The 53,817-nt window shown below is 68.9% G+C and carries 70 protein-coding genes (2 of these 70 running past the window's edge); 58 read left to right on the top strand and 12 right to left on the bottom strand.

Annotated features, from left to right (window positions below):
• From fusA to truA, 36 genes are all read left to right on the top strand, one after another.
• A protein-coding gene (gene fusA / locus ACGFJ2_RS41400) for an elongation factor G (protein ID WP_357948162.1) crosses the window boundary here: on the top strand, positions 1–482 show its 3' end. It extends 1,618 nt beyond the left edge of the window; 482 of the gene's 2,100 nt are visible here — the last part of the coding sequence; the start codon falls outside the window, past its left edge; its stop codon occupies positions 480–482.
• 150 nt (positions 483–632) lie between these two features.
• Positions 633–1,826, top strand: coding sequence for an elongation factor Tu (gene tuf, locus ACGFJ2_RS41395; protein WP_225293953.1), 1,194 nt, complete (start codon positions 633–635; stop codon positions 1,824–1,826).
• Between the two features lie 271 nt (positions 1,827–2,097).
• On the top strand, positions 2,098–2,406 hold the full coding sequence (gene rpsJ, locus ACGFJ2_RS41390) for a 30S ribosomal protein S10 (RefSeq protein ID WP_012887830.1): 309 nt from the start codon (positions 2,098–2,100) through the stop codon (positions 2,404–2,406).
• A 14-nt stretch (positions 2,407–2,420) separates the two neighbouring features.
• Entirely contained in the window at positions 2,421–3,074 is a 654-nt protein-coding gene (rplC, locus tag ACGFJ2_RS41385; protein WP_225293952.1) for a 50S ribosomal protein L3, read from the top strand.
• A complete protein-coding gene (rplD, locus tag ACGFJ2_RS41380; protein WP_357948166.1) occupies positions 3,071–3,733 on the top strand; it encodes a 50S ribosomal protein L4 in 663 nt (220 codons plus the stop codon). The genes rplC and rplD overlap by 4 nt, the downstream gene beginning before the upstream one ends.
• Positions 3,733–4,035, top strand: coding sequence for a 50S ribosomal protein L23 (gene rplW / locus ACGFJ2_RS41375; protein WP_221519391.1), 303 nt, complete (start codon positions 3,733–3,735; stop codon positions 4,033–4,035). The genes rplD and rplW overlap by 1 nt, the downstream gene beginning before the upstream one ends.
• A 104-nt stretch (positions 4,036–4,139) precedes the next feature.
• A complete protein-coding gene (rplB, locus tag ACGFJ2_RS41370) occupies positions 4,140–4,976 on the top strand; it encodes a 50S ribosomal protein L2 (RefSeq protein WP_225293948.1) in 837 nt (278 codons plus the stop codon).
• An 11-nt stretch (positions 4,977–4,987) separates the two neighbouring features.
• On the top strand, positions 4,988–5,266 hold the full coding sequence (rpsS, locus tag ACGFJ2_RS41365; RefSeq protein ID WP_225293946.1) for a 30S ribosomal protein S19: 279 nt from the start codon (positions 4,988–4,990) through the stop codon (positions 5,264–5,266).
• Positions 5,267–5,298: 32 nt separating this feature from the next.
• Positions 5,299–5,652 (top strand): 50S ribosomal protein L22, encoded by a 354-nt coding sequence (rplV, locus tag ACGFJ2_RS41360; protein WP_219539598.1) that lies wholly within the window; start codon positions 5,299–5,301, stop codon positions 5,650–5,652.
• Positions 5,652–6,506, top strand: coding sequence for a 30S ribosomal protein S3 (gene rpsC / locus ACGFJ2_RS41355; RefSeq protein WP_393477843.1), 855 nt, complete (start codon positions 5,652–5,654; stop codon positions 6,504–6,506). Before rplV ends, rpsC begins: the two co-directional genes overlap by 1 nt.
• Positions 6,507–6,508: 2 nt before the next feature.
• Positions 6,509–6,928, top strand: coding sequence for a 50S ribosomal protein L16 (rplP, locus tag ACGFJ2_RS41350; protein WP_219539596.1), 420 nt, complete (start codon positions 6,509–6,511; stop codon positions 6,926–6,928).
• Complete coding sequence (gene rpmC / locus ACGFJ2_RS41345) at positions 6,928–7,164, top strand: 50S ribosomal protein L29 (RefSeq protein ID WP_214633180.1); 237 nt, start codon at positions 6,928–6,930, stop codon at positions 7,162–7,164. The genes rplP and rpmC overlap by 1 nt, the downstream gene beginning before the upstream one ends.
• A complete protein-coding gene (rpsQ, locus tag ACGFJ2_RS41340) occupies positions 7,157–7,453 on the top strand; it encodes a 30S ribosomal protein S17 (protein ID WP_219539595.1) in 297 nt (98 codons plus the stop codon). Before rpmC ends, rpsQ begins: the two co-directional genes overlap by 8 nt.
• Positions 7,454–7,644: 191 nt before the next feature.
• On the top strand, positions 7,645–8,016 hold the full coding sequence (gene rplN, locus ACGFJ2_RS41335; RefSeq protein ID WP_225293942.1) for a 50S ribosomal protein L14: 372 nt from the start codon (positions 7,645–7,647) through the stop codon (positions 8,014–8,016).
• A gap of 8 nt (positions 8,017–8,024) precedes the next feature.
• Positions 8,025–8,327, top strand: coding sequence for a 50S ribosomal protein L24 (gene rplX / locus ACGFJ2_RS41330; RefSeq protein WP_225293984.1), 303 nt, complete (start codon positions 8,025–8,027; stop codon positions 8,325–8,327).
• Positions 8,327–8,902 carry a 50S ribosomal protein L5 gene (gene rplE / locus ACGFJ2_RS41325; RefSeq protein WP_225293940.1) on the top strand — a complete coding sequence of 192 codons (576 nt, stop codon included), beginning with the start codon at positions 8,327–8,329 and terminating at the stop codon, positions 8,900–8,902. The genes rplX and rplE overlap by 1 nt, the downstream gene beginning before the upstream one ends.
• 2 nt (positions 8,903–8,904) lie before the next feature.
• Positions 8,905–9,090 carry a type Z 30S ribosomal protein S14 gene (locus ACGFJ2_RS41320; RefSeq protein ID WP_090769707.1) on the top strand — a complete coding sequence of 62 codons (186 nt, stop codon included), beginning with the start codon at positions 8,905–8,907 and terminating at the stop codon, positions 9,088–9,090.
• 168 nt (positions 9,091–9,258) lie between these two features.
• Positions 9,259–9,657 carry a 30S ribosomal protein S8 gene (gene rpsH, locus ACGFJ2_RS41315; RefSeq protein WP_192789898.1) on the top strand — a complete coding sequence of 133 codons (399 nt, stop codon included), beginning with the start codon at positions 9,259–9,261 and terminating at the stop codon, positions 9,655–9,657.
• 16 nt (positions 9,658–9,673) lie between these two features.
• Positions 9,674–10,216 carry a 50S ribosomal protein L6 gene (gene rplF, locus ACGFJ2_RS41310; RefSeq protein WP_225293938.1) on the top strand — a complete coding sequence of 181 codons (543 nt, stop codon included), beginning with the start codon at positions 9,674–9,676 and terminating at the stop codon, positions 10,214–10,216.
• A 2-nt stretch (positions 10,217–10,218) separates the two neighbouring features.
• Positions 10,219–10,602, top strand: coding sequence for a 50S ribosomal protein L18 (gene rplR / locus ACGFJ2_RS41305; protein ID WP_225293936.1), 384 nt, complete (start codon positions 10,219–10,221; stop codon positions 10,600–10,602).
• 27 nt (positions 10,603–10,629) lie between these two features.
• Positions 10,630–11,259: a 30S ribosomal protein S5 gene (gene rpsE / locus ACGFJ2_RS41300; RefSeq protein WP_049572667.1), complete on the top strand. Its 630-nt coding sequence runs from the start codon at positions 10,630–10,632 to the stop codon at positions 11,257–11,259.
• Between the two features lie 2 nt (positions 11,260–11,261).
• Positions 11,262–11,444 carry a 50S ribosomal protein L30 gene (gene rpmD, locus ACGFJ2_RS41295; protein ID WP_080043226.1) on the top strand — a complete coding sequence of 61 codons (183 nt, stop codon included), beginning with the start codon at positions 11,262–11,264 and terminating at the stop codon, positions 11,442–11,444.
• A 2-nt stretch (positions 11,445–11,446) separates the two neighbouring features.
• On the top strand, positions 11,447–11,902 hold the full coding sequence (gene rplO / locus ACGFJ2_RS41290) for a 50S ribosomal protein L15 (protein ID WP_357948174.1): 456 nt from the start codon (positions 11,447–11,449) through the stop codon (positions 11,900–11,902).
• Positions 11,903–12,071: 169 nt separating this feature from the next.
• The gene (gene secY, locus ACGFJ2_RS41285; protein ID WP_225293931.1) at positions 12,072–13,382 is read left to right on the top strand and encodes a preprotein translocase subunit SecY; all 1,311 of its coding nucleotides are present in this window, start codon (positions 12,072–12,074) and stop codon (positions 13,380–13,382) included.
• Complete coding sequence (locus ACGFJ2_RS41280; RefSeq protein WP_225293929.1) at positions 13,382–14,032, top strand: adenylate kinase; 651 nt, start codon at positions 13,382–13,384, stop codon at positions 14,030–14,032. The genes secY and ACGFJ2_RS41280 overlap by 1 nt, the downstream gene beginning before the upstream one ends.
• Before the next feature lie 109 nt (positions 14,033–14,141).
• Positions 14,142–14,945: a type I methionyl aminopeptidase gene (gene map, locus ACGFJ2_RS41275; protein ID WP_357948177.1), complete on the top strand. Its 804-nt coding sequence runs from the start codon at positions 14,142–14,144 to the stop codon at positions 14,943–14,945.
• Positions 14,946–14,965: 20 nt separating this feature from the next.
• Positions 14,966–15,394 carry a DUF1707 domain-containing protein gene (locus ACGFJ2_RS41270; RefSeq protein ID WP_357948180.1) on the top strand — a complete coding sequence of 143 codons (429 nt, stop codon included), beginning with the start codon at positions 14,966–14,968 and terminating at the stop codon, positions 15,392–15,394.
• 138 nt (positions 15,395–15,532) lie between these two features.
• Complete coding sequence (locus tag ACGFJ2_RS41265; protein WP_357948183.1) at positions 15,533–15,982, top strand: hypothetical protein; 450 nt, start codon at positions 15,533–15,535, stop codon at positions 15,980–15,982.
• 362 nt (positions 15,983–16,344) lie between these two features.
• Entirely contained in the window at positions 16,345–16,566 is a 222-nt protein-coding gene (gene infA / locus ACGFJ2_RS41260) for a translation initiation factor IF-1 (RefSeq protein ID WP_012887858.1), read from the top strand.
• A gap of 24 nt (positions 16,567–16,590) precedes the next feature.
• Positions 16,591–16,704, top strand: coding sequence for a 50S ribosomal protein L36 (gene rpmJ / locus ACGFJ2_RS41255; protein WP_003956441.1), 114 nt, complete (start codon positions 16,591–16,593; stop codon positions 16,702–16,704).
• A 220-nt stretch (positions 16,705–16,924) separates the two neighbouring features.
• The gene (gene rpsM, locus ACGFJ2_RS41250) at positions 16,925–17,305 is read left to right on the top strand and encodes a 30S ribosomal protein S13 (RefSeq protein ID WP_214633192.1); all 381 of its coding nucleotides are present in this window, start codon (positions 16,925–16,927) and stop codon (positions 17,303–17,305) included.
• A gap of 45 nt (positions 17,306–17,350) precedes the next feature.
• Positions 17,351–17,755: a 30S ribosomal protein S11 gene (gene rpsK, locus ACGFJ2_RS41245; RefSeq protein ID WP_020542285.1), complete on the top strand. Its 405-nt coding sequence runs from the start codon at positions 17,351–17,353 to the stop codon at positions 17,753–17,755.
• A gap of 20 nt (positions 17,756–17,775) precedes the next feature.
• The gene (rpsD, locus tag ACGFJ2_RS41240; RefSeq protein WP_357948186.1) at positions 17,776–18,402 is read left to right on the top strand and encodes a 30S ribosomal protein S4; all 627 of its coding nucleotides are present in this window, start codon (positions 17,776–17,778) and stop codon (positions 18,400–18,402) included.
• Positions 18,403–18,495: 93 nt separating this feature from the next.
• Positions 18,496–19,512, top strand: a complete 1,017-nt coding sequence (locus ACGFJ2_RS41235; RefSeq protein WP_214633194.1) for a DNA-directed RNA polymerase subunit alpha — start codon at positions 18,496–18,498, stop codon at positions 19,510–19,512.
• Between the two features lie 157 nt (positions 19,513–19,669).
• On the top strand, positions 19,670–20,224 hold the full coding sequence (rplQ, locus tag ACGFJ2_RS41230; protein WP_393477834.1) for a 50S ribosomal protein L17: 555 nt from the start codon (positions 19,670–19,672) through the stop codon (positions 20,222–20,224).
• A 120-nt stretch (positions 20,225–20,344) separates the two neighbouring features.
• Entirely contained in the window at positions 20,345–21,292 is a 948-nt protein-coding gene (truA, locus tag ACGFJ2_RS41225) for a tRNA pseudouridine(38-40) synthase TruA (RefSeq protein ID WP_358179469.1), read from the top strand.
• 108 nt (positions 21,293–21,400) lie between these two features.
• On the opposite strand, the gene ACGFJ2_RS41220 is transcribed toward truA, so the two are convergent.
• The 3 genes from ACGFJ2_RS41220 to ACGFJ2_RS41210 all read right to left on the bottom strand — a co-directional run bounded on the left by ACGFJ2_RS41220 (position 21,401) and on the right by ACGFJ2_RS41210 (position 25,878).
• Complete coding sequence (locus tag ACGFJ2_RS41220) at positions 21,401–23,782, bottom strand: hypothetical protein (RefSeq protein ID WP_393477832.1); 2,382 nt, start codon at positions 23,780–23,782, stop codon at positions 21,401–21,403.
• Positions 23,783–24,178: 396 nt separating this feature from the next.
• Complete coding sequence (locus ACGFJ2_RS41215; RefSeq protein WP_357948197.1) at positions 24,179–25,099, bottom strand: hypothetical protein; 921 nt, start codon at positions 25,097–25,099, stop codon at positions 24,179–24,181.
• 23 nt (positions 25,100–25,122) lie between these two features.
• Positions 25,123–25,878, bottom strand: coding sequence for a CAP domain-containing protein (locus tag ACGFJ2_RS41210; protein ID WP_357948199.1), 756 nt, complete (start codon positions 25,876–25,878; stop codon positions 25,123–25,125).
• A gap of 322 nt (positions 25,879–26,200) precedes the next feature.
• Here ACGFJ2_RS41210 and rplM point away from each other — a divergent pair, with 322 nt between their 5' ends.
• The 6 genes from rplM to ACGFJ2_RS41180 are packed head-to-tail and all read left to right on the top strand — an operon-like array spanning position 26,201 to position 32,380.
• Positions 26,201–26,644, top strand: coding sequence for a 50S ribosomal protein L13 (gene rplM, locus ACGFJ2_RS41205; RefSeq protein WP_219531477.1), 444 nt, complete (start codon positions 26,201–26,203; stop codon positions 26,642–26,644).
• A 26-nt stretch (positions 26,645–26,670) separates the two neighbouring features.
• The gene (rpsI, locus tag ACGFJ2_RS41200) at positions 26,671–27,192 is read left to right on the top strand and encodes a 30S ribosomal protein S9 (protein ID WP_357948202.1); all 522 of its coding nucleotides are present in this window, start codon (positions 26,671–26,673) and stop codon (positions 27,190–27,192) included.
• Between the two features lies 1 nt (position 27,193).
• Positions 27,194–28,540, top strand: a complete 1,347-nt coding sequence (glmM, locus tag ACGFJ2_RS41195) for a phosphoglucosamine mutase (RefSeq protein WP_357948204.1) — start codon at positions 27,194–27,196, stop codon at positions 28,538–28,540.
• A gap of 57 nt (positions 28,541–28,597) precedes the next feature.
• Positions 28,598–29,707: an ATP-grasp domain-containing protein gene (locus tag ACGFJ2_RS41190; protein WP_393477828.1), complete on the top strand. Its 1,110-nt coding sequence runs from the start codon at positions 28,598–28,600 to the stop codon at positions 29,705–29,707.
• Positions 29,623–30,807 (top strand): GNAT family N-acetyltransferase, encoded by a 1,185-nt coding sequence (locus ACGFJ2_RS41185; protein WP_393477827.1) that lies wholly within the window; start codon positions 29,623–29,625, stop codon positions 30,805–30,807. Before ACGFJ2_RS41190 ends, ACGFJ2_RS41185 begins: the two co-directional genes overlap by 85 nt.
• Before the next feature lie 19 nt (positions 30,808–30,826).
• A complete protein-coding gene (locus tag ACGFJ2_RS41180; protein WP_393477824.1) occupies positions 30,827–32,380 on the top strand; it encodes a class I adenylate-forming enzyme family protein in 1,554 nt (517 codons plus the stop codon).
• A 1-nt stretch (position 32,381) separates the two neighbouring features.
• Here the strand turns inward: ACGFJ2_RS41180 and ACGFJ2_RS41175 are convergent, their stop codons facing one another.
• From ACGFJ2_RS41175 to ACGFJ2_RS41155, 5 genes are read right to left on the bottom strand one after another with little or no spacing between them, the layout of a single operon-like run.
• Positions 32,382–33,098 carry an ABC transporter permease subunit gene (locus ACGFJ2_RS41175; protein WP_393477822.1) on the bottom strand — a complete coding sequence of 239 codons (717 nt, stop codon included), beginning with the start codon at positions 33,096–33,098 and terminating at the stop codon, positions 32,382–32,384.
• Positions 33,099–33,147: 49 nt separating this feature from the next.
• Positions 33,148–34,062, bottom strand: a complete 915-nt coding sequence (locus ACGFJ2_RS41170) for an ABC transporter ATP-binding protein (RefSeq protein WP_357948217.1) — start codon at positions 34,060–34,062, stop codon at positions 33,148–33,150.
• On the bottom strand, positions 34,059–34,916 hold the full coding sequence (locus ACGFJ2_RS41165) for an ABC transporter permease subunit (protein ID WP_357948220.1): 858 nt from the start codon (positions 34,914–34,916) through the stop codon (positions 34,059–34,061). Before ACGFJ2_RS41165 ends, ACGFJ2_RS41170 begins: the two co-directional genes overlap by 4 nt.
• Positions 34,909–35,820: an ABC transporter ATP-binding protein gene (locus tag ACGFJ2_RS41160; protein ID WP_393477818.1), complete on the bottom strand. Its 912-nt coding sequence runs from the start codon at positions 35,818–35,820 to the stop codon at positions 34,909–34,911. The genes ACGFJ2_RS41165 and ACGFJ2_RS41160 overlap by 8 nt, the downstream gene beginning before the upstream one ends.
• A 40-nt stretch (positions 35,821–35,860) precedes the next feature.
• Complete coding sequence (locus tag ACGFJ2_RS41155; protein WP_393477816.1) at positions 35,861–36,787, bottom strand: DUF389 domain-containing protein; 927 nt, start codon at positions 36,785–36,787, stop codon at positions 35,861–35,863.
• A gap of 63 nt (positions 36,788–36,850) precedes the next feature.
• Here ACGFJ2_RS41155 and ACGFJ2_RS41150 point away from each other — a divergent pair, with 63 nt between their 5' ends.
• On the top strand, positions 36,851–36,988 hold the full coding sequence (locus tag ACGFJ2_RS41150) for a hypothetical protein (RefSeq protein WP_357948228.1): 138 nt from the start codon (positions 36,851–36,853) through the stop codon (positions 36,986–36,988).
• On the opposite strand, the gene coaA is transcribed toward ACGFJ2_RS41150, so the two are convergent.
• Entirely contained in the window at positions 36,960–37,877 is a 918-nt protein-coding gene (gene coaA, locus ACGFJ2_RS41145; protein ID WP_357948231.1) for a type I pantothenate kinase, read from the bottom strand. The two genes, ACGFJ2_RS41150 and coaA, sit on opposite strands and share 29 nt — an antisense overlap.
• A 199-nt stretch (positions 37,878–38,076) precedes the next feature.
• Between coaA and ACGFJ2_RS41140 the strand changes: the two genes are divergently transcribed.
• Positions 38,077–39,495 (top strand): alkaline phosphatase PhoX, encoded by a 1,419-nt coding sequence (locus ACGFJ2_RS41140; RefSeq protein ID WP_393477813.1) that lies wholly within the window; start codon positions 38,077–38,079, stop codon positions 39,493–39,495.
• On the opposite strand, the gene ACGFJ2_RS41135 is transcribed toward ACGFJ2_RS41140, so the two are convergent.
• Positions 39,492–40,715: an aminotransferase class V-fold PLP-dependent enzyme gene (locus tag ACGFJ2_RS41135; RefSeq protein ID WP_393477810.1), complete on the bottom strand. Its 1,224-nt coding sequence runs from the start codon at positions 40,713–40,715 to the stop codon at positions 39,492–39,494. The two genes, ACGFJ2_RS41140 and ACGFJ2_RS41135, sit on opposite strands and share 4 nt — an antisense overlap.
• Between ACGFJ2_RS41135 and ACGFJ2_RS41130 the strand changes: the two genes are divergently transcribed.
• The 13 genes from ACGFJ2_RS41130 to tsaD all read left to right on the top strand — a co-directional run bounded on the left by ACGFJ2_RS41130 (position 40,714) and on the right by tsaD (position 51,814).
• Complete coding sequence (locus ACGFJ2_RS41130) at positions 40,714–42,102, top strand: PLP-dependent aminotransferase family protein (protein WP_358179485.1); 1,389 nt, start codon at positions 40,714–40,716, stop codon at positions 42,100–42,102. The genes ACGFJ2_RS41135 and ACGFJ2_RS41130 overlap by 2 nt on opposite strands.
• 108 nt (positions 42,103–42,210) lie before the next feature.
• Positions 42,211–42,750, top strand: coding sequence for a hypothetical protein (locus tag ACGFJ2_RS41125; protein WP_357948240.1), 540 nt, complete (start codon positions 42,211–42,213; stop codon positions 42,748–42,750).
• Between the two features lie 24 nt (positions 42,751–42,774).
• Positions 42,775–43,125, top strand: coding sequence for a holo-ACP synthase (locus ACGFJ2_RS41120; RefSeq protein WP_225293879.1), 351 nt, complete (start codon positions 42,775–42,777; stop codon positions 43,123–43,125).
• A 9-nt stretch (positions 43,126–43,134) separates the two neighbouring features.
• Complete coding sequence (locus ACGFJ2_RS41115; RefSeq protein ID WP_393477806.1) at positions 43,135–44,586, top strand: NAD(P)H-hydrate dehydratase; 1,452 nt, start codon at positions 43,135–43,137, stop codon at positions 44,584–44,586.
• A gap of 87 nt (positions 44,587–44,673) precedes the next feature.
• Positions 44,674–45,804 carry an alanine racemase gene (gene alr, locus ACGFJ2_RS41110; protein WP_357949468.1) on the top strand — a complete coding sequence of 377 codons (1,131 nt, stop codon included), beginning with the start codon at positions 44,674–44,676 and terminating at the stop codon, positions 45,802–45,804.
• Positions 45,801–46,850 carry an alpha/beta hydrolase gene (locus ACGFJ2_RS41105; RefSeq protein ID WP_357948245.1) on the top strand — a complete coding sequence of 350 codons (1,050 nt, stop codon included), beginning with the start codon at positions 45,801–45,803 and terminating at the stop codon, positions 46,848–46,850. Before alr ends, ACGFJ2_RS41105 begins: the two co-directional genes overlap by 4 nt.
• Positions 46,850–47,314, top strand: coding sequence for a tRNA (adenosine(37)-N6)-threonylcarbamoyltransferase complex ATPase subunit type 1 TsaE (gene tsaE / locus ACGFJ2_RS41100; RefSeq protein WP_357948248.1), 465 nt, complete (start codon positions 46,850–46,852; stop codon positions 47,312–47,314). The genes ACGFJ2_RS41105 and tsaE overlap by 1 nt, the downstream gene beginning before the upstream one ends.
• Positions 47,315–47,452: 138 nt before the next feature.
• Positions 47,453–48,148, top strand: coding sequence for a hypothetical protein (locus ACGFJ2_RS41095; RefSeq protein ID WP_357948251.1), 696 nt, complete (start codon positions 47,453–47,455; stop codon positions 48,146–48,148).
• Positions 48,149–48,151: 3 nt separating this feature from the next.
• Positions 48,152–48,688 (top strand): class F sortase, encoded by a 537-nt coding sequence (locus ACGFJ2_RS41090; protein ID WP_225293872.1) that lies wholly within the window; start codon positions 48,152–48,154, stop codon positions 48,686–48,688.
• The gene (locus tag ACGFJ2_RS41085) at positions 48,685–49,614 is read left to right on the top strand and encodes a phosphotransferase (protein WP_393477801.1); all 930 of its coding nucleotides are present in this window, start codon (positions 48,685–48,687) and stop codon (positions 49,612–49,614) included. The genes ACGFJ2_RS41090 and ACGFJ2_RS41085 overlap by 4 nt, the downstream gene beginning before the upstream one ends.
• 67 nt (positions 49,615–49,681) lie before the next feature.
• Complete coding sequence (gene tsaB, locus ACGFJ2_RS41080) at positions 49,682–50,326, top strand: tRNA (adenosine(37)-N6)-threonylcarbamoyltransferase complex dimerization subunit type 1 TsaB (protein ID WP_393477799.1); 645 nt, start codon at positions 49,682–49,684, stop codon at positions 50,324–50,326.
• Entirely contained in the window at positions 50,323–50,790 is a 468-nt protein-coding gene (gene rimI, locus ACGFJ2_RS41075; RefSeq protein ID WP_393477796.1) for a ribosomal protein S18-alanine N-acetyltransferase, read from the top strand. Before tsaB ends, rimI begins: the two co-directional genes overlap by 4 nt.
• Positions 50,783–51,814 (top strand): tRNA (adenosine(37)-N6)-threonylcarbamoyltransferase complex transferase subunit TsaD, encoded by a 1,032-nt coding sequence (gene tsaD / locus ACGFJ2_RS41070; protein WP_393477792.1) that lies wholly within the window; start codon positions 50,783–50,785, stop codon positions 51,812–51,814. Before rimI ends, tsaD begins: the two co-directional genes overlap by 8 nt.
• Here tsaD and ACGFJ2_RS41065 read toward each other — a convergent pair.
• Positions 51,795–52,718 (bottom strand): NAD(P)-dependent oxidoreductase, encoded by a 924-nt coding sequence (locus ACGFJ2_RS41065; protein WP_357948264.1) that lies wholly within the window; start codon positions 52,716–52,718, stop codon positions 51,795–51,797. The two genes, tsaD and ACGFJ2_RS41065, sit on opposite strands and share 20 nt — an antisense overlap.
• 159 nt (positions 52,719–52,877) lie before the next feature.
• On the opposite strand from ACGFJ2_RS41065, the gene sigJ reads away from it, so the two are divergent.
• Positions 52,878–53,765 carry an RNA polymerase sigma factor SigJ gene (gene sigJ, locus ACGFJ2_RS41060; protein ID WP_393477789.1) on the top strand — a complete coding sequence of 296 codons (888 nt, stop codon included), beginning with the start codon at positions 52,878–52,880 and terminating at the stop codon, positions 53,763–53,765.
• Position 53,766: 1 nt separating this feature from the next.
• Here the strand turns inward: sigJ and ACGFJ2_RS41055 are convergent, their stop codons facing one another.
• On the bottom strand, positions 53,767–53,817 hold the end of the coding sequence (locus ACGFJ2_RS41055) for a hypothetical protein (RefSeq protein ID WP_393477787.1). Its footprint extends 1,794 nt past the window's final position; the window shows 51 of its 1,845 coding nt (coding positions 1,795–1,845); the start codon falls outside the window, past its right edge; it ends in the stop codon at positions 53,767–53,769.

The following is a 53,817-nucleotide window of genomic DNA, read 5'->3' as shown; positions in this document are numbered from 1 at the left end:
CGAGGGAGTACATCCCCTCGGTCGACGCGGGTGCTCAGGAGGCCGCCGAGTTCGGCGTGCTGGCCGGCTACCCGATGGTGGGCGTGAAGGTGACGCTGATCGACGGTGCCGCGCACGACGTCGACTCCTCGGAAATGGCCTTCAAGATCGCCGGCTCGATGGCCTTCAAGGAGGCCGCTCGCAAGGCCGATGCTGTACTCCTCGAGCCGATGATGGCCGTCGAGGTCACCACGCCCGAGGACTACATGGGTGACGTCATCGGTGACCTCAACGGTCGCCGCGGACAGATCCAGGCGATGGACGAGCGGGCGGGAGCCCGTGTCGTCTCGGCGCTCGTACCGCTTTCTGAGATGTTCGGCTACGTGGGCGACCTGCGTAGCAAGACGCAGGGGCGCGCGAGCTACAGCATGCAGTTCGACTCCTACTCGGAGGTGCCCCCGGGCATCGCCAAGGAGATCGTCGCGAAGGCCCGGGGCGAATAGTCCCGGGACCCCCGGCTGGGCCTCGCCAAGCCGTAAAGGGGCTTCGGCCTCTGGTGGGGCGGTGCGAGCCGCCCCACCGTCTAGGGGTTCGGGATCACCCGGGCCCGAGTGTGTAGACGAAAGTCAGACAGATTCTCAAGGAGAGAACCAGTGGGCAAGGCCAAGTTCGAGCGGAACAAGCCGCACATGAACATCGGCACCATTGGGCACATCGACCACGGTAAGACCACGCTCACCGCGGCGATCACCAAGGTGCTTCACGACCGTTTCCCCGAGCTGAACAAGGCGACGCCGTTCGACAAGATCGACAAGGCGCCCGAGGAGAAGGCCCGCGGAATTACGATCTCCATCGCGCACGTCGAGTACCAGACCGAGAAGCGCCACTACGCCCACGTGGACTGCCCCGGTCACGCCGACTACGTGAAGAACATGATCACCGGTGCCGCGCAGATGGACGGTGCGATCCTCGTGGTCGCCGCCACTGACGGCCCGATGCCGCAGACGAAGGAGCACGTCCTCCTGGCCCGCCAGGTCGGCGTCCCCTATATCGTCGTGGCCCTCAACAAGGCCGACATGGTCGACGACGAGGAGATCCTGGAGCTCGTCGAGCTCGAGGTTCGTGAGCTCCTGTCCGCTCAGGAGTTCCCCGGCGACGACCTGCCGGTCGTCCGCGTCTCCGCGCTCAAGGCTCTCGAGGGCGACTCGAAGTGGGCCGACAGCATCATCGAGCTGATGAACGCGGTCGACGAGAACGTGCCCGAGCCGCCCCGTGAGACGGACAAGCCGTTCCTCATGCCGGTCGAGGACGTCTTCTCGATCACCGGTCGTGGCACGGTCGTCACCGGCCGTATCGAGCGCGGTGTCGTCAAGATCAACGAGCAGGTCGACATCATCGGCATCAAGCCGGAGAAGACGACCACCACCGTCACCAGCATCGAGATGTTCAACAAGATGCTCGACGAGGGTCACGCGGGCGACAACGCCGCGCTGCTGCTCCGTGGTATCAAGCGCGACGACGTCGAGCGCGGCCAGTGCATCATCAAGCCGGGCACGACCACCCCGCACACCGAGTTCGACGGCCAGGTCTACATCCTGTCGAAGGACGAGGGCGGCCGCCACACGCCGTTCTTCAACAACTACCGCCCGCAGTTCTACTTCCGTACGACTGACGTGACCGGTGTCGTGCACCTCCCCGAGGGCACCGAGATGGTCATGCCGGGCGACAACACCGAAATGCGCGTTGAGCTGATCCAGCCCATCGCCATGGAGGACGGTCTGAAGTTCGCGATCCGTGAGGGTGGCCGCACCGTCGGCGCCGGCCGGGTCGTCAAGATCATCAAGTAGTACGATCGCGGGGCGGCGGTCGGCCCTCGGAAGAAGGCCGACCGCCGCGCCACGAGGGCAGGAGTCCCTACGGCTTCCGCCCTCAGGCTCCACGGGAAAGCCGTGATCTCGCAGTGGCTTCGGAGTGACCGAAGTAACTGCCGGATCACGGAAGAAAACGGCAGATCGACAACGTCTGTCACGTGGGGCCGTGCGGGTTCGTCCTGCACGAACAGCGGCAACAGGCCGCACGATACTTTTTCAGACGACAGCGAAGGACACCGAGGCCACTATGGCGGGACAAAAGATCCGCATCCGGCTTAAGGCCTATGACCACGAGGTCATCGACAGCTCGGCCAAGAAGATCGTCGAGACGGTGACGCGGACTGGCGCGAAGGTCGCGGGCCCGGTGCCGCTGCCGACCGAGAAGAACGTGTACTGCGTCATCCGCTCGCCGCACAAGTACAAGGACAGCCGCGAGCACTTTGAGATGCGCACGCACAAGCGGCTGATTGACATCATCGACCCGACGCCCAAGACCGTCGACTCGCTCATGCGGCTCGACCTCCCCGCGGGCGTCGACATTTCGATCAAGCTCTGAGGGAACGCACTGACATGGCTAAGACGATCAAGGGCGTCCTGGGCAAGAAGCTCGGCATGACCCAGGTCTTCGACGCGGACAACCGGATGGTTCCGGTGACCGTGGTGGAGGCCGGTCCGTGCGTGGTGACCAGGGTCCGCACCGCCGACAAGGATGGCTATTCCGCCGTTCAGCTCGGCTTCGGACAGGTCGACCCGCGGAAGGTCAACAAGCCGCTCGGCGACTACCTGCGTAAGCACGACATCACCCCGCGCCGTTACTTCGCGGAGATCCGCACCGACGACGCGAGCGACTACACCCTGGGCCAGGAGCTGCTGGCCGACACCTTCGAGGCCGGCCAGTTCGTCGATGTGACGGGCAAGAGCAAGGGCAAGGGCTTCGCCGGTGTCATGAAGCGGCACGGCTTCAAGGGTCTGGGCGCGTCGCACGGTACGCAGCGCAAGCACCGCTCGCCGGGTTCCATCGGTGGCTGCGCCACCCCGGGCCGCGTATTCAAGGGTCTGCGCATGGCTGGTCGGATGGGTAACGTCCGCACCACCGTGCAGAGCCTCAAGGTTCACGCCATCGACGTCGAGAACGGTCTCATCCTGATCAAGGGTGCGATCCCCGGCGCCAACGGCAGCCTGGTCCTCGTCCGTACCGCTGCTAAGAAGGGGGCTGCCAAGTGACCAGCATTGACGTCCTCGACGCCAGCGGTAGCAAGGCCGGCACCGTCGACCTGCCCGAAGACATCTTCGGTGCCAAGGTCAACATTCCGCTGATCCACCAGGTGGTCGTGGCCCAGCTCGCCGCTCGCCGGCAGGGCACCCACAAGGCCAAGACCCGTGGCGAGGTCAGGGGCGGCGGCAAGAAGCCGTACCGCCAGAAGGGCACCGGTCGCGCCCGTCAGGGCTCGACCCGCGCGCCGCAGTTCACCGGTGGTGGCGTCGTCCACGGCCCGGTGCCGCGCGACTACTCGCAGCGGACGCCCAAGAAGATGAAGGTCGCCGCCCTGCGTGGCGCCCTGTCGGACCGGGCCGGCGGCGGTCGCGTGCACGTGGTGAGCGGCCTGGTCACCGGCGAGACGCCGAAGACCAAGGCGGCTCTCGAGGCCCTGCGTAAGATCACCCAGTCCAGGACCGTCCTCCTCGTCGTCGACGAGGCCGACGAGCTGACCTGGCTGAGCCTGCGCAACGCTCCCGAGGTCCACCTGCTGGACTCCGGGCAGCTCAACACCTACGACGTGCTCTGCCACGACGACGTGGTCTTCACCCAGGAGGCGTACGACCAGGTCGTGGCGCGGCTGTCGGCAGGGTCGGCCAATTCGAGTGAAGGGGCAGACGCCTGATGGAGAAGATCGCCGACCCGCGCGACGTCATCATCAAGCCGGTCGTCTCTGAGAAGAGCTACGGCCTGATCGATGAGAACAACAAGTACACGTTCCTGGTGAAGAAGACCGCGAACAAGACCCAGGTCAAGATCGCCGTCGAGCAGATCTTCGGGGTCAAGGTCACCAGCGTGAACACGATCAACCGGCAGGGCAAGCGCAAGCGCACCCGCACCGGTTTCGGCAAGCGTCCCGACACCAAGCGCGCGATTGTGAGCCTGGTCGAGGGCGATCGGATCGACATCTTCGGTCAGATCGGCTAGCAGCCATAGAAGTAGGCGGGCCGTACGGCCCGCCAGGGGTCGAGACCGTCGCACGTCCGTGCGGCGGGCTCACCCATGTAACCGACGAAGGATGAACGAAAAAGATGGGCATCCGTAAGTACAAGCCGACGACTCCGGGTCGCCGCGGCTCGAGTGTCTCGGACTTCTCCGAGATCACCCGCAGCACGCCCGAGAAGTCGTTGCTTGCGCCCCTTCATGGCAAGGGCGGCCGCAACGTACACGGCCGGGTCACCGCGCGCCACCAAGGCGGCGGTCACAAGCGCGCCTACCGGATCATTGACTTCCGTAGGCATGACAAGGACGGCATCCCGGCGAAGGTCGCTCACATCGAGTACGACCCCAACCGCACCGCCAACATCGCTCTGCTGCACTACGCCGACGGCGAGAAGCGCTACATCATCGCGCCGACCGGCCTCAAGCAGGGCGACCGCATCGAGAACGGCGCCGGGGCCGACATCAAGCCGGGCAACTGCCTGCCGCTGCGCAACATCCCGACGGGTACCTTCATCCACGCGGTGGAGCTCCGTCCGGGCGGCGGCGCCAAGCTCGGCCGCTCCGCGGGCGCTCAGATCCAGCTGCTCGCCAAGGAAGGCCAGTACGCCACGCTGCGTATGCCGTCCGGCGAAATGCGCATGGTCGACGTGCGCTGCCGGGCGTCGGTGGGTCAGGTCGGTAACGCCGAGCAGGCCAACATCAACTGGGGCAAGGCCGGCCGTATGCGGTGGAAGGGCAAGCGCCCGACCGTCCGTGGTGTCGCCATGAACCCCGTTGACCACCCGCACGGTGGTGGTGAGGGTAAGACCTCCGGTGGTCGCCACCCGGTGAACCCGAAGGGCAAGCCCGAGGGCCGCACCCGCCAGGCCAACAAGTCCAGCGACCGGCTGATCATCCGCCGCCGGAGCAAGAGGAAGAAGCGGTAGGAGCAGCCGATATGCCACGTAGCCTTAAGAAGGGTCCCTTCGTGGACGGCCACCTCGCCAAGAAGGTGGACGCCCAGAACGAGAAGGGCACCAAGACCGTTATCAAGACGTGGTCGCGGCGCTCCATGATCGTGCCTGACATGCTCGGGCACACGATCGCCGTACACGATGGCCGCAAGCACGTCCCGGTGTTCGTCACCGAGTCGATGATCGGCCACAAGCTGGGAGAGTTCGCCCCGACGCGCACCTTCCGCAGCCACGTCAAGGAAGACCGCCGCAGCCGGCGATAAACGCCTTCAGAAGCAGTTAAGAGGAGTAAGCGATGGAAGCCAGGGCTCAGGCGCGGTTCGTCCGCGTCACGCCCCTCAAGGCCCGCCGTGTGGTGGACCTTATTCGCGGGCTGCCCGCTTCGGAGGCGCAGGCCGTGCTGCAGTTCGCTCCCCAGTCGGCGAGCGAGCCGATCTACAAGGTGCTCTCGAGCGCCATGGCAAACGCAGAGCACAACTTCGATCTCGACCCCCAGACGCTCTTCGTGAGCCGGGCGTGGGTCGACGAGGGCCCGACGCTGAAGCGGTTCCGTCCGCGTGCCCAGGGTCGTGCCTATCGGATCAACAAGCGGACGAGCCACATCACCGTGATCGTGGAGTCCCGCGAGCCGAAGGGAAGGACCCGATAGTGGGCCAGAAGGTTAACCCGCACGGGTTCCGCCTCGGCATCACGACCGACTTCAAGAGCCGGTGGTACGCCGACAAGCTGTACAAGTCGTACGTCGCCGAGGACGTGTCGATCCGTCGCATGCTGCAGAAGGGCATGGAGCGGGCCGGTATCTCCAAGGTGGAGATCGAGCGCACGACCGACCGCGTCCAGGTCGACATCCACACCGCCCGGCCGGGCATCGTCATCGGCCGTCGCGGCGCGGAGGCCGACCGGATCCGTGGCGACCTGGAGAAGCTGACCAAGAAGCAGGTTCAGCTCAACATCCTCGAGGTGAAGAACCCCGAGATCGACGCCCAGCTCGTCGCGCAGGGTGTCGCCGAGCAGCTCTCCAGCCGTGTCTCGTTCCGCCGCGCCATGCGCAAGGCGATGCAGTCGGCCATGAAGAGCGGCGCCAAGGGCATCCGGGTGCAGTGCTCCGGTCGTCTTGGCGGCGCCGAGATGTCGAGGTCGGAGTTCTACCGCGAGGGCCGCGTGCCGCTGCACACGCTCCGCGCGGACATCGACTACGGCTTCTACGAGGCCCGCACCACCTTCGGCCGCATCGGCGTGAAGGTGTGGATCTACAAGGGCGAGGCGCCCACGAGCCGCGCCGAGCGCGAGGCGGCGGCTGCCGGCGCACGTGCCGGCCAGCGTCGCGAGCGTGACGACCGTCGCGGTGGCGGCGGTGCCGGTGGCGACCGTCCGCGCCGTGGTGGCGCCGGTGGCGCCCGTCGCGGTGGCGGTCGTGGCGACCGTGCCCCCAGGACTGAGGCGGCCTCACAGGCTGCCCCCGAGACCGGCCCGGCTGCGCAGCCGGGTGCTGAAGGGAGCTGACCATGCTGATCCCGCGCAGGGTCAAGCACCGCAAGCAGCACCGGCCCGACCGCAGTGGCGCCGCCAAGGGTGGCACCAGGGTCGTGTTCGGCGAGTTCGGCATCCAGGCTGTTGAGCACTCCTACGTGACCAACCGCCAGATCGAGTCGGCTCGTATTGCGATGACCCGTCACATCAAGCGTGGTGGAAAGGTGTGGATCAACATCTACCCCGACCGCCCGCTGACCAAGAAGCCGGCTGAGACCCGCATGGGTTCCGGTAAGGGTTCGCCCGAGTGGTGGATCGCCAACGTCAAGCCGGGTCGCGTCATGTTCGAGCTTTCCGGTGTCGCCGAGTCGGTTGCCCGCGAGGCACTCACTCGCGCGATCCACAAGCTGCCCATGAAGTGCAAGATCGTTAAGCGTGAAGTTGGTGAGGCGTGATGGCTAAGGGCCTGACCGCCGGCGAGCTGCGAGTCGAGGACGAGGACACCCTGGTCCAGAAGCTCAAGGAAGCCAAGGAGGAGCTGTTCAACCTCCGCTTCCAGGCAGCGACCGGACAGTTGGAGAGCCACGGGCGGCTGCGCGCCGTCCGCCGCGAGATCGCCCGTATCTACACCGTGATGCGCGAGCGCGAGCTTGGCATCATCACGGTCGAGAAGGAGACGAGCGATGGCTGAGACCGAGACCACAGAGACCACCGAGACGAACGACGACGCGCGGAACTTCCGCAAGGTCCGTGAGGGCCTGGTCGTCAGCGACAAGATGGACAAGACCGTCGTCGTCGCCGTCGAGGACCGGGTCAAGCACCGTCTGTACGGCAAGGTCATCCGCCGTACGACCAAGTACAAGGCGCACGACGAGGCCAACGCCTGTGGCGTCGGCGACCGCGTGCTGCTGATGGAGACCCGCCCCCTCTCCGCCACCAAGCGGTGGAGGGTCGTGGAGATCCTCGAGAAGGCCAAGTAACCTAACGGCTTCTCGGATATACGCGCCTCGTGGGGGCCGCCAAGCCCCCATGACGGTGTCCAAGGACGCGAGGCTCCGGCCTCGCGTCGCCTGCGGTGCGGCTCCAGGGCTGTGGCCGGAGGAAAAAGACCATAGAGGTTCCGCCAGGCTCGGCATCGACGAGAACCGGCGCGACTAATCAGGAGAAAACAGTGATCCAGCAGGAGTCGCGGCTCAAGGTCGCCGACAACACGGGTGCCAAGGAGATTCTTTGCATCCGCGTTCTCGGTGGCTCGGGCCGACGCTACGCCGGTATCGGCGACGTCATCGTCGCCACCGTCAAGGATGCCCTGCCCGGTAGCACCGGCGTCAAGAAGGGCGACGTGGTCAAGGCCGTCATCGTCCGCACGGCCAAGGAGCGCCGCCGGCCGGACGGCTCCTACATCCGCTTCGACGAGAACGCCGCCGTCATCATCAAGGACAGCGGTGACCCTCGTGGCACCCGTATCTTCGGCCCGGTGGGCCGTGAGCTGCGCGACAAGAAGTTCATGCGCATCATCTCGCTCGCGCCGGAGGTGCTGTAATGCCGAAGCTGCATGTGAAGAAGGGTGACCTCGTCCAGGTCATCACCGGCAAGGACAAGGGTGCCAAGGGTCATGTCATCGCCACCCTCCCGCGGGAAGACCGCGTGGTGGTCGAGGGCGTCAACATGATCAAGAAGCACACCAAGGAGACCCACCAGGGCCCGCGTGGCGCCAAGACCGGCGGCGTGCAGACCATGGAGGCTCCCATCCACGTGAGCAACGTGAAGAAGCTCAAGGACGAGAAGCGCGAGGACAAGCCCGCCGACAAGAAGGCCGAGGACAAGGCCGACGAGACGGGTGAGGACAGCTGATGACTGCCACGACCACTGAGACCGAGCGTCCGACGCCGCGCCTCAAGACGAAGTACCGCGAGGAGATCGCGGCCAAGCTTCGCGAGGACTTCGGCATCGAGAACGTCATGCAGATCCCCGGCCTGGTGAAGATCAAGGTCAACATGGGTGTCGGCGAGGCGGCTCGCGACTCGAAGCTCATCGAGGGCGCTGTGCGCGACCTCACCGTGATCACCGGCCAGAAGCCGGCCGTCGTCCGGGCGCGCAAGTCCATCGCCCAGTTCAAGCTGCGCGAGGGCATGCCGATCGGCGCGCACGTCACGCTCCGCGGCGACCGGATGTGGGAGTTCCTCGACAGGCTGCTGTCGCTGGCGCTGCCCCGCATCAGGGACTTCCGTGGCCTGTCGCCCAAGCAGTTCGACGGCAACGGCAACTACACGTTCGGTCTGACCGAGCAGGTCATGTTCCACGAGGTCGACCAGGACAAGGTCGACCGGCCGCGGGGCATGGACATCACGGTCGTGACCACCGCGAAGACCGACGACCAGGGCCGGGCGCTGCTGAAGCTCCTCGGGTTCCCCTTCAAGGAGGCCTGATCATGGCGAAGAAGTCGCTGATCGCCAAGGCAGGGCGTAAGCAGAAGTTCGAAGTCCGGGCGTACACCCGCTGCACGCGTTGTGGCCGGCCCCGCGCCGTCTACCGCAAGTTCGGGCTCTGCCGCGTGTGCTTCCGTGAGATGGCGCACCGGGGCGAGCTGCCCGGCATCACCAAGTCCAGCTGGTAGTTACCCTAGGGGGCGGCCACGTGTCGCCCCCGTGGGGGCTGCTCGCCGTACATATGTAGAACTGTCAAACCGGGTGCTCTCCCAGAGAGCACCCATGACCGCGCCGAAGGTCCACCGGTAGAGCTCCGCTTCACCGACTGGAAACCGCGGCGAGGAAGGCCACTGGCCATGACGATGACCGACCCGATCGCAGACATGCTGACGCGTCTGCGTAATGCGAACTCGGCGTATCACGACAGCGTGACCATGCCGTATTCGAAGATCAAGGCGCACATCGCCGAGATCCTCCAGCAGGAGGGTTACATCCAGGCTTGGACCGTCGAAGACGCCAAGGTTGGCAAGAACCTCGTGGTGGAGCTCAAGTTCGGGCCTACCCGTGAGCGGTCGCTCGCGGGTCTGCGCCGGGTGTCGAAGCCCGGTCTGCGGGTGTATGCGAAGAAGGACAACCTGCCTCGCGTTCTGGGAGGGCTGGGTGTCGCGATCATCTCGACGTCCGCCGGTCTCATGACCGACAAGCAGGCCGGCAAGCGTGGTGTGGGCGGGGAAGTCCTCGCCTACGTCTGGTAGAGGGGAGGAACACAGCATGTCGAGAATCGGACGGCTGCCCATCCCTGTGCCGAGCGGCGTTGACATCGCGATCAGCGGCCAGGATGTCCAGGTCAAGGGCCCGAAGGGCACGCTTTCTCATACAGTCGCGGACCCCATCACGGTGGGTCGCGATGACGACGGCGCCATCGCCGTCACCCGGCCCAACGACGAGAACAAGGTCCGTGCGCTGCACGGCCTGTCGCGGACGCTGATCGCCAACATGGTGCAGGGCGTCACGCAGGGCTACTCCAAGACCTTGGAGATCGTCGGCGTCGGTTACCGCGTTCAGGCCAAGGGCCCGACGCAGCTGGAGTTCGCACTGGGCTTCAGTCACCCGGTCATCGTCGACGCCCCTGAGGGCGTCACCTTCCGCGTCGAGAAGCCGACCCTGTTCCACGTGGACGGCATCGACAAGCAGAAGGTCGGCGAGGTCGCGGCCAACATCCGCAAGTTGCGCAAGCCTGACCCGTACAAGGGCAAGGGCGTGCGTTACCAGGGCGAACAGATCCGCCGCAAGGTCGGAAAGGCTGGTAAGTAGGCATGGCTCCGAAGACTGCGTTCGGCAAGCACACGGCTGCCCGCACCGTCTCGCGGGCCCGCCGTCACCGCCGCGTCCGCAAGAACGTCGTCGGTACGGCCGCGCGTCCGCGCTTGGTCGTCAACCGTTCGACTCGTCACCTGTTCGTGCAGATCGTGGACGACTCCGTCGGCCACACGCTGGTGAGCGCGTCCACCATGGACTCCGCGCTGCGCACGCTCGAGGCTGACAAGACCGAGAAGGCCAAGAAGGTCGGCGAGCTCCTCGCTCAGCGGGCCAAGGAAGCCGGGATCACGGCGGTCGTGTTCGACCGCGGTGGCAACCGCTACGCCGGGCGCATCGCCGCTCTGGCGGACAGCGCCCGCGAAGGTGGGCTCGAGTTCTGATATGGCAACTGAGATGAGGAACCACTGATGGCTGCAGCTCCGCGTCGCGGTGGCGGCACCGGTGGCGAGCGGCGGGACCGTCGTGACGATCGCCGCGGTGGCGCCGCCGACAAGGGCGTCTCGTACATCGAGCGCGTAGTGAAGATCAACCGAGTGGCCAAGGTCGTGAAGGGTGGTCGTCGCTTCAGCTTCACCGCCCTCGTCGTCGTCGGTGACGGCAACGGCCTGGTCGGCGTCGGCTATGGCAAGGCCAAGGAAGTACCCGCGGCCATCGCCAAGGGCGTCGAAGAGGCCAAGAAGCACTTCTTCAAGGTCCCGAGGATCCAGGGCACCATCCCGCACACCGTGCAGGGTGAGGAGGCGGCCGGTGTCGTCTTCCTGCGTCCGGCTTCCGCCGGTACCGGCGTCATTGCCGGTGGCCCGGTGCGCGCCGTTCTGGAGTGCGCCGGCATCCACGACGTCCTGTCCAAGTCGCTCGGCTCGGACAACCCCATCAACATCGTGCACGCCACGGTGGCGGCTCTGAAGGGTCTTTCCCGGCCCGAGGAGATCGCCGCCCGCCGTGGTCTGCCGATCGAGGACGTCGCTCCGGCCCGGATGCTGAAGGCTCAGCGCGAAGGTATCGCCGAAGCGGCGGCCGCCAAGGCGGTGAGCTAGTCATGGCACGCCTGAAGATCACTCAGGTTCGCTCGAAGATCGGTGGCAAGCAGAACCAGCGTGACTCGCTGCGTTCGCTTGGCCTGAAGCGAATCGGCGATGTCGTCGTCAAGGAGGACCGGCCCGAGATTCGCGGCATGGTCTCCGTGGTGACGCACCTCGTCGAGGTGGAAGAGGTCGACTAGTCATGACTGACAAGGCTCCGCTCAAGATTCACGACCTGCGTCCGGCCCCCGGCGCCAACAAGGCCAAGATCCGCAAGGGTCGCGGCGAGGCGTCCAAGGGTAAGACGGCCGGTCGCGGTACCAAGGGCAGCCACGCCCGTACGACGGTCCCCCTCGGTTTCGAGGGTGGCCAGGTGCCGCTGCAGAGGCGTCTGCCGAAGCTCAAGGGCTTCTCCAACGCGCTGTTCAAGACGACCTACCAGGTCGTCAACCTGGACAAGCTCGGCGAGCTGTTCCCCGAGGGTGGCGAGGTCACCGTCGAGACGCTGGTCGCCAAGGGCGCTGTCCGCAAGAACCAGCTGGTGAAGGTGCTCGGCACCGGCGAGATCTCGGTCGCGGTGAACGTGCGGGCGCATGCCTTCTCGTCCTCCGCGAAGGAGAAAATCGCCGCTGCTGGGGGTTCCGTTACCGAGCTGTAAGAGCTATTACGAGGCGTGGGGGCTCTGACCATGGGCCCCCACGCCCGTAGTGCGTTAGAGTTCGCGAGACGGCAGGATTCTGTCCGGCTCGTTTTGACATGAGACTTCTGATGGCAGATCCCCGCACCATCGCATACTCACACCGCCTTATAGGCGCGCAGGAGGGACCGTGCTGACCGCGTTTACCCGGGCGTTCCGGACGCCGGACCTGCGCAAGAAGTTGCTCTTTACCCTGGGCATCATCGCGCTGTTCCGACTCGGCTCGGTTCTTCCGACTCCGGGAGTTCACGTCCAGAACCTTGCGTCCTGCTTTGATCAGGTCCGCAACGGTGAAAACGGCAATATCTACGGGATGGTGCAGCTGTTCAGCGGCGGCGCGCTCCTGAAGCTGTCGGTGTTCGCTCTGGGCATCATGCCGTACATCACCGCCAGCATCATTCTCCAACTTCTCGTCGTCGTGATCCCACGCCTTGAAGCCCTCAAGAAGGAGGGGCAGGCCGGTCAGACGAAGATCACACAATATACGCGTTATCTGACGATCGGTCTGGGCATCCTGCAGTCGACGGCGTTCATCGCGCTGGCGCGCTCCGGGCAGCTCTTCCAGGGCTGTGACAAGGACGTCCTGCTCGACCCCGACAACATCTTCATGATCGTCACGATGGTCGTCATCATGACGGCCGGCACCTCGGTCATCATGTGGCTGGGCGAGCTCATCACCGACCGTGGTGTGGGCAACGGCATGTCGATCCTCATCTTCACGCAGGTCGTCGCGGTCTTCCCGTCCGAGCTGGCCAGCATCTTCCAGGCCAACAAGTTCACCTTCGCCGTCGTCATGGTGGTAGGCGTCTTCATGATCGCCGCCGTGGTCTTCGTCGAGCAGGCGCAGCGCCGCATTCCGGTGCAGTACGCCAAGCGGATGGTCGGACGCCGGATGTACGGCGGCACGTCCACCTACATCCCGCTGAAGGTCAACCAGGCCGGCATCATCCCGGTCATCTTCGCGTCCTCGCTGCTCTATCTGCCGCAGCTGCTGACCTCGCTGTTCGCCAACGCGGAGAACCCCAACGCCGTCGTGCAGTGGATTTCGGCGAACCTCACCAAGGGCGACACGCCCATCTACATGATCACGTTCTTCGTCCTGATCGTGTTCTTCACCTACTTCTACGTGTCCATCACCTTCAACCCCACTGAAGTGGCTGACAACATGAAGAAGTACGGTGGGTTCATTCCGGGCATCCGCCCGGGACGGCCGACGGCTGGTTACCTGAGTTTTGTGCTCACCCGTCTGACCGCCCCCGGCGCGCTCTATCTGGGTCTGATCGCCATGATCCCGATCGTCGCGCTCGCGGTGGCCGGAGCGAGCCAGAACTTCCCGTTCGGAGGGACGAGCATTCTGATCATGGTTGGCGTCGGCCTGGACACGGTCAAGCAGATCGAGAGCCAGTTGCAGCAGCGTAATTACGAAGGCTTCCTGCGGTAGTGCGTCTCGTTCTGGTCGGGCCCCCCGGAGCGGGTAAGGGGACACAGGCCCAGTACATCGCGTCGAACCTGTCCATCCCGAAGATCTCGACAGGTGACATCTTCCGTGCCAACGTCTCCGGGGGCACGGAGCTCGGCAAGCTCGCCAAGACGTTCATGGACCGCGGCGACCTGGTGCCCGACAAGGTCACCATCGCCATGGTCCGAGACCGTCTCGCCGAGGACGACGCGCAGGACGGCTTCCTGCTCGACGGCTTCCCCAGGAACGTGGCTCAGGCCGAGATCCTGCGCGACATGCTGAAGGAGTGGGGCCAGGCGCTCGACCTGGTCCTGGAGCTGGTAGTTGACGACGACGAGGTGGTCAGGCGGCTGGCCGGTCGCCGCACCTGCAGCCAGTGCGGTCGCATCTGGCACGTCGAGTTCGATGACAAGAAGGACGACCGGTGCGACGCCTGCGGCGGCACGCTGTTCCAGCGTGACGACGACAAAGAGGAGACGGTCAGGCATCGCCTGGAGGTCTACCAGGAGCAGACGGCGCCGCTGGTGTCCTACTACGCGGACGAGGGCATCCTCGTGGGTGTCGACGCGACCGGTCCGGTCGAGGAGGTCACCCAGCGGGCCATGGAGGCCATCCGCCCTTTCATGGGGTAAGCCCGATGGCCGACTGCGGAGGTGGCACGGATTTCCGTGCCACCTCGCGGCTATTGTGAGGGAATTGGGCTCCCACATCTGCCCGTTGAGACCCCGGGGGGTGCCACACGTGTTCAAGAAGAACCGGCATGGAATCCAGATCAAGACGCCCGAGCAGCTCGACAAGATGCGGGCGGCCGGTCTGGTGGTCGGGCGAACGCTCGATCTGTTGAAGCGCTCCGTCGAGCCGGGGATGACACCCCTGGACCTCGACGCCATCGCCGAGAAGGCGATCAGGGATGAGGGCGCCATCCCGTCGTTCAAGGGCTATCAGGGGTTTCCCGCCACGATCTGCGCCTCGGTCAACGAGGAAGTCGTCCACGGCATCCCGACGAGCGCCCGCGCGCTGCGCGAAGGCGACGTCATCTCCATCGACTGCGGCGCCATCCTCGACGGCTGGCACGGCGACTCGGCGGTCACGGTGCCGGTGGGGGAGGTGGACCCGAAGCTCACCGAGCTCATGCGGATCACCGAGGAGTCGATGTGGCGGGGCATCGCCGCGCTGACCGTCGGCCGCCACCTGTCGGACATCGGGTACGAGGTGGAGCGCTACATCAAGTCGCAGGGCCGCTTCGGCATCCCGCCCGAGTACGGCGGCCACGGCATCGGCACCGAGATGCACATGGACCCGTGGATCGCCAACCACGGCCGCCCCGGCAGGGGACCCGTGCTGGAGGCCGGGATGTGCCTGGCGATCGAGCCCATGGTCAACCTGGGCACGGAGCGCACGCGCGTACTGGCCGACGATTGGACCGTCGTGACGATCGACGGGAAGCAGTCCGCACACTTCGAACACAGCGTCGCGGTGACACATAATGGTCCTTGGGTGCTAACCGCCCTCGATGGGGGCGAAGAGCGCTTGGCGCAGCCGTAGACGAGCCGGGAGTGGTGGGTATGGCGCAGAGCCCCGAGATGCGTGCCTCGGACGTCGACAGAGATCGGGTGGCCGGCGTGCTCCGGGAGCACACCGCGCAGGGCCGCATCACGATGGACGAGTTCAACGAGCGGCTCGAACAGCTCTACCAGAGCAAGACCTACGGCGAGCTGGCCCGGCTGACCGCGGACCTGCCGGACGTGGACCTGCGCAACCCGCCCGCCAAGCTGACCGAACCCACCCCGGCGCCCAAGAGCGGCATGCACTCGGGGATGCGCGCGGCCTGGAGCGCGTGGGCCGCGGCCAGCTCGATCAACTGGGTGATCTGGCTGATCGTGAGCGTCACCTCCGGGCACATGATCTACCCCTGGCCGCTGTGGGTGATGGGTCCCTGGGGTGCGATTCTGCTGATCAGCACCATCTTCGGGGGCGGTCAGAAGCGTCAGTGAGTGTGTAGTACTGCACTGTGTGTATTCGTCCGCAGAAGGCGGCGAATGTCCTCCCTAACGTAAGCGGTGCCGGACAACAGAGGGGCTCACCCGAGCAGTCCCGGTCCGGTACGGGGAACCGTCTTACAGGAGGACACAGTGGGTATTCGTCACCTTCTCGCGGGCACCGCTCTCGCCGGCTCGATGGTCGCCGGGGCGCTGGCCATCGCTCCCACGGCCCAGGCCGACGCCGCGACCGCCACCCAGGCGCAGAGCGCCCAGGCCGGCCCGAGGCACTTCTTCGGCCCGTACTTCTCCAACGGCTCCGAGAACGGCGGCCACGAGTCGTACTTCAAGGGCTACTGGCAGCAGCGCGGGGGCAGCTACTACTTCTACGGCGACCTGTACGACCGTCACCACAACGACGGCGACTACAGCTACGTGTGGTTCAAGTACTACGACCGCCACGGCGACTTCCACCGCAACTGGTACCGGTCCGACGACCGCCGTCACTTCGACAGCATCCGCTTCAAGAGGGACTTCAAGATCCAGGTGTGCGAGGGCGGCTCGCGCAACAGCGGCTGCGGCGGCTGGCACGACGTCTTCTAAGCACATCAGCGTCTTCAAGGCACATTAGGGGGAGTCATCCCAGGGGGTGTGCTGACTCGAGAGGGCCCGCCGGTTCGCCGGTGGGCCTTTTGCTGTGCCGCCCGAATCGCTGTGCCGCCCGAATCGGTGTGCCGCTCGGCCCATACGGGTTCGCGGGTGCGGTAAGCTGACTCGTGGTTGTGTCAGGACACCTGACACGCGTTTCGCGTTTTTGTCTCAGGTGTCGTACACTCCTTACTCGGCTCACTATGACTATCACGCGTCGGTGCCCGTTGCCGGACGCCGCTCTCTTCGAAGCGTGAGGTCGCGGCTGCTTAGTGAACCGGAGCCTCAGACGATCGATCAGTGAAACGCGAGGAATTTTGGCCAAAAAAGACGGCGCCATCGAGATCGAGGGCACTGTGGTCGAGTCGCTCCCGAACGCTATGTTCCGGGTGCAGCTTGACAACGGCCATAAGGTCCTGGCCCACATCAGCGGACGGATGCGGATGCACTACATCCGGATCCTGCCCGACGACCGGGTAGTCGTGGAACTGAGCCCCTACGACCTGAGTCGTGGGCGGATCGTCTACCGATACAAGTAAGACGTCTGAGGAACACGAAGGACAATGAAGGTAAAGCCGAGCGTCAAGAAGATCTGCGACAAGTGCAAGGTGATCCGCCGGCACGGTCGCGTCATGGTGATCTGCGACAACCTGCGCCACAAGCAGCGTCAGGGTTAGTCGCCGTAAGGCTTCTCCGAGTCCGCCCCGGTTTCAGGGAGCGGGCTCGACGCATGAGAAGCCTGAGACAGTAATCGCGCGTCACACCTGAGCAGGCGGCCTGATTTCCGGGTCGTACCACCCAGGAGACCCCCGGTCGGAGGCCGGGGCCCTCACCCCGGGCATGGGGAGGGGTCGTGAGGCGCAAGACCTCCGCCACAACGAAGGAGAATGCCCGACCATGGCTCGCCTGGTTGGCGTCGACCTCCCCCGCGAAAAGCGGCTGGAGATCGCTCTCACCTACATTTACGGAATCGGCCGCACCCGTGCGCTGGAGGTCCTCGAGGCCACCGGTGTCAGCGGCGACACCCGCGTGCACCAGCTCACCGACGCTGAGCTCGTCCCGATGCGTGACTACATCGAGGCGAACTTCAAGATCGAGGGTGACCTGCGCCGTGAGGTTCAGGCCGACATTCGCCGCAAGATCGAGATTGGGTGCTACCAGGGCATCCGGCACCGCAAGGGCCTGCCTGTCCACGGTCAGCGCACGCAGACCAATGCGCGCACCCGCAAGGGCAAGAAGAAGACCGTGGCCGGCAAGAAGAAGCCCGGTAAGAAGTAGTCCACGCAGCCGCGGGACCGAACACCTCAGGAGTGAAGGCAAAGGATGCCTCCTAAGAGCCGTCAGGGTGCGCCCAAGAAGGTGCGCCGCAAGGAAAAGAAGAACGTCGCTCATGGGCACGCCCACATCAAGAGCACGTTCAACAACACGATCGTTTCGATCACCGACCCCAACGGGAACGTGATCTCCTGGGCCAGCGCCGGCCACGTGGGTTTCAAGGGCTCCCGTAAGTCCACCCCGTTCGCCGCTCAGATGGCCGCCGAGAACGCCGCCCGCCGCGCCATGGAGCACGGCATGCGCAAGGTTGACGTCTTCGTCAAGGGTCCCGGCTCCGGCCGTGAGACCGCGATCCGTTCCCTTCAGGCCACCGGCCTCGAAGTGGGTTCGATCCAGGACGTCACCCCGGTTCCGCACAACGGCTGCCGTCCGCCGAAGCGCCGCCGCGTCTGACACCCAGGAGAATCTGAGAAATGGCTCGTTACACGGGTGCGGACTGCAAGCTCTGCCGCCGCGAGAAGACCAAGCTCTTCCTCAAGGGCAGCAAGTGCGAGTCCGCGAAGTGCCCCATCGAGATCCGTCCTTACCCGCCGGGTGAGCACGGCCGCGGACGTCCCAAGGAGTCCGAGTACCAGCTTCAGCTTCGTGAGAAGCAGAAGACCCGCCGCATTTACGGCGTCCTCGAGAAGCAGTTCCACAACTACTACGAGGAAGCCACCCGCAAGAGCGGCAAGACCGGTGAGGCGCTGCTCCAGATCCTGGAGAGCCGTCTCGACAACGTGGTCTACCGCGCCGGGTTCGCCCAGTCGCGCGACGCCGCTCGCCAGCAGGTCCGTCACGGACACTTCCTGGTCAACGGCAAGAAGGTCGACATCCCCTCGTACCGCGTGCGTGAGCACGACATCATCGAGGTCCGTGAGACCAAGCGCAACCTGCTCCCGTACGAGGTGGCTCGCGCCACCGCCGGTGACCGCTCGGTCCCGGCGTGGCTCGGCGTCGTGCCGGACAAGGTCCGCGTCCTGATCCACCAGCTGCCGGTCCGTCAGCAGATCGACACCCAGGTTCAGGAACAGCTGATCGTCGAGTACTACTCGAAGTAAGTAGTGGTTGAGGTGCGGTTCGCCGCACCTCAACTAGGCTTGTATCGGAGTGGCGTCATATAGCGGGCGCCACACGAAAAGGGGAGACCCCACATGCTGATCGCTCAGCGCCCGACTCTTCTCGAAGAGTCGATCGACGACACCCGATCCCGATTCGTCATCGAGCCGCTGGAGCCGGGTTTCGGCTACACCATCGGCAACTCGGTCCGCCGCACGCTGCTGTCGTCCATTCCGGGCGCGGCCGTGACGAGCATCCGGATCGAGGGCGTGCTGCACGAGTTCTCGACCGTTCCCGGGGTCAAGGAAGATGTCACCGACATCATCCTCAACCTCAAGGAGCTCGTCGTCTCCTCCGAGCACGACGAGCCGGTCGTGATGTACCTGCGCAAGCAGGGCCCGGGTGAGGTAACCGCCGCCGACATCGCGCCGCCGGCCGGTGTCGAGGTGCACAACCCCGAGCTGCGCATCGCCACGCTCAACGGCAAGGCGAAGCTGGAGATGGAGCTGACCGTCGAGCGCGGTCGCGGCTACGTCTCCGCCGCGCAGAACAAGCAGCCGGGTCAGGAGATCGGCCGTATTCCGATCGACTCGATCTACTCCCCGGTGCTCAAGGTCACCTACAAGGTCGAGGCGACCCGAGTCGAGCAGCGTACCGACTTCGACCGCCTGATCCTCGACGTCGAGACCAAGCCGGCCATGAAGCCCCGCGACGCGGTGGCCTCCGCCGGTAAGACCCTCGTCGAGCTCTTCGGCCTGGCCCGTGAGCTCAACGTCGAGGCCGAGGGCATCGACATCGGCCCGTCGCCGACCGACGCCGCCCTGGCCGCCGACCTGGCGCTGCCGATCGAGGAGCTGAACCTCACCGTTCGCTCCTACAACTGCCTCAAGCGCGAGGGCATCCACACCGTGGGTGAGCTCGTCGCCCGCAGCGAGCAGGACCTGCTCGACATAAGGAATTTCGGCGCCAAGTCGATCGAAGAGGTCAAGCAGAAGCTGCACGAGATGACGCTGGCGCTCAAGGACTCCCCGCCCGGGTTCGACCCGAGCGCGGTGGCCGGCGCCGGTTACGACGACGACGACAGCGCGTACGTCGAGACCGAGCAGTACTAAGCCATCGCGAGGGCTCTGCCTCGCGACTCCCCGCGCCGAGCGGTTCCCGCTCGGCGCGGGCGACGGTAACGGCTCGCATCGCCCCTAGAGCGACTGCGACCGGCCCGACTCCGGTACCTGGTACGGCCGGGGCGGGTTAACTCACAAGGAGAACGCAATGCCCAAGCCCACCAAGGGTGCACGTCTTGGCGGCAGCCCGGCGCACGAGCGGCTGATCCTGGCGAACCTCGCCACGGACCTGTTCCGCCACGGCAAGATCCGCACCACGGTTGCCAAGGCCAAGCGCGTCCGTCCGCTGGCGGAGCGCCTGATCACCAAGGCGAAGAAGGGCGACATCCACAACCGTCGCCAGGTGCTCACGGTCGTCAAGGACAAGGGCGTCGTCCACCACCTGTTCACGGACATCGCGGTGACGTTCGCCGAGCGTCCCGGCGGTTACACCCGCATCACCAAGGTGGGCGCCCGTAAGGGTGACAACGCCCCCATGGCGGTGATCGAGCTGGTGACCGAGCCGCTGAACCCGGTTCGCGTGTCGCGCACGGAGGCTCCGGCCGCCGCTGCCGCTGCCGCTCCCGCTCCCGCCGCTGAGGCCGAGACTGAGGCGCCGGCTGCCGCGGAGACCGCCGCGTCGGACGAGGCCGCCACGGCTGAGGCCGCTGACTCGGGTTCGGCCGAGGCTGAGGCCGGCGAGGCGAAGAAGGACGAGGCCTGATCCGTCAGGTCGGCTGAAGTCGGGCCCAGATCCCCTCTACGCGGGGATTCCGGGCCCAGTTGAATCGGGCTCGGGCCCCTCTTGCGGGGGTTCGGGCCTGTTCGCGTTTTGGGGAGGGCGATGGTGGTACGGCTCCGGCTTGATCTCGGCTATGACGGGACCGACTTCTCCGGGTGGGCCAGGCAGCCGGGGCTGCGTACGGTCCAGGGGGAGATCGAGCAGGCGCTCGGCAGGATCCTGCGGCTGGCCGAGCCACCGGCGCTGACCGTCGCCGGGCGTACGGATGCCGGGGTGCACGCGCGTGGGCAGGTGGCGCACGTGGATCTGCCCGTGGAGGCGTTCTCCGCTCTCGACCGCAACCACCGGAGATCCGCCGGGTCCGAGCCTGTGGCGGGTTTTCCGGCTGTCGGCTCCATGGGAGTCGGCGCGGTGTTGCCGCTGGACGTGGATGAGCGGCTCGCTACACTCCTGCGGCGGCTGGCCGGGGTGCTGGAGCCAGATGTACGCGTTCATCGGGTCTCCGTGGCTTCTGAGGGCTTTGACGCACGGTTCTCCGCCCTGTCACGGCGGTACGCGTACCGGGTCAGTGACGCGGCCGGTGGGGTGGATCCGTTGCGGCGCCGGGAGGTGGTCTGGCACAACCGGCCGCTGGACCTGGACGCGCTGAACGCGGCGGCCACGCATCTGCTCGGCGAGCACGACTTCGCCGCCTTCTGCAAGAAGCGCGAGGGGGCCACCACGATCCGGCGGCTGCAACGGCTCGACTGGGTGCGGGAGGGCGACGGGGTGCTGGTCGCCACCGTGGTCGCCGACGCGTTCTGCCACTCGATGGTGCGGTCGCTGGTCGGCTCTCTCCTGTCGGCCGCCGATGGGCGCCGGCCTGTCGAGTGGCCCGGGCAGGTGCTGGGGCGGGCCGTACGGGACTCCGGGGTGCATGTGGCGCCCGCGCACGGCCTGTGCCTGGAAGAGGTGACCTACCCGCCGGACGCGGAACTCGCCGCGCGCGCCCTCGCGACCCGGCGCGTCCGCACGCTGGGCGATGATCCGCCCGCGATCGACGAGCCGTAACCCGGCGGGTCCGTACGTGGGCGGTGACTCGCCCGCGATCGACGAGCCGTATCCCGGCGCGTCGATCCGCCCCCTGTCGACGAGCCTTGCCCCGCGCCGAGCGGGTTGTCAGTCGTTGGTGAGGCGGCGTTCCAGGGCCTGGGAGGTCTGGTCGCGGAAGGCGCCGCTGACCTTGCCGAGTGTCTTCTCCTTGGTGCCGGGTGTGTGGCCGTCGGCGTACGTGGCGTAGCTGAAGACGATGTAGCGGCCCCAGACCAGCCCCGCGGCGTAGCCGCCCGCGATCTCCACGCGTTCGCCGCCCGTGCCCGCCGCCGCGGGCAGGCCGCGGAACCAGACGTTGCGGCCGAGGTTCTTGGCCTTGTCGGCGCTCATGGCGGCCTCTTTGGTCGGCAGTACGGCGATGCCGGTCGTCACGGCGTAGCGGCGCTTGGTGTCCACGTACGTCGCTCGTACGATCCGGCTGCACTTCTGCTCGCGCAGCGCGTCAGCGAAGGGACCGGAGGCGGCCTTCTCGCAGCTCCCCGTCATGTCGGTCTTGACCTTGGAGAAGACGGCTCCCTCCGCCTCGATCTTCTTCTTCGGGAACGCCTCGGAGAGCGACATCTTGCGCGGGTCGGTCTGCTCGGAGTTGAGGATCGAGGTGGCGGGGACGACCGGAGTCGTGGAGGCATCGGGGCTGACGATGGCCGGGGGTGCCGTCGTCGGCGGTTCCTTGGCGGCCGTCGTGGCGGCGGGCGGCGGGGCGCTCACCGACTTGTAGGCGAAGAAGCCGCCCGTGGCGACGCCTGCCAGTGCGAGCACGCCCAGGGTGATGAAGAGGGTTTTCCGGCCCGCCGGCTTGCCGGGCTGGCCGGTGGCGGGCGGTGTCGCCTGGAACGGCGACTGCTTGAACGGTCCCTGCCCGTAGGCGGCGGGCGGTGTGGAGCGGTCCTGCGCGGCCGGGACGGGCAGGGCGGGGGTGGGTTTCTGGCCCCATACCTCGAACGGGAGGTCGGGGACGTTGCCCTTCTGTTCGGTGCCCTTCTGTTCGGTCCCGCCAGGGGGGATCGGCGGCCAGACCGGGACGTCGCTCGGCTCGGCCGGGTGTCCGGCGGCGTGCGGGTCGAAGGCGGGTGGTGGGGTGCCGGCGTCGAAGGCGTGCGGGCGAGCGTTGGGGCCGAAGGCGTGGGGGGCCGTCGCGTCGAACCCCGGCGCGGTCGCATTCGGGTCGAAGGCGGGCCCGGTGGTGTTCGGGTTGAAGGTGCTGGGGGCGCCGGTGTCGGGGTTGAAGGCGTGGGGGGCTGTCGCGCCGGACGCGGGCGTAGTGGGGTTCGCGCCGGACGCGGGCGTAGTGGGGTTCGCGTCGAAGGTGGGATCGGTGGCGTTCGGGTCGAAGGCCGGTGGGGCCGCCTCATTGACGGCGAAGGGGCGGGCGGACGCGCCCCTCGCGTCGTAGGGGGCGGTCAGGTTCGGGTCGGTCTGGTAGTCCTCGGCGTCCTCCGAGGGGTCGGCCTCTTCGTAGTCGGCCGCGGGCTGTCCGAACGTGGGGCCCTTGGTCGTCGGCCCGCCGTACACCGAGCTCTTGGGCGCGGGGTCGCTGTCGCCGGACGTGGGGGCTCCGGGCGGGATGATGCCCCCCGGGCGGGTGGGGGAGTCGTCCGGGGGCGAGCTGTCCGATGGGACGTTCCAGGGCGATGTCGGGGCGGACACGTCGTCGGAATCCGGTTCCACGGCGAGTTCGCCCGTGGCGGCGGGCCAGGGCGGCATGGCGGGCGGGTCCGAGACGGGGGCGGGCCATACCTGCATGCCCGCGGCCGCCGCGGTGAAGGCCGGTGGCGGCTCCCACGACGGCGCACCGGGCACCACAGGGTCGACCGCCCAGGTGGCGGGCTCCTCGGGGGCCCAGGTCGCGGGCTCCTCGGGGATGGGTGCGGGCCAGGCGCCGGACGCCGGAGACCATCCGGCGCCGGGCCGGCCGGGAGCCGGGGCGTCCTGTCCCGGTTCGGCGCTCGGCCACGAGGGCTGGGGACCGGAGGGCGGACTGCCCGATTCGGACTCGGCGGACTGCCATGGAGGCTGAGCACCCGGCCCGCCGGTGTGTGACGGAGGCTGGGCGCCTGGCCCGGCGGGGTGTGACGGAGGCTGAGCGCCTGGCGCCGGGCTGTGCGACGGAGGCTGGGCGCCCGGTCCCGGAGCGGTGGGTGGCCGCGTGGGTGCGGAGCCGGCGGGCGGAGGGCCCGCGGCCGGAGGTCGCGGAGACGGGGACGGGGTGCCGGGCTGGGCGCCGAGATTGCGGGGCAGGCGGCCGCGCATGGGGCGCGGCGGGCCCTGAGGGTCGGCGAACCAGTCGTACGGCGCGGCGTCGTCGCCCGCCACCTCCCACGGCTGCGCGCCGGGGAAGGCCGGCAGGCCGGGAAGGTCGGACTGGTCCTCGGCCGAGGCCGGGTCCGACGGCTGCGGTTCGAACGGCTGCCACTCGGACGGCGAGTCGAAGGCCGATGCCCCGGTCACCGTCTGCTCAGCATCCGATGGCGTACCCGGGAAAGCGGGCAGCATGTCATGACCGGCATCGTCATAAGCGGCACTCCCGTAAGCGGCACTCCCGTAACCGGCGCTGTCAGAGCCGGAGTCAGCGCCCGCGCCGGGCTCCGGTGGCGATGCTGGAGTAGCTCCGGGCGCCTCGTGAGACGCCCGTGACTCGGGATATTGAAGGGGCTGGCCGAAGCTCGGCGGTGGCGTCGCCGGTGCGGCCGAGCCGTCAGATTCCCTACGATCGTTGTCAGACCCAGGTTCCTGGCCACGCATAAGGGGGAGCCTAGCGAGAGTCGCGAGATCGTTATGCCGGTATGGGCGTTCCCGACTGGATCATCGATGCCGTTTGGGTACGTATCAAAAGGTTTGAGGCTTTCAGCTGCCCGGGTGGCCGGTCAGCGTGCGGGAGTCAAGGGCCTTGAAGACGGTGGCCTTGGTGATGTCGTCGACCGCCTGGAAGAGCTTCTTCTGCCCCTTCTTGTCGGGCTTGCTGCCGTCCTTGTTCTGGAACCAGATCATGACGGCGTAGTGGCCGTGCATCCACATCTGGGTGCCGCCGCTCCCGGTGCCGAGGCTCTTGGTGAGCGAGTCCTTGCCGGCCAGCGGCTTGACGTAGTCGGTCTTGCTGCCGACCGACTGCACCTTGGTCGCGGTCTTGCTGGACTTGAGGTTGGCCACGCCGACCGTGCCCATCAGCTTGCCGGCCTTGTCGCGGAAGCTCGCGCGGATGATCTGCGTACACTTGCCGGCCTTGAGGGCCTTCTGCAGCTTGTCGCCGACGGCTCCGTCGGAGCACTTCTTGACCTTGCTGGTGACGGTCATCGTGTACGAGCGGCCGCCGACGGCGATCTTCTTGGTCGCGAACAGCTCCTTGACCGTGAGCGGCTCGGGGTCGGTCTTGCGATCGGCCGCGTAGCTGTACTTGCCGGGAGGGGACGACGGCAGCGGCGCGGAGGTGCGGCGGGCCGCCTGGGTCTCGGCCTGGTCGGCGCCGCCTGACTTGAACATCACCACGAGGCCCGCGACGAACAGGCCGAGCACCGCGACGCCGCCGAGCGTGAACCAGAGCGGCCCACGCGAGCGTTTGCCCTCGTCGTAGGGGCTCCACGTGGTGCTGCGGCGCGCCGGTTCGGCGACCGGCTCGGCCGCGGCCGGTTCCTTGGCCCTGCGACCGGTGGCAGCCCCGATCGGTTCGAAGGGGTTGCGGGAGCCGCCGGGTTCGGCCGTGTCACGGGCCCTGCGAGAACGGCGGGGGGTGCTCTCCGTGCTGGTGTCACGTTCGTCGGGAAAACCCATGCGGCGACATTACCGTGAAGTGGTCATGAGTAGCCGAAGTCCTGCGTCCACCACGGACCGCCGGCCCCGGCCACCACGCCGACGCCGATGGACTCGATGCGGCAGTTGAGGATGTTCTGGCGGTGGTCCTTGCTGTCGAGCCAGCCGCGGACCGCTTCTTCGGGGGAGGTGTAGCCGCGGCCGATGTTCTCGGCGGCGCCCGCCCGGTATCCGGCGCGCTCCATCCGGTCCCACGGCGAGGAGCCGTCGGGGGAGTCGTGGGTGAAGCGGCCGCTGCTCGCCATCTCAAGGGAGTGCGCGCGGGCGGAGCGGGTCAGCCTCGCGTCCGTCCGGAGGCGGCCGCAGCCGCGCTTGAGCCTGGCGGCGTTGGTGAGGCTGACGACCTTGGCCGCCATCGCCGGCGACATCTCGGCGGTCTGCTCGCCGAGCACCCGCGTGGGATCTTCGGCGGTGTAGCCGGGCACCATGTTGCCGTCCGGGCTCTTCGTGGGCTTGGCCCTGACGCTGCCGCGCGGGACCCCGGCGGTGCTCTCTCTGGGGATGCGGCCCGCGTACGGCAGCGCCTTCTTGGCCGTGGGCGTGACCGTGGGCTTGGCCTTGGCCGCGGCGGGCGGGGCCGTCTCGTTGAGGTAGATGTGGCCGGTTTCTTCGACGTTGTCCGTCAACCGCCCGATCAGCACACCCGTGAACAGAACCGCCATAAGACAGGCGAGCACCCCCAGATGGTTCCGGCGCCGTGCGCTCCGCTGGGTGTGCCGGGTGAGAGAGGTGTGCCACATGCCACACCCAACGATAGAGATGTCTGGTCCTGGGAAAGAAGGGATCCCAGGGAACCGAAATCGAACCGTTCTGTGTCAGGTAGACTGATCGCAGGTTACCGGTCTTTTGACCAGCACCCTTAAATGCGGGTAGCCTAATCAATCGTTGTGTGCATAGGTCCAGCGCGACCGATGCGCGGCGCGTCCGGCGTCATCTCCCATCATCGAGCCCATCGGGCCGGGGAGACGGAAGGTCCGGGCTGCCGTGTGCCCGCACCGACCGACCCTAGAGCTGTCGCTTCCCGACAGCGCCGAAGACGCGAGCATAAAGAAGGCTACGACCGTGCGCACGTACTCACCGAAGCCCGCCGACGTTCAGCGTCAGTGGTACGTCATCGACGCGACCGATGTCGTGCTGGGCCGGCTGGCCAGCCACGTCGCGATCCTGCTCCGCGGCAAGCACAAGCCGATCTTCGCCAACCACGTCGACACCGGCGACTTCGTCGTCGTCATCAACGCGGACAAGATCGCGCTCACCGGCAACAAGCGTGAGCAGAAGAAGGCCTACCGCCACTCGGGTTACCCGGGCGGTCTGCGTTCCGTCAGTTATGGCGAGCTCATGGACAAGCGGCCGGACAAGGCCGTCGAAAAGGCCGTCAAGGGCATGCTGCCGAAGAACTCCCTCGGCCGGAAGATGGCCAAGAAGCTCAAGGTCTACGCGGGGTCCGAGCACCCGCACCAGGCCCAGCAGCCGGTGCCGTTCGAGATCACCCAGATCGCCCAGTAGTAGTCCGAAAGATTTAGAGGAGAACCGTGGCTGAGCCCACCGGTGTCGAGACGGCCGTCGAGGCCGAGGTGGAAGAATTCTCCGGCGAGGAGTTCCCTTCCGAGTACACCACCGAGTCCACCGCCAGCGCTGACGCTCCCGTGCGCAAGCCCGTCACCACGGGCAACTCGTACGGCACCGGTCGCCGTAAGGAGGCGATCGCCCGCGTGCGCATCGTCCCCGGCACCGGCAAGTGGACGATCAACGGTCGTTCGCTGGACGTCTACTTCCCCAACAAGGTCCACCAGCAGATCGTCAACGAGCCCTTCGTGGTGCTCGGCGCCGAGGAGGCGTTCGACGTCATCGCGCGCATCGACGGTGGCGGCGTGACCGGCCAGGCCGGCGCGCTGCGCATGGGCCTGTCCCGTGCGCTGGCGATCCTTGATGTCGAGACCAACCGAGCGCCTCTGAAGAAGGCCGGCTTCCTCACCCGTGACGCCCGCGCCACGGAGCGGAAGAAGTACGGCCTCAAGAAGGCCCGTAAGGCTCCGCAGTACAGCAAGCGCTAAATTGGCGCGTCTTTTCGGCACCGACGGGGTTCGTGGGGTCGCTGGTCGCGACCTCACGGCGGAGCTCGCCATGGACCTCTCGGTCGCGGCGGCTCACGTCCTCGGCGATGCGGGCGCGTTCACGGCCACAGGACGTCGTCCTGTGGCCGTCGTAGGCCGGGACCCGCGTGCCTCGGGGGAGTTCCTCGAGGCCGCAGTGGTCGCCGGCCTTGCGTCGTCCGGAGTGGATGTGCTGCGCCTCGGCGTGCTGCCCACCCCGGCCGTCGCCTACCTCACCGCCGCGCTCGGCGCCGACATCGGCGTCATGCTGTCGGCGTCGCACAACGCGGCACCGGACAACGGCATCAAGTTCCTGGCCCGGGGCGGTTTCAAGCTGTCCGACGCGGTCGAGGACGAGATCGAGCGGCGGCTCGGCGAGGACTGGACCTTTCCCGTCGGCTCCGCCGTGGGCCGGGTGCGTGATGCCTACGGTGAGGCCGACCGCTACATCTCCCATGTGCTGACCACGGTCAGTGGCCGGCTCGACGGTCTCGACATCGTCGTCGACTGCGCACATGGCGCCGCTCACATGGTCGCCCCCGAGGCGCTGGTGCGATCCGGAGCCAGGGTGGAGGCCATCGGCGCGCGGCCCGACGGCCTCAACATCAACGCCGGCTACGGCTCCACCCACCTGCCCAAGCTGCAGCAGGTCGTCGTCTCGCGCGGCGCCGACCTCGGCATCGCGTATGACGGCGACGCCGACCGCTGCCTGGCGGTCGACCACACCGGCGCGATCATCGACGGCGACCAGATCATGGCGATCCTCGCGGCCGACATGCACGCCGAGGGCACGCTGGCCAAGGACACCGTGGTCGCGACCGTGATGTCCAACCTGGGCTTCAAGCTGGCCATGCGCGAGGCGGGCATCCACGTCGTGGAGACCGCGGTGGGCGACCGCTACGTGCTGGAGCGCATGAAGTCCGACGGCTACAACCTGGGTGGTGAGCAGTCGGGGCACGTCATCATGCTCGACCACGCGACCACCGGCGACGGCCTGCTCACCTCGCTGCACCTGCTCTCGGTCGTGGCCAGGTCGGGCAAGTCGCTGCGCGAGCTGGCCGCGGTGATGACGCCGCTGCCGCAGATCCTGATCAACGTCAAGGACGTGGACCGGGGCAAGGCGTCGGTGCCCGAGCTCACCGAGGCCGTGGCGCTGGCGGAGAAGGAGCTGGGTGAGACGGGCCGGGTGCTGATCAGGCCCAGCGGCACCGAGCCGATGATCCGCGTGATGGTCGAGGCCTCGTCCGAGGAGCACGCCTCCGAGGTCGCCGGTCGGCTGGCCGACGTGGTCCGGGTCGCCTGCGTCTGAGGCTTTTCCGGTGAGGGGCACGGCGGCGCCGTGCCCCTCACGCGTATCCTGCGGCTGGTGAGCGTGACTGTGCTGATCACCGGTGGGCGGGCGCCCGTGGCGCTGGACCTGGCCAGGAAGTTCGCCAGGTCGGGTGCGCGGGTCGTGGTGGCCGAGAGCTCGCGGGCGCAGCTCTGCGCGCGGTCCTCGGCCGTGGCGGTGAGCCATCGGGTGCCGCCGCCCAACCGGGCTCCCGAGGCGTTCGCCGACGCGCTGGCCGACATCGTCAAGCTGGAGGGCGTGCGGCTGGTCGTACCCACCTGCGAGGAGATCTTCTGGGTGGCCCGAGGGCGGAAGCGGCTGCACTGCGAGGTGCTGGCCGAGCCGCTCGGGACCCTGCGGGCGTTGCACAGCAAGTGGGAGTTCGTCCAGCTGGCGAAGGGTTTCGGGCTGCCGGTGCCCGAGACGGCGCTGGTGACGTCGCAGGCCGACCTGGCCGGGATCCGGCGCCCGTTCATCCTGAAGCCTGTTTTTTCGCGCTTTGGTACGAAAGTGCAGGTTGTACGGGGAAATATCGCGTTAAGGGCGGGCGAGGGGCCCTGGGTGGCTCAGGAACTGCTCGACGGGACGCAGATCTGCACCTACTCCGTGGCGGTGAAGGGGCGATTGGTGGCTCATGCCGCCTACGCGGTGGAGTTTACGGCTTCTGGGGCTTGTGTGAGTTTCGAGCCGGTGGAGCACGCCGAGGTGGACGCCTGGGTGACGGAGTTCGTCGCGCGGGTCGGATTCAGCGGGCAGATCGCCTTCGACTTCATGGTCGGCGACCGGGTGCTGCCGATGGAGTGCAATCCACGGGCCACCAGCGGGGTCCATCTGCTGGGCGACGAGCTGGCCGGGGTGCTGCTCGGTGACGTACCCGACCGGCCGCTGCGGCCCGCGCCGGGCACGCGGGCGATGATCGGGCTGGCGATGCTGGGCTTCGGCCTGGCGGGAGTACGCTCCTGGCCGGAATTGCGCCGGTGGGCGAGCGTGGTGTCGGCCGCTGACGACGTGATCGCGGTGGAAGGGGACCGGGGGCCGTTCCTGGCGCAGTTCGGGGTGCTGTGGGAGAACTGGATCCGCTCGTTGTGGACGCGGCGGTCACTGATCGAGTGCTCGACGTACGACATCGAGTGGGACGGCCGGTGAAGGCCGAGCTGTTCACGAAGGACACCCTCGGCGAGCTGCCCTGGCCCGACACCGAGGACGGCGCCTACGCGCGTGACTACCTGGTGCCGCTGGTCGAGCACGGGACCGAGGCGTTCGTCACCAATGTGGCCACGACCTACGGGGTGCTGCTCGTGGACGGGCGCATTGTCCTGCCGGTGTCGGTCAATGATGGTGAGCAGGGGAACGCGTGGGTGTGCTCGCCGTACACGCACTATGTGACCTATGCCGGTGAGGAGCTGCGTGTGCTCGGCAGCGGGGTGCTGCGCGCGGTGCTGGCGGCGGCGCTGGCCGCGCTGGGCGCACTGTGCCGGTGGGCGGAGCTGGACCGGGTGGTGCTGGTCAACAACTGGCTGCTGTCCACGAACCTCTATCCGGCCATCGAGCCCGCCCATGAGCGGGCCGCCATCCGCTTCCTGCGGGAGCGGTTCCCCGGGCACGCCGTCGGGTTCTGCTCGGTGAACCGGCGGATCGACGGCTGTGTGATGGTGCCGGGGCGGCGGATCTACCTGGTGCGGCCGGGGGAGCAGGAGGCCCGGCATCGCAAGCGGTGGCGGCGCGATCTGCGGCTGGTCGGGCGCAGAGGGTATGAGGTGGTGCGGCCGGGAGAGGGTGATGCGGCTCGGGTGGTCGAGCTCTATGACCTGCTTTATCTGGATAAGTACTCGCGGAACAATCCGCAGTTCACCGAGCGGTTCGTCCGCGAGACCATGCGGGCGGGCACGATCACCTACTGGGCGCTGGCCAGGGACGGGCGGATCGACGGGGTGCTCGGCTACTTCCACCGCGACGGGACGCTGACCACGCCGATCTTCGGCTACGACACCGCGCTGCCGCAGGGGATCGGGCTGTACCGGATGCTGAGCGCGCTGGTCTACCAGATCGCTGTAGACGAGGGGCTGTCGGTCAACGACAGTGCGGGTGCGGGGGAGTTCAAGCGGCTGCGTGGGGCGGTGCCGGAGATCGAGTATCGGGCCGTGTACGTCGGGCATCTGCCGTGGCGGCGGCGTACGGGGTGGGTGGTGCTGGCCTGGCTGCTCGACCGGGTCGCGGTGCCGGTCATGCGGCGTTACGAGCTTTGAGGGCTTTTGAGGGAGTGGGATGCGGAGTGATCTGCTGGCTCAGGTGTTCGCCGCCTGTGAGCGTACGCCCCGGGCGACGGCGATCGTGGGGGCGCGGGGGCGAGAGCTGACGTTCGGCGGGCTGCGCGATCGGGCGCTGCGCATCCGCGACCGGCTGGTGGCGGAGGGGCTCGGGCGCGGCGACGGCGTGCTGTACGCCGTCGAGCCCTCGCCGGACGCGATCGCCGTGGCGCTGGGCGTGGTCGCCGCGGGCGGGGTGCTGGTGCTGGCCGATCCCGGCCTCGCGCCGGAGATCCTGCGGGCCCGGCTCCGGCTGGCCCGGCCGCGCTGGGTGGTGGCGGGGTCGCTGCTGTACGCGGTCACGTCGTTCGCGCCGCTGCGCGCGCTGGCCAGGCGCCGGGGCGTGCTCCTGCCCGGCCTTCGCGATCCGCTGCCGGAGCTGGAACTGCGCCACGCCTACACCGGCCGGTGGCTGCCCGGCGTGCCGAGAGCGGCGGTACGGTTACGCGGCCTGGACGGCCCGCCGCTCCACGCCGGCCCTGGTCCCGGCATCGACCCCGGCGCGGGCGCCGGTCTGGGTGCGGATGCGGCCGACGCGACCGGGGCGGGTCGGGGTGAAGTGGATGATCCGGCGGCGGTGATCTTCACTTCCGGCACCACCGCGCATCCCAGGGCCGTCGTCCACACCCGCGCGTCCCTCGCCGCCGGGCTGGAGATCTTCAGGGACCGCTTCCCCGTCGAGCCCGGCGACGTCGTCCACACCGACGGCCTCATGCTCGGCCTGCCCGCGCTCATCGGCGGCGCCACCTGGTCGATGCCCGGCCCGGCCAAGCTGATCTTCGAGCGCCGGGTGACCCACTTGTACTGCGTGCCCGTCGAGCTGGCCGGGCTCGTCGCCCGGGTGGAACGGCTGCCGGAGAGCCTGCGCCACCTGCTGCTCGGGTCGGCTCCCGCGCCCCCGGCCGTACTGCGGAAGGCGATCGCCGCCGCACCCGGCGCGGAGGTGCTGAGCGTGTACGCGATGACGGAGGCGCTGCCGATCGCGCTGGCGAGCGCGGCCGAGAAGCTGGCCTGCGCCGAGGGAGACCTGCTCGGTGCGCCGCTGCCGGGAGTCGGCGTGCGGTTCACCGAGGACCAGGAGCTGGTCGTCAGCGGCCCGCATGTGGCGCGCGGCTACCTGGGCGAACCGCCGCACGACGAGGTGGCCACCGGCGACCTGGTCCGCCTGGACGGACAGGGCCGCCTCGTCCTGCTCGGCCGGAAGAAGGACATGATCCTTCGCGACGGCTTCAATATCTACCCGAGCCTGTACGAACCGGCCATCGCCGCGCTGCCCGGCGTGGCCGACGCGGCCATCGTCGGCCTGGCCGATCCGGTCACCGGGGACGAGGAGGTCGTACTGGCGCTGGTGCCCGGCGACGGCTTCCAGGAGGCGGCGGTACGCGCCCGGCTGCCCGCGCTGGTCGACGCGGGCGCGCTGCCCGACCGGATCGCGGTGCTCCCGGACTTCCCGCGATCCAGCAGGCGCAAGCTCGACCGGGCGGCCCTGCGCGCGGCCATCGGCCGCCCGTGAGCTATTCGTCGCCCGTCAGTGTGAAGACGCGCAGCCGCTGTCCCGCCCAGAGGACCGCGCCCAGCGTCACGATGATCAGCGCCGGTACGGCGAAGCCGAGCGTCACGTTGGCCTCCAGGAACGGGTTGCCGGAGAGCTGGTCGGCGATCGTCAGAGCCCACTGCTGGATGGAGAACTTCTGCGCCCCCGGTACGAACGTGCCGACCAGCGTCTCCCACAGCAGCGCGTAGATGATCCCGATCGTGACCGCGTGCCGGGTCAGGATGCCGAGCAGCAGGAACACCGCCGCGTAGGCGATGCCTGCGCACAGCGCGCCGACCGCGAAGCCCACCGCGAGACCGTCCTCGTTGCCCACCAGCAGCCAGGCCGCGAAGTACGTCGGGACCGCCGAGAACACCGCCAGCAGCGATGCGGCCACCAGGAACTTCGTCTGCGCGATGACCGGCCGGGAGATCGGCTTGGACATCAGGTGGATGATCGTGCCGTCGTCGATCTCCGGGGCGATCACCCCGGTGCCCGCGATGAGGCCGAGCAGCGGAAGCATCGTGCCGATGGCGAACTTGTCCATCAGCAGTTCGGCCGAGCGCGGGTCGTCGCCGCCGAACACCCGCAGCATGACGGCCAACCCGATCAACGCGAGCGGTAGCAGAAGCAGAAGGAAGATCCTCCGCCTGCCCAGCAACGCCCGGTAAGTGATACCAGCAACGACCGGATTCATTGCTCCACCCCATCGGTCGCTGGGATCCGGTGTCTTCCTCGCGGGTTCATCACGTGCTCCGGTTGATCAGGTAGGCGAAGACGCTCTCCAGGTCCTCGTCGGCGGGGGAGACCTCGTGCAGGCGGATCCCTTCGGTGCGGGCGACGCGCGGGAGCAGCCACGCGAAGCGCCGGAACTCGACCGCCTGGACCTCCAGCCCGCCCGCGCCGAGCGAGACGCCGCCCGCCGAGCTGTCGAGCATCAGGGCGGCGGCGAGCTTTCTGTCGTCGCTCGACCGGATCCTGAACAGGTGCGGCCGGTCGGTCATCAGCCGGCGGATCTCGCGGAAGTTACCCGAGGCGGCGTGCCGGCCCGCGACCAGTACCTCGATCTGCTGGGCGACCCGCTCGACCTCCTCCAGGATGTGCGAGCTGAACAGGATCGTCTTCCCCGCCGTGCCCATGGAGCGGATCAGGTCCATCAGGTGCAGCCGCTGGCGCGGGTCCATGCCGTTGAACGGCTCGTCGAGCAGCAGCACCGGCGGGTCGTGGACGAGCGCGGCGGCGACCTTCACCCGCTGGCGCATGCCCTTGGAGTAGGTCTCGACGCGGCGGTCCTTGGGCTCCTCCATCTCGACCGTGGCCAGCGCCTTGCGGGCGGCCTCGATCGGATCGGGCAGACCGTGGAGCCGGGCGGCGGACAGGACGAACTGCCAGCCGGTGAGGAACCCGTAGACACCCTCCCGTTCAGGAACCAGGCCGATGTTCTTATAGATGTGGTGGTTTTTCCAGATCTGGGTGCCGTCCATCGTCACCGTGCCGCCTGAGGGGGCCAGGAACCCGGCCATCAGGTGCAGCAGTGTCGACTTGCCCGCGCCGTTGGGGCCGAGCAGGCCGGTGACGCCGGGACCGATCGTCATCGTGACGTCGTTGACCGCCACCACGTTGCCGTACCAGCGAGAGACCTGTGCGAGCTCGATCTTCATCGGGCGGCCGCCTTCCGATAGCGAGCCGCGAGTGCCGCCAAGCCGATCCCGATGAGCACGACCACGAGGATCGCCGGGACGGGCCCCGGCGGGTAGCCGCCGTCCGGAACGTTGGCCGTGGTGCTGAACAGCCACACCTGTACGGCGTCGACCAGCCAGAACGGGTTGAGCAGCCAGGCCCACGCGGCTCCCGACTCGTTGCCCGTCGAGGACAGCGTGCCGTAGATGACCGGGACGGAGGCCGAGGTGAGCAGGTAGAGGGCGATGACGGAGGCGACGCCGAGCCCGCGCCTGGGCGTCAGCGAGGCGATGGCCAGGCCGAACGACGACAGCAGGAGCGCGAGCACCAGCGCCATGGCCAGGGCCCCGAAGTACTCCTTGGTCTGCGGCGGCCCGTCCATGTCGATGAGCAGTTCGCCCACGTAGATCAGCGTGAGCGGCACGGCGAGCAGCAGGAACAGCGCCGCGGTCATGGCGATGACCTTGGCGGCCACGTACTCGGCGATCGTGACCGGACGTGACAGGTACAGCGGCAGCACCCGGAAGCGCAGGTCGGGCGCGACGACCGTCGGCGCCTGTGCGGCCAGGAAGATGGCCACGACCGGCTGCATGTAGGTCGCGAAGCCGCTGTAGGCCATGCCGCGCTGCTTCAACAGGGCCATCATCGCGATCGACACGACCGCGGGCAGCAGCATGATGACGCCCAGGGCGAACGGAATGATCTTGCTGCGTGCCGTACGCCCGAGGCCGAAGACGCCGCGCAGGCTGTGGACGGTGAGCGCGCGCGTCGAGTAGCCGCGGCCGAGTCGCGGACCGTCGTAATGGCGGTAACCGATGTCATAGATCTCAGACACCCGCGTCGACCTCCTCCCTGAAGACGTCCTCGATGCGGTGGCGGCCCTGTTCCAGGCGAATCAGGCAGAGGTCGAGATCGACGGTCGCGTCGCGGATCGCGTCGAACGTCTCCGGGCCCGCCACCTTGACCAGCAGCAGGCGGCCGTGCTGGACGGCGCTGTGGCCGAGCTCGGACAGCCGCTCGGCGAGCGGCTGCGTGCCCTCCTCGACCTCGACCGTGACGGTCTGCGTGGCCTGGGTGAACTCGGCGATCGCGGAGGAGCGCAGCAGCCGGCCCCCGTCGATGACGATCACGTGGTCGCAGATCCGCTCCAGCTCGCCGAGCAGGTGCGAGGTGACGAGCACGCTGATGCCGAAGTCGGTGCCGATGCGCCTGATCAGCGCCAGCATCTCGTCCCGGCCGCGCGGGTCGAGCCCGTTGGTCGGCTCGTCGAGGAACACCAGCTTGGGGTCGTGCACGAGCGCCTGGGCCAGCTTGACCCGTTGCTTCATGCCGGTGGAGTAGCCGCCGATGGCGCGGTAGCGCTCCTCGGCCAGGCCGACGTGGCGCAGCACGTCGGCGGCGCGCTCGCGGGCCGCCGTACGCGGCAACCCGGACATCTGGGCGAGGTGGACGACCAGCTCGGTGGCGGACACGTCAGGGGGAAGACAGTCGTGCTCGGGCATGTAGCCCACGAACCTGCGGATCTCGGCGCCCTGCGTGGTCACGTCGAGATCGAGCACCCGCGCGCCGCCCCCGGTCGGGGGCAGCAGGCCCAGCAGGATCTTGATCAGCGTCGACTTGCCCGCGCCGTTGGCCCCGACCAGGCCGGTGACACCGGGTCCGACGGTGACCGTCAGCTGGTCGAGCGCCGTGACGGTCGGGAAGCGTTTGGTCAGCCCCTCGGTAGCGAGGATGTGCATGGTCCGGACCCTACCGGCCGGGTATGGGGTGTGGCCTCGTTCACACGGATGAACGATGTCCTACTTGAGGCCAGAATTTCCGCTGGATGGCCAAGGTGACGGTGCCCGAGATGATCATGCCGGCGATGTTCAGCGCGAGTTGCGCGACCGATCCGCCGACCTCGCCCCAATCGCTGAGCGCCAGCGCCACGGCCACGTAACCGGCGGCGGGGACCGTGGTGACCGAGATGAAGACGCCGATCAGGGCCGACGACTTGCCCGCCGTGATCGACAGCACCCCGGCGGCGCCCGCCAGCAGCGCCACGATGAACGACCAGCGGTCGGGCTTGACGATGAACTGGACCTCCTGGTTCACGCGCAGGTTGCTCAGGTCGATCCAGCCCATCCAGCGCGAGACCAGCGCGCAGGCGAACGTGATCGCGATCGCCACCGCGAACCCGACGACCAGGGTCTTGAGCGAGGTGATGATCAGTCGGCTCCGGCCGCGGAGCAGGCCGAAGCAGATGGCCGCGATGGCGCCGAACTCGGGTCCGAGCACCATCGCGCCGACGATCAGGATGGGCGAGTTCTGCAGGACGCCGATGCCCGCGAGCTGCGTGGCGATCGCGAGGAACGCCAGGTACGCCCACGTGATGCGCGACTCGGCCTGCACCCTCTGGGCGAGCTCCGCCCAGATGACCGCGTCGTCGGGGTCGCCGGGAGCCTCCTCGACGGCGTCCGCGGCGACCTTGGACAGGGCCAGATGCACCTGCTCGACGGCGATCGACCCCTCGTCCTGCACCCACTTGAGCCGGTCGATCACCTCGTTGGCCGCTTCGCGCGCGACGTCGCAGAGGATCAGATCGCCCTTCGGCTCGCGGGCCGCGCCGGGCAGCACGGCGACGTTGGTGACGCCCGTGCACTCGTCGAGCACGGCCGTCACCTCCTCCGTACGGGTGGACGGGGTGATCAATCGCAGATGTAGCACTGGGTCATTCTTGTCCATTGGATGTTGATGGGCCGTTGACTACCGTACGCGAGGGTCTCTCACATGAGGCAGACGTTCAGGTGTCACGAGGACGGCGAGGACTGCTGGTTCGCCGACATAGACGATCAGGGGTGCGCGGGCAGGTTCGCGACCTACCTGTTCGAGGAGGCGTTCAGGTACGGCGAAGCCGTACCCGCCTGACGGAGTGGTCGGCGCCCTTCTGCATGACCAGGCCGGCGCGGCCACGGGTGGGGGCGATGTTCTCGATCAGGTTGCGCTCGTTGATGTCGCGCCAGACGTTGACCGCGAACTCCGTCGCCTCCTCGTAGGAGAGGTCGGCGATGTACTTGAAGTAGGACTTGGGGTCCTCGAAGGCGGTGCGGCGGAGCTTGTGGAAGCGGTCGACGTACCAGGCCCGGATGTCTTCCACCTTGGCGTCGACGTAGATCGAGAAGTCGAAGTAGTCGTTGACCGCCAGGGATGTGGGTGGAGCGGGCTGCAGCACGTTCAACCCCTCAATGATCAAGATATCCGGATTTTTCACTATTTGTTTGGCGCCGGGGATGATGTCGTATTCGAGGTGGCTGTAGACCGGGGCCTGCACCTCGGGCAGCCCGGCCTTGACCTCGGCGACGAACCTGACCAGCGCCCTGCGGTCGTAGCTCTCGGGGAAGCCCTTGCGATGCATGATCCCCTTGGACTCCAGCACCGCGTTGGGATAGAGGAAGCTGTCGGTGGTGAGCAGCTCCACGTGCGGATGCTCGGGCCAGCGGGCCAGCAGTGTGTGCAGCAGCCGCGCCGTCGTCGATTTCCCGACCGCGACACTGCCCGCGATGCCCAGGATGTACGGCACGTGCTGCCCGGGATGCCCGAGAAAAGCGCTCAGCACGCTACTGCGTTGTTTGGACCCGGTGAAGTGGAGGTTCAGCAGCCGGGTCAGGGGGAGGTAGATGTCGGTGACCTCGGTGAGGTCGATGGGGTCGTCGACGCCACGCAGCTCTTCCAGCTCTTCCTCGGTGAGAGTCAAGGGCGTGTTCTTGCGGAGTTCGCTCCACTGCTCCCTGCTCAGTTCAACGTAGCCGTTGTTCACCTTGGCAGCGTATCGACGGCCGACAAACGCGCTCTCGACCGGGTGGCACTCTCTATCCACAGCCTGTGGATAAATACATGGGATTACTTAGGACCAGTTTGGGGTAAGGCGGTGGACCGCGCCTGGGGATCTCACCAAACCGGGCATGCGGCGATTTGTCAGCGGCTACTGTTCGGAGACCTGAGCTTCGGGAGGGCTTGTGGACCGTCGTCGCTTTCTGACCAGAGCAGGGCTGGCCGCCGCGGCCGGCATCACCGGGCCGTTCGCCGGAGTGGCCTGCGCGGGCGCCAGGGGCGGGGTCACACGGGCGACCGGCTACGGGCCGCTGAAGGCGGTGCGCGACGCGCGTGACGGCAAGGTCAGGCTGCACCTGCCCGACGGGTTCAAATACCGCTCCTTCAGTCCGGCGGGCAGCAAATACTCCGACGGCTCCATCGTGCCGGGCAGGCACGACGGGATGGGCGCGTTCCGGGGGCCGCGCGACACCGCGATCCTGGTGCGCAACCACGAGGTCAGCGGAGCGGTCGGCGCCTTCGGCGACAAGGACAAGGCCTACGACCCCGCGGCCGGCGGCGGCACCTCGACCCTCCACGTCACCCGCTACGGCGAGGTGCTCAAGAGCGCCCCGTCGCTCAACGGCACCATGATGAACTGCTCCGGCGGCCCGATGCCCTGGAACGCCTGGGTGAGCTGCGAGGAGACCGTCAACGGCCCCGACGTGGCCAACGACTTCTCCGGCGGCGACAACGGCAAGCTGACCCGCAAGCACGGCTACATCTTCGAGGTGCCGGTGTCGGGCACCTCCAACGCCAAGCCGATCAAGGCCGCCGGGCGGTTCGCGCACGAGTCGGCCGCGTTCGACCCGCAGGCGGGGACGCTCTACCTGACCGAGGACTGCTTCTCCTTCGCCTCCGGCTTCTACCGCTACACGCCGCCGAAGCATCCGCTCAAGGCCGGGCGGCTGCTCGACGGCGGCCGGCTGCAGATGCTCGCGATCAAGGGCTCGCCGCGCAAGGACCTGTCCAAGGGGCAGCGGCCCGGCGCGACGTACAACACGGTATGGGTGACCATCGACGACCCCGACCCCACCTTCACCGGCAAGCCGTCGAACGACGAGGCCGTCCAGGCCGTCGGCAAGCAGGGGCGGGCCGAGGGCGCGGCGATCTTCTCCCGGCTCGAAGGGGCCATCTACCACCAGGGCACCGTGTACTTCTGCTCCACCCAGGGCGGCGCCACCGCCGAGGGTGACACGCCGCCGTCCGGGTTCGGCAAGGGGCGCGGGCAGGTGTGGGCGTACGAGACGTGGACCGGGCGGCTCCGGCTGGTGTACGAGTCGCCGCGCTCGTCGGTGCTGGACCTGCCCGACAACGTGACGGCCAGCACCCGCGGCACGCTGGTGCTCTGCGAGGACGGCGACGGCGACAACTTCCTGCGCGGCCTCACCAAGCAGGGCCAGATCTTCGACTTCTGCCGCCTGGAGCCGGTGGCAGGCGACCCTGGCGCGGAGTTCGCGGGCTCCACCTTCGGCCCCGGCGGTCACACCTTGTACGTCAACGTCCAGTCCAAAGAGGGCACCTCGTTCGCCATCTGGGGACCCTGGCAGCGGGGCTCGTTCTAGCCCGCCAGCTCCGCGACCGCCTCGGCCACCTGGTCCACCTCCGCGTCGGTGTTGTAGTAGTGCGGTGACAGGCGCAGGCACCAGTCGACGTCCTTGTCGCCGAAGTCGAACTGGGCGAACTCCCGGAAGCTGAGCGCCGAGTTGATCCCCTTGGCGTCCATGGCCGCCTTGAACGGCTCCGGCCGCCACCCCTCGATGGTGAAGGTGGCGATGGCGCCCAGCTCGGGGCCCTTTTCGAGGACGCGTACCCCTGGAACGGCCGCTAGCAGGACGCGCAGCCGGGCGGCCAGCGCGGGCGAGCGGCGCGCGATGGCCTCGACGCCGACCTCGCGGGCGTAGCGGGCGGCGGCCGCGCAGCCCAGCACGGTCGCGTACGGGAACTCCCACTCCTCGAACCGCGCGGCGGACTCGGCGGGCTGGTAGCGGTCCGGCCCGGTCCAGCGGGCGCCGCGCATGTCGATGAACAGCGGCTCGTACCCCGCCTTCAGCACCCGGTCCGACACGTAGAGGAAGCCGGAGCCACGCGGGCCGCGCAGGAACTTCCGGCAGGTGGCGGTGAGCAGGTCGCAGCCGATCGCGGCCACGTCGATGGGGTACTGGCCGACCGACTGGCACGCGTCGACCATGTACAGCAGGTCCAGCTCGCGGCAGTGGCGGCCGATCTCGGCGACCGGCTGGACCAGCCCGGAGTTGGTGGGGATGTGGGTGGCGCTCACCAGCCGGGGCCGGTGCTCCCGCATGAGCGCGGCCATCGCCGCCACGTCCACGCCGCCCTCCGGCGCGTCCGGCGCGTGCACGACGCGCACACCGAAGCGCTTGCGCAGGGACAGGAACGCGATCTGGTTGGAGATGAAGTCGTTGCGCGTGGTCAGGATGACGTCGCCGGCCTCGAACGGGATCGAGGACAGAGCGGTGGCGAAGGCATGGGTGGCGCTACCGGCGAACGCGATGTTTCGAGGAGCACAGTTGATCAGGGCGGCGAGCTCTGAGTAGAACTCGCGGACCTGGACGGCACGGGCCGCCGACGCCTCATAGCCGCCGATCTGGGCTTCCAGTCGCAGGTGGTCGAGCATCGTGGCCAGCACCGGAGCGGCCAGCAGCCCGCATCCGGCGTTGTTGAAGTGCACGACCCGCTCGCACCCGGGGGTGTCGGCCCGCAGGCTCTCGACGTCGAGTAGCGATCCCGAGTCGGGGGCGAAAGCGCTATTATCAAGTCTCATGTCGGATAGTAGCAGTTCGGCGGAACTGGCAGCGCGGCTGCGTGCCCTGCTGTCCGGCATGGCGCCGGGCGACCGCCTGCCCAGCAGCCGCGACCTGGTCCAGCGCTACCGGGTGGGCCCCGTCACCGTGTCGCAGGCCATCGCCGCCCTGGCCGCCGAGGGCGCGGTGATCACCCGTCCGGGCAGCGGCACGTTCGTGGCGCCGCGTGCCAGGGCGGGCACCGAGGTCGCCGACACCGCCTGGCAGACGGTCGCGCTCACCGACCGGGCCGTGGACACCCGCTCGCTGACCGACGCGCTCGGCCCGCCGCCCGCCGGGACGATCACCCTGGATGGCGGCTACCTGCATCGGTCGCTGCAGCCGACGCGGGCCATGGCCGCGGCGCTGGGCCGCGCGGCCCGTCGGCCCGATGCCTGGGACCGGGCGCCCGCGATCGGCCTGTCACCGCTGCGCGCCGTGTTCGCCACCATGGCCGGCGGCGGTGTCACACCGGAGGACGTACTGATCACCGCGGGCGGGCAGAGCTCGCTGTCGATGGCGTTCCGGGCCATCGCGGGACCCGGCAACCCGGTCCTGGTGGAGTCGCCCACCTATCCCGGCGCCATGGCCGCCGCCCGCGCGGCCGGGCTCAGCCCGGTGCCGGTGCCCATGGACGCCGACGGGCTGCGGCCGGACCTGCTGGCCGAGGCGTTCGAGCTGACCCGCGCGCGGGTGCTGTACTGCCAGCCGGTCCACCACAATCCGACCGGCGCGGTGCTGACGCCCGAGCGCCGCCGCCAGGTCGTCGAGGTGGCCAGGGCGGCGGGGGCGTTCGTGATCGAGGACGACTTCGCCCGGTACCTGGGCCACGGCGGGCCCGTGCCGCCGCCGCTGGTGGCCGACGACCGTGACGGCACCGTCGTGTACCTGACCTCGCTCACCAAACCGGCCGCGCCGAGCCTGCGCATCGGGGCGCTGGTGGCGCGCGGTCCGGTGATGGCGCGGCTGCGGGCCGTCCGCCTGGTCGACGACCTCTTCATCTCCCGCCCGCTTCAGGAGGCCGCGCTGGAGCTGGTCAGCTCGCCGTCCTGGGAACGGCACCTCCGTACGCTGGCCACGGCCCTGCGCGAGCGGCGCGCGGAACTGGCCGCCGCCCTCGCGCGCGAGCTGCCCGGCTGGAGCGTAGCGCGGCAGCCGGCCGGCGGGCTGCACCTGTGGGCGCGGCTGCCCGACGGGCTGAGCGACACGGCGGTGGCCGGCGCCGCCCGGCAGCTCGGGGTCGCGGTCAGCGCGGGCAGCCGCTACTTCGCCACCGAGGTGCCCGCCGCGTGGCTGCGCCTCGGGTTCGCCGAGACGGCGGACGCCGCCGAGCTGGTCGAGGGCGTACGGCGGCTGGCCCGCGTCTGAGACCGACCCCGCGTACGGCGGCCGGCGCGCATCGGAGACCCCGCTGATTGAAGGCGGACAGGAGGTTATTCATACTCCGAAAGGACACTCGCGACAGGAGGGCTCCTCGTGCTCTACATCTTCGGCTTCGAGCGGATCGGCGTAGCCGTGAGCGATCTCTACTTCGTCGACCCCAATCCGATGAAGGGCCAGGAGGGCGCCGAGCACGGCGTCCGCCTCGAAGTGCGGATGCTCGAACCAGGGCAGCTGAAGGGCTCCATCTATTCGGCGCGGCCCATCAACCTCGACCGGCCCATCTGGCGCGTCGACCTGCTGGAATCGGTCGACGGCAGCCCCGGCAGCTTCGACCGCACCCACCACCATCCGGCCTTCACCGGATGGGACCCGGGCCCGCGCGTCTTTGACAGGGAGCTGTCGAGCGATCCCCTTCAATGGCTGGCGGGCAAGCTGGCGGACCTGGACGCCGTGCTGGAAAGGGCGGGGGTGGAACGCGACGAGTCGATCGCCGCGGACGTGGCCGAACTGCGCCTGTGCGTCCCCGAGATCGTCGAGAGCGTCAGCCGCCTGCTCACCAGGGTGGCGAAGGGTGAGCTCGGCAGGGCGCCCGGTGAGGGGCCGACCGACAGCGTGCGGGCCAGCTGGCTGTAGGCACGCGCCGGTTAACCTGAGGGGATGATCCTGGGCATCGGCGTGGACGTGGTCGACATCGCGCGGTTCGAGTCGGCGCTGGAACGCACGCCGGGGCTGCGCGAGCGGCTGTTCACCGAGGTCGAACGGCCGCTCGCCGTACACTCGCTGGCGGCCAGGTTCGCCGCCAAGGAGGCCGTCGCCAAGGCGCTCGGCGCGCCGAAGGGGCTCGGGCACCTGGAGGCCGAGGTGCGCTGCGACGAGAGCGGCAAGCCCGAGCTGCGCGTCACCGGCAAGGCCGCCGAGGTCGCCTACGGCCTGGGCGTCAAGCGCTGGCACATCTCGCTCAGCCATGACGCCGGTGTGGCGATGGCCTACGTGATCGCGGAGGGATAGCTTCAGATCATGCGTACCGCCTACACCGCCGACCAGATCAGGACCGCCGAGCGCGCGCTGATGGCGCGGCTGCCCGACGGCACGCTCATGGACCGCGCCGCCACCGGGCTCGCCGCCGTCTGCGCCGGCCTCCTCGGCAAGGTGTACGGCACGCGCGTGCTGCTGCTCATCGGCAGCGGCGACAACGGCGGCGACGCCCTGTACGCCGGGGCCCGCCTGGCCGGGCGTGGCGCCCGGGTCGAGGCCGTCCTGGCGGGCTCCAAGACCCATGAGGCGGGACTGGAGGCGTTCCGCCGGGCGGGTGGCACGATCGCCGGGCCCGACGCCGTCGACCGGGCCGAGCTGATCGTCGACGGGCTGGTGGGGATCGGGGCGACCGGGGCGTTGCGGGAGCCGTACGCGGGGCTGGCCGAGGCGGCCAACGCCGCGCCCGGCCTGGTCGTCGCGGTGGACGTGCCCAGCGGCGTCGACGCGAGCACGGGTCAGGTGGACGGGGCGGCCATCGCGGCGCAGGTGACCGTGACCATGGGCGCGCCCAAGACCGGGCTGCTCATCGATCCGGGCGCGGGCAACGTGGGCGAGATCGAGCTGATCGACATCGGGCTCGGCCCCTACCTGCCCGACCCCGACGTCGTGGCGTTCACCCACCGCGACGTCGACGGCCGGTTGAAGCAGCCGATGGGCGAGTCCGACAAATACCGCAGGGGCGTTCTGGGCGTCGCGGCGGGCAGCGACCGCTACACGGGCGCCGCCGTGCTCGCCGTGGGCGGCGCGCTGCGCGCGGGCGCGGGGATGGTGCGTTACGTGGGGCCGAGCGAGCCGGTGGCCCAGGTACGCACCCACTGGCCCGAAGCGGTCATCACCGAGCTGAGCGAGCCGTCGATCGACGAGGTCGGCCGGGTGCAGGCATGGGTGCTGGGGCCCGGTCTCGGCACCGGCGACTGGGCGCACGAACTGGCCGCCAGGGTGCTGGCCAGTGACGTGCCCGTCCTGATCGACGCCGACGCCCTGACGCTGGTCGCCCGTGACCGGGCGCTGCTCCGGCGTACCGCCCCGGTGCTGATCACGCCGCACGCGGGCGAGCTGTCGCGGCTGCTGGAGGTGGACCGCGAGGCGATCGAGGCGGGCCGGCTCCGGTACGCCCGCCAGGCGGCGGCGGAGCTGGGCGTGACCGTCCTGCTCAAGGGCTCGACCACGGTCGTGGCCGAGCAGGGCCGGCCGGTACGGGTCAACCCGACCGGCACGGCCTGGCTGGCCACCGGCGGCACGGGGGATGTGCTGTCCGGGGTGGCCGGCGCGCTGCTCGCCCAGGGGCTCGACTGCTTCGACGCGGGCTCGTGCGGGGCCTACTTGCACGGGCTGGCCGGCCGGATCGCGGCCGAGGACGCACCCCTGACGGCCGCGGACGTGGCCTCGGCGGTTCCGGTGGCGATCCGTGCGTTGCGCGACTCTTCCAAGTGAGCCGGAGTCCGCCCGGCCGACCTCAGCAGGGGCGATTCGCGCTCGACCACGTGAGCGAGCTGCCAGACTGGAGGGATGACATCCCCGATGGCGACGCCCGCGGAGGCGCGGGTCGATCTGGCCGCGATCAGGCACAACGTGGCGCTGCTCAAGGAGCGCGCGGGCGGCGCCGAAGTGCTGGGAGCCGTCAAGGCCGACGCCTACGGGCACGGGCTCGTACCGACCTCCGAGGCCGTGCTGGAGGGTGGCGCGAGCAGGCTCGGCACCGCCTTCATCCGTGAGGCGCTCGCGCTGCGCGCCGGTGGCATCACCGCGCCACTGCTGGCGTGGATCATCACCCCCGGAGAGCCGCTGGACGAGGCGCTCGAAGCCGAGATCGAGCTGTCGGCGGCCGACGCGCCGGTGCTCGACGAGATCGCCGCCGCGGCGCGGCGCACCGGGCGTACCGCCAAGACGCACCTGGAGGCCGACACCGGCATGAGCAGGGGCGGCGCCCCGCTCGCCGCCTGGCCGGAACTGCTGGCCAGGGCGCTCGCCCTCCAGGCCGAGGGCGCGATCGAGATCGTCGGCCTGTGGTCCCACTTCGCCTGCGCGGACGTGCCGGGGCATGGCTCGATCGACCGGCAGATCGAGGCGTACGAGGCGGCGCTCAAGCAGGCGGAGCAGGCCGGCGCCGCCGGGTCTCACGTCATCAGGCACCTGGCCAACTCCGCCGCGATCCTGACGCTGCCGCGCACCCACTACGACATGGTCCGGCCCGGCATCGCCATGTACGGGCTCAGCCCGGTTCCCGAGCTGGGCGACTTCGGGCTGCGACCGGCGATGACGCTCGTGGCGCGGATCGCTCTGGCCAAGCGGGTGCCGGAGGGCTCGGGAGTGTCCTATGGGCACCTTTATGTCACGAGTTCCGAGACGACGCTTGGGCTGGTGCCGCTCGGGTACGCCGACGGGATCCTCCGGCACGCGACGGGGCGGGCAGAGGTTCTGGCGGGAGGTCGCCGAAGGGCGATAGCCGGCCGGGTGTGCATGGACCAGTTCATGATCGACATGGGTGACGAGCCGCTCGCCGCGGGGGACGAGGTCGTCCTGTTCGGGCCTGGTGGGAGGGGTGAGCCGACCGCTCAGGAGTGGGCGGATAACCTCGGCACGATAACGCATGAGATCGTGACCAGGATCGGTTCGCGGGTGCCGCGGGTGTATAGGGGATCAGGGACATGACGACGACAACACGGCGGAAGGTCGGGATCGCCGGCGCCATCGTCGGTGCCGCTTCGGCCGGTGTGGCGGCGGCGGCGCTGGCCAAGCGCTACGCGGTGGGCCGTATGAGGCTGCGCCCCGACGCCGAGGCGAGCGAGCCGTTCGGCGAGCTGCGCGGCAGGGACCTCACGCTGGTCACCTCCGACAACACGGCGCTGCACGTCGAGATCGACGGGCCCGAGGACGCGCCGCTGACCATCGTGTTCTGCCACGGCTACTGCCTCAGCCTGGAGTCGTGGCACTACCAGCGCCGCGACCTGCGCGACAACCACCGCATGGTGCTGTGGGACCAGCGCTCACACGGCCGCTCGCAGCGCGCCACCGCCGAGGACTGCACGATCGACCGGCTGGGCGACGACCTGGCCGAGGTGATCGAACGCTTCGTGCCCGGCCCGTGCGTGCTGGTCGGCCACTCCATGGGCGGCATGACGATCATGGCGCTGGCCGACCGCCATCCTGAGCTGTTCGGTGACAAGATCCGCGCGGTGTCCCTCATCGCCACCTCGGCGGGCAAGCTGGCCGAGCTCACGCTGGGCCTGCCGGCGCTGCTGTCCAAGGCCGTGCACAAGGTCGCCCCGTCGACGATCTCGCTGCTGGGCCGGCGGGGCTCGTTCGTCGACAAGACCCGCAGCGCGGGCAGCGACATCGCGTTCCTGATGACCCGCTACATGGGCTTCGGCGACTCCAAGAACGTCAGCCCCACCCTGGTCGACTTCGCCGAGACGATGATCAGGGCGACGCCGACCGAGGTGTTCGCCAACTTCTACCCCGCGCTGATGAACCACGACAAACTGGCCGCCCTCGACGTGCTCGACCCGGTCCCGACCGCGATCCTGGTCGGCGACAAGGACTGGCTCACCCCGCCCGAGCACAGCAAGGCGATCGCCGCCGCGCTGCCCAACGCCCAGCTCACCGAGGTGCCCGACACCTCGCACCTGATCCAGCTGGAGCGCCCGGGCGTGGTCAACGACGCGCTGCGCGACCTGATCAAGCGAGTGGAGTTGTAGTGGCCGAACGGCTTCCGACCGCCGAGGACATGCGCGCCTACGGCGCCCGGCTGGCCGCCGGCCTCCGGGCGGGCGACCTGCTGATCCTGTCCGGCCCGCTCGGCGCGGGCAAGACCACGCTCGTGCAGGGCATCGCCGAAGGGCTCAAGGTACGCGGCCCGATCACCTCGCCCACGTTCGTGATCGCCAGAGTGCACCCGTCGCTGCGCCAGGGGCCGCCGCTCGTCCACGCCGACGCCTACCGGCTGGGCGGTGACCTGGAGGTCGACGACCTCGACCTCGACGCCTCGCTGGAGGAGTCGGTGACGGTCGTGGAGTGGGGCGAGGGACTGGTCGAGGGGCTGTCCGACGACCGCCTGGAGATCCACATCGACCGCGAGAGCGGGGACGACGCCCGCCTGGTGACGCTGCGCGGCGTCGGGGCGCGATGGGCCGACACGCCGTCCGAACCTGCGGAAAAGTAAAATCCGCCCTGTCTTCCGGCAAAGCTGCCACCCTTGACGTACCTCACCATCGATAGAAAACATGATCATTGGTAAGGGATTCGCCCAGAAATTCTGGGTATCAGGAGGGGCGGCGTCCACTTTTTTGGTGGATGCTTGGTGCAGGACGGCGCGGAGTGGGGTGCGGCGGTGCTCAGGGTCAGGCGAGTCGCGTACGCGGGAGCCATCGTCATGATCGGTGCGGTCGGCTGCTCGGCCTCCGCGCAGACCTCAGCGACTCCCACACCCTCGGCCTCGGCCACCGGCTCGGTCAGCGCCACGCCGACCGCCACCGTGAGCAGGAAGCCCATCCTGGTCGAGCTCAGCCCCGCCAAGGTCACCGCGGGTGAGACCTCGAAGGTGTGGATCTTAGCCAATTGCCCCGTCCCCAGCGGCGGCCCCGCGCACACCGGCACCGCCACGTCCAAGGCGTTCATCAACGGCGTGTCGCTGACCACCGCGCCGACGTCCTCGACGGCCACGCCCGCCCCGACCGGCACCGCGGCCGGCAACCCGTGGGTACGCGGCGAGGCGCAGGTGTCGGGCACGGTCAAGCGCGGCACCTACCCGGTCGAGGTCAAGTGCGACGGCACCAACGACACCGGCAAGGCCACCCTGCGCGTCGTCAGCGCGACCGCTGACACCTCCGACGACAGCTCCACCAAGGCGCCCACGAAGGCGCCCAGAGCGGGCGGCGGCGGCACCTTCGGCAAGGACGTGGACGAGGGTTCGGGGATGCCGGTCGGCGGCGTACTGGTCGGTGCGGCCGTGCTGGCGGCGGCCGGGCTGCTGATCAAGCGCCGCGTCCGGGGCTAGCCGATGGCCCGCCCTGGACGGGTGGTCATCGCGGGCGCCGTCACCGGCCTGGTGCTGGTCGCGTTCGGCAGGTCCTATCAGGCCACCACCAAGTCGGCCGGCTCCGTCGTGCCCGAGAGCATCGACATTCCGTCGATCGAGGTCGAGGCGCCGCTGATGAAGCTCGGCCTGAGCAAGGACGGCGAGGTCGAGCTGCCGCCGTACGAGAAGCCCAAGATGGCCGGCTGGTACACCGGCAGCGCGGTGCCCGGCGACAAAGGCGCCTCGGTCATCATCGGCCACGTCGACACCAAGACGGCCCCGGCGGTGTTCTTCAAGCTCAGGCAGGTACGCAAGGGCGAGATCGTCAAGGTCGAGCGGAGTGACGGCAAGGTCGTCAAGTACAAGGTCGACTCGGTCGAGCAGGTGTCGAAGGACCACTTCCCGGCCAAGCGGGTGTACATCGAGGACGGCCTGAAGCTGGTGACTTGCGGCGGCAAGTTCGACTATGCCAAGGGCGAATACGTCGACAACATCATCGTCTACGCTTCCAGAGCGTGAGCGAGGAGACCGATCCGCCCGCGTCGGGCACGCGCGTTCCCTGGCCGGAGGTGCATCCGGCGGCCCGCGCCGCCGTCGAGGAGTTCCTCGGCGCCCCTGTGACCGAGGCCGTGACGCAGACGGGCGGGTTCTCGCCCGCGGCGGCCGTACGGCTGCGCGCCGCGAACGGCCGGCGCGTCTTCGTCAAGGCCGTCGGCCCGGAGCCGAACCCCGACAGCGTCCGCCTCTACCAGGCCGAACGCAGAATCGCCGCCGCACTTCCCGAGTCCGTGCCCGCGCCGCGGCTGCTGACCTCTTTCGAGATCGAGGGCTGGGTGGTGCTCGTCTTCGAGGACGTCGAGGGCCGCCACCCCGAGCTGCCCTGGCGCCGCGCCGAGCTCGACCGGGTGATGGGGGCCGTGCGGCGCATGTCGGCCGCGCTCACACCCGCGCCGATCGAGGCGCCGCCGGTCGCGGAGGTGTTCGACAAGGCGTTCCGGGGCTGGCGCAGGCTGCTCGGGGAGGACACCACCGGTCTCGATCCGTGGGCGCTGCGCCACCTCGGCGCGCTGGCCGAGCTGGAGTCCGGCTGGGCCGCGGCCGCCGCCGGCGACACGCTGCTCCACGCCGACCTCCGGGCCGACAACCTGCTGCTCACCGAGGAACGCGTCTACGTGGTCGACTGGCCGTGGGCCTGCGTCGGCGCTGCCTGGTTCGATTCCCTGGCCATGCTGCCCTCGGTCGCCATGCAGGGCGGCCCCGCGCCGGAGGAGCTCTTCCCCGACCCCGATCCCGCCGCCACGGCGGTGATCGCCGCGTTCACCGGCTACCTGGTACGGCAGGGCCGGCAGCCGCCGCCACCCGGCCTGCCCACGCTCAGGGCGTTCCAGCGGGCGCAGGGCGTCGTGTCGCTCGACTGGCTGAAACAGCGCACCGGCTGGGAGTGACTCTCTTGACCGGCTGAAACTGTGCACCGGCCGGGCGTGACCCGGCGGGCGGGTAGGCTAAACAGTCGTGCTGGTCCTGGCCTTTGATACCGCGACGCCCGCCGTCACGGCCGCGCTCCACGACGGGCGGCGTGTCCTCGCCGAGTCGACGACGATCGACGCCCGGCGACACGGTGAGCTGCTCATCCCCACCATCGAGACCGTGCTGCGGGAGGCGGGTGCCGCCCTGTCCGAGGTCACCGCCGTCGTGGCGGGCAGCGGACCGGGCCCCTACACCGGGCTGCGTGTCGGGCTGATGACCGCGCAGGGGCTCGCCACCACGCTGGCCGTCCCCGCGTACGGCATCTGCACCCTCGACGCCGTCGCCTACGGCAGCGGGCTCGCCGAGCCGTTCCTGGTCGCCACCGACGCGCGGCGCAAGGAGGTGTTCTGGGCCCGCTACTCCGACGCGCGCACCCGGCTCGACGGGCCGTTCGTCGACCGGCCCGCCGAGGTGCCGGTGGAGGGCCTGCCCGTGGTGGGTGCCGGTGCCGGGCTCTACCCCGACATCCTGGGGCAATCCGACGCTCCGCCGTACCCCTATGCCGGTTTCCTGGCCGCCCTGGCGGCCGAGCGCATCGCGGCCGGGGAGCAGCTCGGCCCGCCGCGCCCGATCTACCTGCGGCGGCCCGACGCGGTGGTGCCCGGCGCCCCCAAGAGGGTGACGGCGTGAAACCCCGGCAGGTGGACGTGCGGCTCCGGCAGATGACCGAGGCCGATCTGCCGGCGGTCATGGCGATCGAGCGCGACACCTTCCCGCTCGACGCGTGGAGCGAGGCCATGCTCCGCGGCGAGCTGGCCGACCAGCCGCGGACCAGGCACTACGTGGTGGCCCTCGTCGACCGGGAGATCGTCGGCTACGCGGGCCTGGCCGCCGCGGCCGACCAGGCCGACGTCCAGACCATCGCGGTCGTCCAACCGCACCAGGGCACCGGCATCGGCGGCGCCATGCTGGCGGAGCTGCTGGCCGAGGCCGGTCGGCGCGCGGTGCGGGAGATCTTCCTGGAAGTACGGGCCGACAACCCGCAGGCGCGGGGGGTCTACGAGCACTTCGAGTTCGAGGTGATCGGCCGGCGCCGCCGCTACTACGACGACGGCACCGACGCGATCATGATGAGAAGGAAGCTGGATGGCTGACGCACCCCTGGTTCTCGGCATCGAGACGTCCTGCGACGAGACCGGCATCGGCATCGTCAGGGGCCACACGCTGCTGGCCAACACGATCGCCTCCAGCATGGAGGAGCACGCCAGGTTCGGCGGCGTCGTGCCGGAGGTCGCCTCGCGGGCCCACCTGGAGGCGATGACGCCGACGGTGGAGGCCGCGCTGGCGCAGGCCGGGCTGAAGTTCTCCGACATCGACGCGATAGCCGTCACGGCCGGTCCCGGGCTGGCCGGGGCGCTGCTCGTCGGCGTCGCCGCGGCCAAGTCCTACTCGCTCGGCCTCGGTGTGCCCCTCTACGGCGTCAACCACCTGGCCGCCCACGTCGCCGTCGACCAGCTCGAACACGGCCCGCTGCCCAAACCGTGCATCGCCCTGCTGGTCTCGGGCGGCCACTCGTCGCTGCTGCTCGTGCCCGACGTGGCCGAAGACGTGATCTCGCTCGGCTCCACCGTCGACGACGCGGCCGGGGAGGCGTTCGACAAGGTGGCACGGGTGCTCGGCCTGCCGTTCCCCGGCGGCCCGCACATCGACAAAGCCGCCACCTCCGGGTCGGGCACGGCCGTCGCCTTCCCCCGGGGCAAGATCGACGACGGCACGCTCGACTTCTCCTTCTCCGGGCTGAAGACCGCCGTGGCGCGCTGGGTGGAGGCCCGCGAGTCGGCCGGTGAGTCCATTCACGTACCCGACGTGGCGGCCTCCTTCCAGGAGGCCGTGGTCGACGTGCTGACCCGCAAGGCGCTCCAGGCCTGCCGCAAGTACGAGGTGCGTGACCTGCTGATCGGCGGGGGTGTCGCGGCCAACTCCAGGCTGCGCGCCCTGGCCCAGGAGCGGTGCGACGCGGCGGGCGTACGCCTGCGCGTGCCCCGGCCCGGACTGTGCACCGACAACGGCGCCATGGTCGCCGCCCTGGGCTCCGACCTGGTCGCGGCGGCCATCACCCCGTCGACGCTGGACATCCCCGCCGACTCGTCGATGCCGATCACGACCGTTCACGTTTGAGTCCCGTGCGATAGGTGGGGTAGGCGGGGATCCAGCCGAGTTCCCGCTTCGCGCGGTCGCTGGAGAGCCGGATGCGCACGCCGGTCATGAAGGCGTGGATGTACGGCGTCGGCCGCAGCAGCCAGCCGGGCACCCGTAGCGGTGCGGGCGCGTTCGCCGCCTCGGCCAGCGCCCGGACATATGCGTCGAAGCTCACCGGCTCGTCGTCCGCGATGTTGTACGCCCGCCCGGCCCCGCCCCGGTCCAGCGCGGCGACGGCGGCCGAGGCGGCGTCATGGACGTGCACGAGCGAGATGACGCCGGCCGGGTGGACCTCCGGCAGCATTCGCCGCCGCGCCATGGCCATCATCTTCCGCGTCGTCACCTCGGGGCCGTAGAACAGGCCGTAGCGCAGGGAGACGCCGTCGATGCCCGGCGTGTTGAACACCTGCTCCTCGTTGGCCCGAATCGTCCTCATGTGCACGCCAAAGGGGCCTCTGGCGGGCTCGGCGAACGGCCGGTCCTCGGTCACCGGCTCCGGGCCGTGGTCGCGGTAGCCGTACCCGAGGAAGAACGACTGCGTGACGAAGCGGTGCGCGCCGACCTCCTTGGCGGCCGCGATCAGGTTGGCCGTGCCCCGGTCGCGCAGCGCGCCCGTCGGATACAGCTGGCGGTGGAACAGCGGCAGGCCGGTGATCGCCGTGGCCTGGTGCATCACCGCGTCGGCCTGGTGACCCTTCACCGCGGCGAGCAGGGCGTCGCGGTCCATCATGTCCGCGACCAGGCCGGTCGCGCCCGCCTCCGCCAGTTTGGCGGCACCGCGCTCGGAACGGGTGAGGCCGAGCACCGAGTGGCCGGCGGCGAGCAGCTGCGGTATCAGCTCGGTGCCGATGGTGCCGGTGGCTCCTGCCAGAAGTACCTTCATGCCTGCTCTGTCTCCTTGTGCGTCGTGGGGTCCTCATTCAACGGATGCGTGGCGGGGTGCCGGATGTGACATGCCGAGCTGTCAGGTGCCCGCTGCGTGTCTGGTCCACGTGCCCGTTACGGTGGGCCGAAACCGTCTCCCAAAGATCTGGAGGGGGCTGTGGCCGATGCTGACGCGGTGTTCGGAGAGCACCGGAGCCTGCTGTTCACGCTGGCCTACGACATGCTCGGCAGCGTGGCCGACGCCGAGGACGTCGTGCAGGACACCTGGCTGCGCTGGGCCGGTGTCGACCTGGCCCAAGTGAGCAATCCGCGGGCCTATCTGATCCGCATCGCCGTCCGGCGGTCCCTGGAGCGGCTGCGCGGCCTGCGCGCCGCCAGAGAGGACTACACAGGCCCGTGGCTGCCCGAGCCACTGGTGACCGCCGACTACCCCGTGACGGCCGCTGAGAACGTCACCACGGGCCTGCTGGTCGTACTGGAGACGCTGTCGCCTCTGGAACGGGCGGCGTTCGTGCTGCGGGAGGCGTTCGGGTTCGAGCACGCCGAGATCGCCCGCATCCTCGACCGCACACCGGCGGCGGCGCGCCAGCTCGCCCGCCGGGCCCGCGAACACGTCCGCTCCCGTCGCCCGCGCTACCCGGCCGACCCCCGGGTGGCGCGCGAGGTGGCGGAGCGCTTCGTCGCGGCGATGGCGGGCGGCAGCCTCGCCGACCTCCTGGCGGTGCTGTCTCCCGACGTCACCATGTGGAACGACGGCGGTGGCCGCGTGCACGCCTCACTACGCCCGATTCACGGCTCGGACCGGGTGTCCCGCGTACTCATGGGCATCGGGCCCAGGTACGTGGACCTGGACCTCCTCTGGACGGCTGGGCCGACGTTCCTGCTGCTGGCCGGGGGTCAGGTCCGGGTCGCGCTGACCGTGGAACCGGACGAGACGGGCACTCGGGTGGGCGGGCTGTATGCGCTGGTCAACCCGGACAAGCTTGCACATGTGCGTCGACCTGCTCGCGTTGGGTCGCGCGCCATGGCTGTGTCGGACGGGTAGCTCAGTCTTTTCTCGTGGGGCGGAGGAGGGCTTCGGCGAGGGCGAGCATGGT

It is taken from the genome of Nonomuraea sp. NPDC049028, assembly GCF_043197735.1.
Classification (GTDB): Bacteria; Actinomycetota; Actinomycetes; order Streptosporangiales; family Streptosporangiaceae; genus Nonomuraea.
The sequence above is the reverse complement of the archived record's forward strand: the minus strand, read 5'-3'. Positions and strand labels throughout refer to the sequence as shown.

Bases quoted from the DNA above. Each gene is read 5' to 3' on its own strand.
- rpsJ (WP_012887830.1), top strand. From the start codon at position 2,098: ATGGCGGGACAAAAGATCCGCATCCGGCTTAAGGCCTATGACCACGAG.
- rplC (WP_225293952.1), top strand. From the start codon at position 2,421: ATGGCTAAGACGATCAAGGGCGTCCTGGGCAAGAAGCTCGGCATGACC.
- rplW (WP_221519391.1), top strand. From the start codon at position 3,733: ATGGAGAAGATCGCCGACCCGCGCGACGTCATCATCAAGCCGGTCGTC.
- rplB (WP_225293948.1), top strand. From the start codon at position 4,140: ATGGGCATCCGTAAGTACAAGCCGACGACTCCGGGTCGCCGCGGCTCG.
- rpsS (WP_225293946.1), top strand. From the start codon at position 4,988: ATGCCACGTAGCCTTAAGAAGGGTCCCTTCGTGGACGGCCACCTCGCC.
- rplV (WP_219539598.1), top strand. From the start codon at position 5,299: ATGGAAGCCAGGGCTCAGGCGCGGTTCGTCCGCGTCACGCCCCTCAAG.
- rplP (WP_219539596.1), top strand. From the start codon at position 6,509: ATGCTGATCCCGCGCAGGGTCAAGCACCGCAAGCAGCACCGGCCCGAC.
- rpmC (WP_214633180.1), top strand. From the start codon at position 6,928: ATGGCTAAGGGCCTGACCGCCGGCGAGCTGCGAGTCGAGGACGAGGAC.
- rpsQ (WP_219539595.1), top strand. From the start codon at position 7,157: ATGGCTGAGACCGAGACCACAGAGACCACCGAGACGAACGACGACGCG.
- rplE (WP_225293940.1), top strand. From the start codon at position 8,327: ATGACTGCCACGACCACTGAGACCGAGCGTCCGACGCCGCGCCTCAAG.
- ACGFJ2_RS41320 (WP_090769707.1), top strand. From the start codon at position 8,905: ATGGCGAAGAAGTCGCTGATCGCCAAGGCAGGGCGTAAGCAGAAGTTC.
- rpsH (WP_192789898.1), top strand. From the start codon at position 9,259: ATGACGATGACCGACCCGATCGCAGACATGCTGACGCGTCTGCGTAAT.
- rplF (WP_225293938.1), top strand. From the start codon at position 9,674: ATGTCGAGAATCGGACGGCTGCCCATCCCTGTGCCGAGCGGCGTTGAC.
- rplR (WP_225293936.1), top strand. From the start codon at position 10,219: ATGGCTCCGAAGACTGCGTTCGGCAAGCACACGGCTGCCCGCACCGTC.
- rpsE (WP_049572667.1), top strand. From the start codon at position 10,630: ATGGCTGCAGCTCCGCGTCGCGGTGGCGGCACCGGTGGCGAGCGGCGG.
- rpmD (WP_080043226.1), top strand. From the start codon at position 11,262: ATGGCACGCCTGAAGATCACTCAGGTTCGCTCGAAGATCGGTGGCAAG.
- rplO (WP_357948174.1), top strand. From the start codon at position 11,447: ATGACTGACAAGGCTCCGCTCAAGATTCACGACCTGCGTCCGGCCCCC.
- ACGFJ2_RS41270 (WP_357948180.1), top strand. From the start codon at position 14,966: ATGGCGCAGAGCCCCGAGATGCGTGCCTCGGACGTCGACAGAGATCGG.
- rpmJ (WP_003956441.1), top strand. From the start codon at position 16,591: ATGAAGGTAAAGCCGAGCGTCAAGAAGATCTGCGACAAGTGCAAGGTG.
- rpsM (WP_214633192.1), top strand. From the start codon at position 16,925: ATGGCTCGCCTGGTTGGCGTCGACCTCCCCCGCGAAAAGCGGCTGGAG.
- rpsK (WP_020542285.1), top strand. From the start codon at position 17,351: ATGCCTCCTAAGAGCCGTCAGGGTGCGCCCAAGAAGGTGCGCCGCAAG.
- rpsD (WP_357948186.1), top strand. From the start codon at position 17,776: ATGGCTCGTTACACGGGTGCGGACTGCAAGCTCTGCCGCCGCGAGAAG.
- ACGFJ2_RS41235 (WP_214633194.1), top strand. From the start codon at position 18,496: ATGCTGATCGCTCAGCGCCCGACTCTTCTCGAAGAGTCGATCGACGAC.
- rplQ (WP_393477834.1), top strand. From the start codon at position 19,670: ATGCCCAAGCCCACCAAGGGTGCACGTCTTGGCGGCAGCCCGGCGCAC.
- truA (WP_358179469.1), top strand. From the start codon at position 20,345: ATGGTGGTACGGCTCCGGCTTGATCTCGGCTATGACGGGACCGACTTC.
- ACGFJ2_RS41215 (WP_357948197.1), bottom strand. From the start codon at position 25,099: ATGGGTTTTCCCGACGAACGTGACACCAGCACGGAGAGCACCCCCCGC.
- ACGFJ2_RS41210 (WP_357948199.1), bottom strand. From the start codon at position 25,878: ATGTGGCACACCTCTCTCACCCGGCACACCCAGCGGAGCGCACGGCGC.
- ACGFJ2_RS41180 (WP_393477824.1), top strand. From the start codon at position 30,827: ATGCGGAGTGATCTGCTGGCTCAGGTGTTCGCCGCCTGTGAGCGTACG.
- ACGFJ2_RS41175 (WP_393477822.1), bottom strand. From the start codon at position 33,098: ATGAATCCGGTCGTTGCTGGTATCACTTACCGGGCGTTGCTGGGCAGG.
- ACGFJ2_RS41170 (WP_357948217.1), bottom strand. From the start codon at position 34,062: ATGAAGATCGAGCTCGCACAGGTCTCTCGCTGGTACGGCAACGTGGTG.
- ACGFJ2_RS41160 (WP_393477818.1), bottom strand. From the start codon at position 35,820: ATGCACATCCTCGCTACCGAGGGGCTGACCAAACGCTTCCCGACCGTC.
- ACGFJ2_RS41150 (WP_357948228.1), top strand. From the start codon at position 36,851: ATGAGGCAGACGTTCAGGTGTCACGAGGACGGCGAGGACTGCTGGTTC.
- ACGFJ2_RS41130 (WP_358179485.1), top strand. From the start codon at position 40,714: ATGTCGGATAGTAGCAGTTCGGCGGAACTGGCAGCGCGGCTGCGTGCC.
- ACGFJ2_RS41135 (WP_393477810.1), bottom strand. From the start codon at position 40,715: ATGAGACTTGATAATAGCGCTTTCGCCCCCGACTCGGGATCGCTACTC.
- ACGFJ2_RS41120 (WP_225293879.1), top strand. From the start codon at position 42,775: ATGATCCTGGGCATCGGCGTGGACGTGGTCGACATCGCGCGGTTCGAG.
- ACGFJ2_RS41115 (WP_393477806.1), top strand. From the start codon at position 43,135: ATGCGTACCGCCTACACCGCCGACCAGATCAGGACCGCCGAGCGCGCG.
- alr (WP_357949468.1), top strand. From the start codon at position 44,674: ATGGCGACGCCCGCGGAGGCGCGGGTCGATCTGGCCGCGATCAGGCAC.
- ACGFJ2_RS41105 (WP_357948245.1), top strand. From the start codon at position 45,801: ATGACGACGACAACACGGCGGAAGGTCGGGATCGCCGGCGCCATCGTC.
- ACGFJ2_RS41090 (WP_225293872.1), top strand. From the start codon at position 48,152: ATGGCCCGCCCTGGACGGGTGGTCATCGCGGGCGCCGTCACCGGCCTG.
- tsaD (WP_393477792.1), top strand. From the start codon at position 50,783: ATGGCTGACGCACCCCTGGTTCTCGGCATCGAGACGTCCTGCGACGAG.
- ACGFJ2_RS41065 (WP_357948264.1), bottom strand. From the start codon at position 52,718: ATGAAGGTACTTCTGGCAGGAGCCACCGGCACCATCGGCACCGAGCTG.